Below are 57,671 nucleotides of genomic sequence, written 5' to 3' on the forward strand. Positions count from 1 at the left end.
CCACCCTTGTTTACGGTCATATGCAGACCGTCTCATGGATAATGATTATCCGTTTTGATAACGAGTAAACATTGCGTTCACTCGGCCGAGTCCTACTCTTCATATTTCAGACCGGCACTCTGAGGGGAGTTCACTTTGATTTGTTTTACCGGCTCTCAGCGTTACCGGCTCTCTGTGAAAAACTTCATCAAAGCTACTTATCCTCTTCTGCGCTTTTTATTATGGCAGCTCTTTTATTAAAAAAGAACCTTCTTTTGTTTGTTTTTTCAGTGTTTTATGATTTTTCTTTTTAGCGTGAATCATTTATTTATTTTTGTTTGAACTCATATTACGCCCGTTTGCAGACAGTGTCAACAGCATTTTTATAATTATTAGACAATTTAGATTAATCAATCTACTTTGTATACGCTTTCATTACTGGTACAAAGGGATCTGTAAATATTAAAAGTTTTTATCATTTTTTTATTAATCTCTCAAGATTACATGAAATTTTTCCGTTCATATACGAATATGTCACATTTTATTACACGATTTTTCTCTGTCCTTCCGGCATGCTTGTCAGATATTCCGTTCGATTGAACAGGCTCTTTATACAGATATACGCATACACTGTTCTTATCTCGTAAGAAATGAGTGATGTCATGAATAAGATGTTATCAGGCATGCAGGGCCTGCCTCCTGGATTTCCGCCTTTACCGGTCTTACCGCCGCAGTCTTACTATCCTCCGGCCCCGATGCATACAGCACCATATCAAGGCGGCCCTTCTTTTCAGCAGGGATTCCCGTCATCCGGATACGGACAGCAGACCCCGCAAAGCACGCTGTCATTCGCCGGGCAGCAATTCGTCCCATACCCTTATACATCCGGGTACTACGGCCAAACCTTCAGTGACGTCGGCGGAAGCCTCGGCGCCGGGGCACATCCCGGCGCGCTCGGAGGCGGTTTCAGCGGCCATGCCGGGGGCTTCAGCGCTCCAAGCGGATTCAGATGATACAAAAACCGGTCTCACACGGCCGGTTTCTTTTCTTATTCACAAAGTATAACGGTCATTCCATTGATTCATTTCCTGCTCCGTATAGTAATCAGCCCTTGAAACCTCAACAATGATTAAACCGCATTGAGTGATTAAAAATTGCTTCAGTTCCTCAAACAGCTCGTCTTTTCCGCAAAAGATCGTTTCTATATTGTGATTTTTATATGCAAATGTGTACTTCAAAAGCTAATTCCTCCTGCTGTCTTTCTATTGATTATTGACAAAATGTATGATAGAAATTAGATAATTTATCACTCGAGGGCGCCTTAAGTATCTTTATACATATATTTATTACGGTAAATATTACGTTAAGTTTCATTTATATTAAAATTACTTTACAATTTTCATCAAATACGGAACTTTTGTTTCGTAAAATAAAAAATAAAGTACAAAAAAACCTCAAACCCATTGTCAGGGCTTGAGGTTTTTTTATACGTCCCAGGAGAGATTCGAACTCCCGACCGACGGCTTAGAAGGCCGTTGCTCTATCCGGCTGAGCTACTGGGACATGAAAAACAAATATCTGCTGATCATTTTACCATGATATCAGCGAATTGACAATATAGTCATCCGATAAAAAAGGCCAGCGGCATCAGTTTTCACTCTGATGTCACCAGCTCTTTTTTTGTACGTCCCAGGAGAGATTCGAACTCCCGACCGACGGCTTAGAAGGCCGTTGCTCTATCCAGCTGAGCTACTGGGACAGCTTTTGCTTTATGTATCAGCGACAAGATTTATTATATACAGGTTCAAATCATAAGTCAATATTTTTTTAAAAACTTTTGATGGGGAAGAATGAAATCTCCCCCATCACTTGTTAAAAACTGATTGTATTCCCCAAGTCCTTCAATTCCCGACCCGTTTCGTCGTAAAATGTCACGGCGCCTTCTCTTTCTGTAAGAGTAAGAATGGCATAGCTTTTCACATTGCGGACTCTCGGAAGACGGATGCTGCCCGGATTAATCAAAAGCTTGCCCCGGAGCACTTCACTCCCGGCAATATGTGAATGGCCGAAGCAGACGATATCCGTCCCAAGCTCTTCCGCCCGGTAAAAAACAGTTAAAAGTGACTGTTTAATGCCGTGAAGATGCCCGTGAACGGCCAGAATTTTCTTTGAACCGGCGTCCAGAAGGAGTTCATCCTGAAACCCGCCGCCAAAGTCGCAATTGCCTTTTACCGTGTGATATGGCGTAAGCGCCGGATGTGCGGCGTCAAGCTCTGAATCACCGCAATGAATCATCAGATCCGCTTCGTCTTCGTGCCGCTTTGCAATCGTCTCCAGCTCGTCTTCAAGGCCGTGACTGTCACTTATTATCAGCACTTTCATTGCATACGCTCCCCCTTATGAATCAAGCAGCTTTGACAATTTCTTGAGCGCCTCAGCCCTGTGGCTGATTTTGTTTTTCTCAGCGCTTGTCAGCTGGGCCATGGTTTTATCTTTATCTTTCACAATAAAAATGGGATCATAGCCGAACCCGTTATCCCCCTCGGGTCCTTCCGCAATATACCCTTCAACATGACCTTCGACCGTTTTTGTTTCCTGCCCCGGCATGCTGACGGCAAGGGCGCAGCGGAAACGGGCCGTGCGCTGCTCTTTTTCGATGCCTTTTAATTCTGACAGCACCTTGTCCATATTCGCCTTATCATCTTTTGCTTCTCCGGCATAACGGGCTGAATAAACGCCCGGTCTGCCTCCAAGGTTGTCCACCGATAAACCGGAGTCGTCTGCAATGACCATTTTGTTGACGGCTTTTGCCACGGCTTCCGCTTTTAAGATGGCGTTTTCTTCAAAGGTATGTCCGGTTTCTTCAATTTCTTCCGTAAATCCGATTTCCGCCAAAGAAGAGACGCTGTAGCCTTTCGGTTCGAGTATTTCCTTGAATTCTTTCACTTTTCCCTGATTGTGTGTCGCAATAATGGCTTCTTTCACGGTGATCAGGCCTCTCTTTCTTATTTCAGTTCAGGCAATGTTTCTCCCAGCACTTCTTTTTGCTTTTGAATAAGCGTCTGGATTCCTTTTTCGGCAAGACTTAACAGTCCGTTTAAATCTTCACGGGAGAATGTGGCTTCTTCGCCCGTCCCTTGAAGCTCTACAAAACGTCCGCTTCCCGTCATGATGATATTCATGTCGACTTCAGCCGCCGAATCCTCTTCATAATTCAGATCCAAAAGAAGGCCTTCTTCTTTATCCATCCCGACAGAAATGGCCGCGAGATAATCTGTCACAGGAGAGGTTTTGATAACGCCGCTTTTTACGAGTTTGCCGATCGCAATGGCCATTGCCAAGAAGGCGCCGGTAATGGAAGCCGTTCTTGTTCCGCCGTCAGCTTGAATGACGTCACAGTCGATCCAGATCGTCCGTTCGCCGAGCTTCTCCAAATCAACGACGGCCCGGAGCGCGCGCCCGATCAGCCGCTGAATTTCCATCGTTCTGCCGGAGACCTTTCCTTTTGAAGATTCTCTTATCGTTCTTTGATTCGTCGCGCGGGGAAGCATGCTGTATTCCGCGGTGATCCAGCCTTTTCCTCCGCCGCGTAAAAATGGCGGCACCCGGTCTTCCACAGATGCATTACAGATGACCTTCGTATTTCCCGCTGTAATTAAAACAGAGCCTTCCGGGTGAGTGATAAAATCCAAATCAAATGTGATAGGGCGCAGCTCATCGTGCTGTCTTCCGTCGTGTCTCATATTTTACCTCCGATTATATGTACATAAACCTTTTGTTCCGGATTGTGAATAAAGAAAGAGGCAGCCGGAACGCTAACCTCTTTTTTACTAGTATATCAAAAATCGCAAATTAAAAACTACCCGTATTCACTTGTGACGGCCTCGAAACAGGTTTTGAAAGGGATTCTCCTTTTTCATTCACCAGTTCTGATTTTCCGTTTACTTTTATAGAAACACTTTTGATCGACGGCTGTTCGGTTAACGTGAGGACGATGCTGTCCAGTACGCCCGATGATACCATTTTTGTTTTTTCGTCGGCGCTTCCGTAAATGGAGCTGTTAAAGTCCAGTGTAACCTGGCCGTCTTTCACTTTCGGCTTGCTGAGAAGTTTAACATCGTTATTAAAGTCCGTCAAAAGCCCGCTTGCTTTGCCCGGTCCGCCGGCGAGCTGTTCAACGGCAGCGGTGATGTCATTTGTTTCCGAATTGTCAATCCGCTTTGTGACAGGCACGTAGTATTCGCTCGTCTCTGTTTCCGCCAGATAATATACAGTCAGCGGGTGGGTGTCTGTCAGATCATTCACTCCGGCCGTTTCAATATTAATCCCGTCTTTTCTGCTTAAGTCGCCCGTAATCGGCGTGCCGCCCACAGGCATTTCTTTCAGCTCGTGCCCGTTGATTCTGATTTTGACTTTATCTATTGAGCTGAATTGGGTAAGCGTCCATGTAATCGATTGCAGGATTTTTTGTTCGTCTTCTTTTTTATAGTTTTTAAATTCCTTCGAAAAATCAGCGACAGCAGTGCCGTCTTTTTTAATATCGACATTTACCGTCGTATCCGCAGGGAGCACCGCTCTGAAGCCGTTCGGCAGGATTTCTGACACAGGCCCTCCCTGAACCAAATACTCAAGGGCCTGCTTTGCGGTTCCCTCACTGTTCGGAAGTGGCAGTGTCTGTGCTGCGACATAGCCGTTTTTATCAATCAGATACAGCTCTCGCATGACTGTATTGGCCGGCTGGTCGGCTTTAGAAGTGCCGTTTTTCTCTGACTGCTTTGGTTTTGCCTGAATTCCCGCTTCATCCTTTACATATGAAATGTCTTGAGGCGGGTCAATTTCCCCGGCTGTTTTATCGGATTGAAACAAACCGCATCCAGATAACACAAAAGCCGAAGTAAGACATGTTGCAGCAATGACTGCAGGTCCTTTTTTCAGCATACTTTTCCCTCCTAAGGCTGTTTGTACTATGATGTATACGAGCCCTATCCGGGAAATAGACCGGGAAGCGCAAAAAAACCCGCCGTAAACAGCGGGTTTTTTGATTTATTTTCTGACCGGCTCTTGAAGGGAGATGCACTCGACATGGCCGATTTCGTGGCCGAACCAGTCTTCGGCAATTTTTGCGAAGCCGTTCCGCTCTCCCGTTGTAAGAAATTGATGCTCCGGTGCATGTTTCGATTGGTTTAACAAACCTTTATAAGACAAGATGGTGCTCACTTCTCTCGCCGTCTCGTCTCCGGAGGAAATGATTTTTACATGCTCTCCCATATAGTTCTGAATCGGATCTTTTAAAATCGGATAATGCGTACATCCTAAAATCAAGGTGTCAATTGATGTACCTTTTAAAGGTTCAAGCGATGCTTCAACCACTTCCTCCGCTGATTCCTGAAGAAACCGTCCGCTTTCCACAAACGGCACGAGCAGCGGACAAGCCGTGTTCTCAACTTGAAGTTCTGCGTTTAACCCGAGCAGCGCCTGCTCATACGCTCTGCTTTTAATGGTATTGACCGTGCCGATGACACCGATATGCTGGTTTTTCGTGACCTTTATCGCCGTTCTCGCACCCGGCTGAATGACGCCGACAACCGGAATATCCGTTTTGCGCTGAATATCCTCCAAGGCAATGGCCGTGGCCGTATTGCAGGCGATCACGAGCATTTTGATATGGTGGTTTTCCAGCAGGTAATCGGTCATTTCCCACGTGTATTGAAGAACTTCTTCTTCAGGACGCGGGCCGTACGGGCAGCGTTTTGTATCTCCCACATAGATGATATTTTCCTTCGGTAGCTGTCTCATGATTTCCTTAGCAACGGTTAACCCGCCAACCCCGGAATCAATGACTCCTATCGGCTGTTCCAACAAAATCGCCTCATTTTCTTTTCATTTCATGCTGCAGTTTCAATAATGATTTTTCGAAAGCGGCTGTTTCTTCTTCGGAAAATGTCGCAAACATATCCCGCAAATAAGCCTGTCTTTTCAAAATCACTTCTTGGATAATGCGCTCTCCTTCAGCGAGAAGATGAATTCTGACGACCCGTCTGTCAGCCGGGTCTTTGACCCGCTCGACAAGCTTATTTTTTTCCATGCGGTCTATCAGATCCGTCGTCGTGCTGCAAGCCAAATACATTTTGCCTGATAATTCGCCTATTGTCATATCCCCTAATTCATAAAGCCATTGAAGCCCCACGAATTGCGGCGGTGTAATTGCATATTGGTTAAGGATTTCTCTTCCTTTTTGTTTAATGATCGCAGCGATATGGCGGAGTGATTTTTCGATATCCGCAACATGCTCTACAGATTTTGATGTCATTTGTCCATCCCTCACTCAAGGATCTTTCTGGGCTATGCGCTCCGTGTCTATTTTCCTTCTTTTTTTAAGAAAATGCAAGACTGACGGAGAAAAAGGAAAAACGGGATTTTCACCGCATGCCCATCAGCCCGGGCGCCAACGCAAATAACCGGCTCCTTCTCGAAAAGAAGGAAAACCGGCAAGAATCAGAGCTCTAGCTCACCCATTCTAAGAAGCTCGACAACAGCTTGCGAACGCCCTTTCACACCTAACTTCTGCATGGCATTTGAAATGTGATTCCGTACAGTTTTTTCACTGATAAATAGCTCGCTTGCAATTTCCTTTGTTGTCTTGTCTTGAACGAGCAATTCGAATACTTCTCTTTCTCTTTTGGTCAGCAGCGGCTTTGATTGAAAATCTTTCTCCTTCAAGTATTGTAACCCTCCTTGCTAAGGTGAGAGCGAATCTGAAACGAATGGGTTTATATAGTCAAGATATCATATGTAAAGGGCGCTTCGGAGGTGACGTCTCTTAGAGAAATAGTTATCCGTTCAGGCGAGCAGAATGCCTTTCTCCCGCTCCGTCCAGCTGACCGCTTTGCCGCTTTCCTTCGACACTTGAACCATAACGACGGAACCTGTAAAGCACGGGAGGCCCGACTCATTTTCTCCAAGGTAATGAAGGGTGACGGACGCATTTCCGGCAGCGCTTGCTTTCACATAAATCCGCAGATTTTCATACGGCATCACCTGACGCATATAGTCACACTGCTGGCTTGCGACGACCGTCATCGTTTCCGAGTTTTGAGCCGTTATGCCTCGCTGTTTAAAATAAGCGATCCGTGCTTCTTCAAAATAGATGAAAGGGGTTACATTATTCATATGGCCGAACATATCCGTTTCTGAAAAACGAACCGATACTTCAGTAAAGAAAGAAAACGACTGTCTCCATTCTTCAAACGGGATATCAATATATTGCGGTTGTTTCATCACCTTCAGCTCCTTATAAAAAAACCTCTCCCGTGCGGAAGAGGCTCTTTTTCTCTTTCTTATACTCTGTCGCTTCCGAAGAAATTACGGAATGCTTGTAAATTGGTATCTCTGTTCAAAGCAGCGATTGAAGTCGTAAGCGGAATGCCTTTCGGGCAGGATTGAACACAGTTTTGTGAATTCCCGCAATCTCCGAGGCCGCCGTCTGTCATTAACGCTTCTAAACGTTCTGCTTTGTTCATCGCGCCCGTCGGATGGGCGTTAAACAGACGCACTTGCGACATCGGGGCAGGCCCCATGAATTTCGACTTGCTGTTGACGTTCGGGCAGGCTTCGAGGCAGACGCCGCATGTCATGCATTTAGACAATTCATATGCCCACTGGCGGCGTTTTTCCGGCATTCTCGGCCCCGGCCCCAAATCGTAAGTTCCGTCAATCGGCACCCATGCTTTCACTTTTTTCAGTGAATCAAACATTCTGCTGCGGTCAACCTGAAGGTCACGGACAACCGGGAATGTTTTCATCGGCTTCAGACGGATCGGCTGTTCCAGCTTATCAATCAGCGCCGTGCATGACTGGCGAGGTCTCCCATTGATGACCATGGAGCAGGCGCCGCATACTTCTTCAAGACAGTTCATGTCCCATGCGACCGGAGTGGTTTTCTCTCCTTTTGCATTCACGGGGTTTCTGCGGATTTCCATCAGGGCGGAAATCACGTTCAGATTCGGGCGGTAATTGATTTCGAATTCTTCATCGTATGGCGCGCTTTCGGGCGTATCCTGACGTGTAATGATAAACCGTATCTTTTTCTCACTCATGATTATTTCGCCACCTTCTTCTTCGAGTAGTCGCGTTTACGGGGCGCAATCAGTGATACATCGACATCCTGATATTCAAATTCCGGAGCTTCAAACGGACCGGCATGTTTAGCCATCGTCGTTTTGAGCCACTCATCGTCATTTCTTTCAGGGAAATCCGGTTTATAGTGCGCTCCCCGGCTTTCATTTCGGTTATATGCGCCGAGCGTGATGACTCTGGCAAGCTGAAGCATATTGGAGAACTGGCGGGTGAACATCGCCCCTTGGTTGCTCCATTTTGTCGTATCGTTGATATTGATTTTCTTAAAGCGTTCCATCAGCTCTTGGATTTTGTCATCCGTTTTCAAAAGCTTGTCGTTGTGGCGGACCACCGTGACGTTGGCCGTCATCCATTCTCCGAGCTCACGGTGAAGCACGTAAGCATTTTCGTCGCCGTCCATCTTCATGATATCGGCCCATTTTTCTTCTTCTTTTTTCACATAGGAATCAAATAATGAAGAAGACAGGTCTTCCGCTGATGTTTCAAGTCCGGAAACATATTTCACCGCATTCGGTCCGGCCACCATTCCACCGTAGATAGCGGAAAGCAGAGAGTTCGCCCCTAAACGGTTTCCTCCGTGCATTGAATAATCACATTCTCCCGCTGCGAACAGTCCGCGGATGCTTGTCATCTGATCATAATCAACCCACAGTCCGCCCATTGAATAGTGAACGGCAGGGAAAATTTTCATCGGAAGCTTGCGCGGGTCATCGCCCATGAATTTTTCATAGATTTCGATAATGCCGCCAAGCTTAACGTCAAGCTCTTTCGGATCTTTGTGCGACAGATCGAGATACACCATGTTTTCACCGTTGATGCCGAGTTTCTGATTCACGCACACGTCAAAGATTTCACGTGTCGCAATATCCCGCGGCACGAGGTTTCCATAAGCCGGATATTTTTCCTCAAGGAAGTACCAAGGTTTTCCGTCTTTATACGTCCAGACTCTTCCGCCCTCGCCGCGCGCCGATTCACTCATCAGACGCAGTTTATCGTCCCCCGGGATTGCTGTCGGGTGAATTTGGATAAATTCGCCGTTTGCATAATAAGCGCCCTGCTGATAGACGATTGATGCGGCAGATCCCGTGTTGATCATGCTGTTTGTTGATTTGCCGAATACGATTCCGGGACCTCCCGTCGCCATAATAACGGCGTCAGAACGGAATGACTCGATTTGCATATTGGTCAGATTTTGGGCTACGATACCGCGGCACGTGCGCTCATCGTCAAGAACCGCGCCGAGGAATTCCCAGCCTTCATATTTTGTGACAAGACCCGCCACTTCATATCTGCGCACCTGCTCGTCCAGTGCGTAAAGAAGCTGCTGACCCGTCGTCGCTCCCGCATATGCGGTTCTGTGATGCTGTGTACCCCCGAAACGGCGGAAGTCCAAGAGCCCTTCCGGCGTTCTGTTAAACATAACCCCCATGCGGTCCAATAAGTGGATAATGGACGGCGCCGCTTCACACATCGCTTTTACAGGAGGCTGGTTTGCCAAAAAGTCGCCTCCGTATACCGTGTCATCAAAATGCTCAAACGGAGAGTCTCCTTCCCCTTTTGTGTTGACAGCTCCGTTTATCCCGCCCTGCGCGCAGACCGAGTGAGAGCGTTTGACCGGAACGATGGAAAACAATTTAACGGCCGTGCCTGATTCCGCTGCTTTAATTGTCGCCATGAGGCCGGCAAGACCCCCGCCGACTACGATAATGCTTGATTGACTCATGATAGCCCCTCTCCCTCTAGTAATCTAGTTCTCTTACACAAACGCAAAAATCGCTTTTAAACCTACGTATGAAAGCGCTAAAAATATAATCAGCGTCACGTAAGTCGAAATTCTTTGAGAACGCGGCGTGACCGTGATCCCCCATGTGACCGCAAAAGACCATAAGCCGTTTGAAAAGTGGAAAATGACCGATAAAACGCCTACAATATAAAAACCGAGCATAAACGGCGAGCTCAGAATATTCGCCATCATATCGAAGTTGACTTCAGCGCCCATCTGCGCGGCAATCCGCGTCTGCCATACATGCCAGCTGACGAAAATAAGGGTGAGAATACCAGTGACACGCTGAAGCACAAACATCCAGTTTCTGAAATAACTGTAGTGGCCAGCGTTGTTTTTCGCAGTAAATGCTATGTACACACCGTAAACCGCATGATAAATTAAAGGTAAGAAAATAATAAAAATTTCTAACGCATACCTGAACGGCAGACTGTCCATAAAGCCGGCCGCCTTGTTAAACGCATCCGCTCCCCTTGCGGCAAATTGGTTGACGACTAAATGCTGGATCAAAAAGATGCCGACCGGAATAACACCGAGCAAGGAATGCAATCTTCGAAAATAAAACTCTCTGTTCCCAGACATTACTTTACCCCCTGTTTGATTTAAGTGCGAAATGTACTAAAATCTCTGCCCCCACTTCGTTTCAATTGTAAGCACTTTATTAAAATTTATTGACAATTTCATTTTACTCCTCCCTCAAAAGGGCGTCAAGAAAACGTGTACATAAATTATAATTTTCGGAATTGATTATCTGGAGGGAAAATTTTATTTTCCTGCGATATCTTTCTCACATTTTTTCGCGTGTTTTATAGGATCATCCTGTAATCCTCCCCCATGTTTAAGCTATAATAAACGAAGGAGAGAGGGGAATACATAATATGAAGAATAATTATGAAGCAGCTTTAGAACCTTTAACTGAACTCGACGTCAGCGCATACGGCTACGAATTAATCCGGGAAATCGTGCTTCCGGATATCCTCGGCCCGGAGCATTCATCGATGATGTATTGGGCGGGAAAACGCCTCGCCCGCAAATTTCCTCTTCAATCGTGGGAAGAAATCCCCGCCTTTTTTGAAAAAGCCGGCTGGGGAACTTTGACAAACGCAGGATCAAAAAAACAAGAACTGGAATTCGAACTGGAAGGACCGCTCGTATCCAGCAGGCTCAAACATCAGAAAGAGCCTTGTTTTCAGCTTGAAGCCGGTTTTATAGCCGAACAGATTCAATTGATGAACGATCAGATTGCAGAATCTTATGAACAGGTAAAAAAGAGAGCGGATAAAGTCGTCCTGACTGTAAAATGGGATATGAAGGACCCTGTATAATTGAAAAAAGGCGGTGACTCCAAGTCCCGCCTTTTTGCCTGCCCGTTTATACGGCAGACGGCTGTTTAGAAAGCTCAAACGCATCATGAAGCGCTTCGACCGCTTTCACCATATCATTTTCGCTGACAACCGCTGATACTTTTATTTCAGATGTGCTCACCATTTTGACTTGTACATTTTTTTCCGCCAGTACGGCAAACATGTCCGCGGCGACGCCGGGATTTGAAACCATGCCCGACCCGACAATGGAGACTTTCGCCAGTTTTCTTTCGGTTTCAATTTTTTCATAGTCAAGCGCGTTTTTATATTCTTCAAGCACGGCGACCGTTTGCGCGGCATCTTCCGTTTTCACTGAGAAAGAAATATCCGCTTCCCCATCGTCCGACTGTGTCTGAATAATAATGTCAACGTTGATGTTTCGTTTTGCCAGCGCGGTGAAGATTGTTGAAAGTGTTGTCAATCCGCTTGCAAGGCCCGTAACGGACACCCTCGTGATCTGGTCTTCAAATGCAATTCCTCTGACGATTAAATTCTGCTCCATTGATGATTCCTCCTCAATTAATGTTCCAGCTTCATGTTCCGTACTTGACCGCACTTCCAAAGGCACTTGGTAGTTTTTCGCGAACTCAACCGCCCGCGGGTGAAGAACACCCGCTCCTAGATTTGCAAGCTCCAGCATTTCATCATAAGAAATTCCCGCCAGTTTTCTCGCTGACCGGACATACCGCGGATCTGTCGTAAATACGCCCGGAACATCTGTATAAATGTCGCATTTATCCGCTTCCAGCGCTGCTGCAAGAGCGACCGCCGTCGTATCGGAACCGCCCCGTCCGAGCGTCGTGATGCCTCCGTCTTCCGTTACGCCCTGAAAACCGGCAACGACTGTAATTTTGCCTTCTGCAAGCTGCGAACGAATCGCCGTGATATCAATATCCGTAATTCTCGCATTACCGTGAACGGCTTCCGTGCGGACACCCGCCTGCCAGCCCGTATAAGAGACGGCGTCATATCCTTTTTCCTGAAGCGCCATGGCCAAAAGCGAAATCGTGACCTGCTCTCCCGTAGACAAAAGCATATCCATCTCGCGTCTGCTTGGTTCAGATGTGATTTCAGCCGCGAGGTTAACGAGCGCGTCGGTTGATTTTCCCATTGCCGAAACGACGACTACGACATCATGGCCTTTTTGCTTTTCAGCAATGGCGCGATTTGCGGCATTTTGAATTTTTTCGGCAGAGCCGACGGAAGTGCCTCCGAATTTTTGTACGATAAGACCCATACTAGACCACCCTTTACATTTTGGTTCGTGCGGGTGAGGAGAAAAGAGCGTTTTGTCCACAATAAAAAAAGCAATGAGAGGAATAGCTCTCATTGCTTTTTCATATCATTACGATTGATTATGAACAACGAGATAGCCCTCCAAGAAAATGAATTCTTGACAGCCTTACATTTATTTAATGCAAGGCCAGCAAATCACACCGATGGGATGTGATACACTTCGGCGACGCTCCCCTTTCAGCCTTTTTCGCAGAATCCATCATTCTCCAAAGGCTTACTATTGAAGTTCGCACCTCTATCTTCACCATATAACACGATCTTATGAAATTAGTTCACATTCTAGCAGATTTTTCAGAAAAGCACAATACTATTTTTTTAATTTTTCAAACAGCAGCTGGGCCGCCGCGGCCGGCACACCCGCTTTTTTGATATCGTCAAGGCTTGCTTCCTTCATCTTTTTGACAGATCCGAAATGTTTTAAGAGCATTTTTTTGCGTTTTTCGCCGATTCCGGGGATATCATCCAGAACGGATTGAAAGACGCTTTTTCCCCGGATCTGTCTGTGAAAGCTGATCGCAAAACGGTGAACTTCGTCCTGAATACGCTGAAGCAGGTAAAACTCTTGGCTGTTCCGCTCCAGAAACACCGGTTCAAGCGGGTCGCCGATCAAAAGGTTGGATGTTCGGTGTTTATCATCTTTCGCCAATCCCGCTACCGGTACATCAAGGCCGAGCTCATTCTCGAGCACGTCGCGCGCCGCGTTAATCTGCCCTTTTCCGCCGTCAATGATGATTAAATCCGGCAGCGGAAGGTTTTCGCGGAGCACCCTCGTGTACCTTCTTCTGACGACTTCCCTCATTGAACCGTAATCATCCGGCCCTGTTACGGTTTTAATTTTATATTTGCGGTATTCCTTTTTATTCGGTTTTCCGTCAATAAAGACAATCATGGCCGATACGGGGTTTGTGCCTTGAATATTGGAGTTGTCAAACGCTTCAATCCGATGCGGCGTGTAAATATTCAGCGCTTCGCCGAGCCGTTCGGCTGCACCGATTGACCGTTCCTCATCCCGCTCGATTAACGAGAATTTTTCCCGCAGAGCGATTTTCGCATTTTTGTGCGCAAGCAAAAGCAGCTCTTTTTTCGGGCCTTTTTTCGGCTGATGCACGGCGGTTTCCAGCAGCTCGGTGATCATGTCCCTGTCAACGCTGTCAGGCACCAGAATTTCCTTAGGCAGAAAGTGATTGTTTTTAGAGTAGAACTGGCCGATGAAGGTCAGAAATTCTTCATCCGCTTCCTGATACATCGGAAACATGCTGACGTCGCGTTCGATCAGTTTTCCTTGGCGAATGAAAAAGACTTGGACGCACATCCAGCCTTTATCGTAGGCATATGCAAACACATCGCGGTCCAGAAGGTCATTCATGGTCATTTTCTGCTTCTCCATCGTCGATTCGATGTGAGCAAGCTGGTCGCGGAATTCTTTAGCCCGTTCAAATTCAAGCTTTTCCGCCGCTTCTGCCATTTTCGCTTCGAGCTCTTTTTTGATTTCGTTATGCCCTCCCTTTAAAAAACGGGTGATGTCTTCAACAATCTCGCGGTTTGTCTCCTCAGATATATCCTTTACACATGGGGCGAGGCATTGTCCGAGATGATAATAAAGACAGACGCGGTCCGGAAGCTTTGAGCATTTCCTGAGCGGGTAAAGGCGGTCCAGCAGTTTTTTCGTTTCCCGCGCCGCCTGCACATTCGGATACGGGCCGAAATAGCGTCCCTTGTCTTTTTTGACATTCCGAGTGACAATCAGCCGAGGATGGCGTTCATGGGTGATTTTAATAAAGGGATAGGTTTTATCATCTTTCAGCATGACATTGTATTTCGGATCGTATTTTTTAATCAGATTCATTTCCAAAATAAGCGCTTCAAGATTGGAGGAAGTCACGATATATTCAAAGTCCTCAATCTCCGTCACAAGCCGTTGGGTTTTTGCGTCATGAGAACCGGTGAAATAAGACCGCACCCTGTTTTTCAAGACTTTCGCTTTCCCCACGTAGATGACTGTTTTTTGACGGTCTTTCATTAAATAACAGCCCGGCTGATCGGGAAGGAGGGCCAGCTTTTCTTTCAGTTGTTTATTCATACGTTACCCTTCCTTACATTCATTTCTCGTGTCCATTCAGTGTATCACGAACATTTGTTTTTCTCCATTCTCAGCTTTTGGAAGATCAAAAAAGGCGATTCCCTTTAAAAGGAATCGCCCTGCCGTAACGGAAGCTTTCGGCTTACAGATGTTTGTTTACAAGCTCTTCAAGAGCTTCTTTCGGTTTGAAACCGACAGATGTTTCAACGACTTCTCCGTCTTTCAATACGAGAAGTGTCGGGATGCTCATGACGCCGTATTTACCGGCAGTTTCTTGGTTTTCATCCACGTCGATTTTGACGATTTTCAGTTTGTCTCCCATTTCTTGATCGAGCTCTTCAAGAACGGGCGCGATCATTTTACAAGGTCCGCACCAAGGAGCCCAGAAATCAGCCAATACGACACCTTCACTTGTTTCAGCTGAGAACGATTGATCAGTTGCTTTTACGATAGCCATTTTGTTATTCCTCCAATTGTCAAATGATGATTTTTAGTATAGCATCTCCCATTCGTTCATGCTAATTTAATGCTTATATTATTTTCTCCCGAACCCGCCGGAAATAATCTTTTTTATACAGTATATTATAACCGGGCGGCGGGCGTTCAAAACTTAAGATGGGTCCGCAGGCAGCGTGATTAATACAACCGCCATCGGAGGAAGCTCCGCCTCAAGTTTTCCGCCCTTTTGAGCAAACCCGGAAAACGGCTTCGGTTTGACGTTTTCCGGACTGCTGAATGTATTATGGGCATTTATTTTTTCCGCGTGCAGAATCGTTCCTGAAGGCTTCCCTGTCTTTTTCATGCCCCGCAGTTCAATCTTCACATCAGCTTTGTGCAGATGATCGATATTGCAAATGCTGATATGTATGTCTCCGTTTTGCTGTTTGGACGCTGAAATGCTGACTTGCGGGAGCCGGCCGTCATTCCATTCGTACCCGGCTGCTTTTGTTTCTGTCGCCAAAAGAGAAGTGTCCTGATGCACCTTAAACATATCAAACACATGATACGTCGGCGTCAACAGCATGTCTTTCCCTTTTGTCAGGATCATTGCCTGAAGCACATTGACGGTTTGCGCGATATTGGCCATCTGTACGCGGTCTGCGTGCTGATGAAAAATGTGAAAATGCGTGGCTGCGACAAGGGCGTCGCGGATCGTATTCTGCTGATACAGAAAGCCCGGATTCGTGCCCGGCTCAGGATCAAGCCACGTGCCCCATTCATCAATGATCAGCCCGACTCTTTTTTCGGGATCGTACTGATCCATGATGGCACTGTGCCTTGTGATCAATTCATCCATATGCGCCGCTTTTTTCATCGTGATGAACCATTCATCTTCCGAAAACTCCGTCGCTGATCCTTTCCCCTTCCAGAAGTCGCCCGGTATTGTGTAATAATGAAGGCTCAGCCCGTCCATGAGATCAGCGGCTTTTTTCATTAAAGTTTCAGTCCAGCGGTAATCGTCGACATTCGCGCCGCCGGCAATTTTATAGATTTCATTACCGCTGTAATTGCGGACATAGGTTTGAAAGTTTCTGTAAAGGTCGGCATAATACTCAGGATGCATGTTTCCGCCGCAGCCCCAGTTCTCATTTCCTATTCCGAAATATTTCAGCTTCCACGGTTTTTCCCGCCCGTTTTCTTTTCTCCAGTCGGACATCGGCGTGCCCGCTTCAAACGTCATGTATTCAATCCAATCAGCCATTTCTTTAACCGTTCCGCTGCCGACGTTTCCGGCGATGTACGGTTCGCAGCCGAGCAGTTCACAAAGCATCATAAACTCGTGCGTGCCGAATTCATTGGAATCAATCGTCCCGCCCCAATGGGTATTCAGCATGGTTTTGCGTTTCCCTACGCCGTTTGCCCAATGGTATTCATCTGCAAAACAGCCGCCCGGCCATCTGAGGACGGGAATCTGAAGCTGTTTGAGGGCGTCGGCGACATCCGTCCTGATCCCGCCGGTATTCGGAATATCGGAATCTTTTCCGACCCAGATGCCCTCATATATGCCTCTTCCCAGATGTTCCGCGAAATGTCCGTATATGTTTTTATTAATGGTTCCCCGTGTGATATCAGTTTGAATGACTGCCGTATTGTGAGACAAACTTGATCATTCCTTCCCCTTAATAAGAATGAAAGCACTAGAGACAATCTATCTGGGATGAATGCTGTATGGATAAGTTTGTAAGCGCTTTACAAAAGCTTATTACATTGGTTCGTACATGTCAATCCGTTGTTTTATTAATCTATAATTTGTCCGAACTAATTAACACAAATCAAAACCCTCTGACAAATAAGCCAGAGGGTTTTAATTATGAATGAATATTGGCATTTTTAAATTCCTGGGTCAGAAGCGGAACCACTTCGAACAAATCGCCGACAATTCCGTAGTCCGCTATTTTAAATATTTCTGCTTCCGGGTCTTTGTTAATGGCAACGATGACCTTACTGTTTGACATGCCCGCCAAGTGCTGAATCGCTCCGGAAATTCCGCAGGCGATATACAAATCCGGCGTGACGACTTTTCCCGTCTGGCCGATTTGAAGGGAATAATCGCAATAGTCCGCGTCACACGCGCCGCGTGAAGCGCCCACCGCTGCTCCGAGCACCTCGGCAAGTTCTTTTAACGGTTCAAATCCATCTTTGCTTTTTACACCGCGGCCGCCTGCTACGATAATTTTCGCTTCTGATAAATCCACGCCGTCCGCCGTTTTTTTGACTACTTCTTCAATGACCGTCCGCAAATCTGCCGGAGGTGCCGCAAGCTCTTCAATATCACCCGTCCGGTTCGCGTCTTTTTCTAATGCCTGAATATTATTCGGCCGAATTGTCGCCAAAATGAACGGATCGGTTGAAATCACCTGTTCAAAGGCTTTGCCCGAATAAATCGGTCTTGTAAAAACGATGTTGTCTCCGGTAACGCTTACATCCGTGCTGTCTGAGATCAGCCCCGTTTCAAACCGGGCCGCAAGCTTAGGTGACAAATCTTTTCCCATAGAAGTGTGGCCGAAAATGACCGCATCAGGCTTTTCATTTTCGATCAGATCCCCGAGAACCGCGGCATATCCGTCCGCCGTATACTGAGAAAGCCCCGGCGCATCGGCCGTAAATACTTTGTCGGCGCCGTACTGAATGAGTTCCGGTGCTGCATCAGCCGCGCCTTTTCCCATCAGTACGCCGATGACATCTCCTCCGCCGGAAATGGTTTTGCCTGCGGCTATGGCTTCAAAGGTGACGTTCCGTAAGGCGCCGTCACGAATTTCTCCGAGTACGATCACTTTTTTTCCCATTCTGACATCCCCCAGTTTCTTTAATATCGGTTTATACGACTTTGGCTTCTTTTCTCAGCAGTGACACAAGCTCTTTCGCCTGCTCAGCGGCTTCTCCTTCGATCAGTCTGCCCGCTTCTTTTTGCGGCGGCAGAAAACGTTCGATCGTTTTGAGCTTCGGTGCGGCTTCATCTTCATCAATGTCGAGATCATCGAGCTCAAGTTCTTCCAGCGGTTTTTTCTTCGCCTTCATAATGCCCGGAAGCGACGGATAGCGCGGCTCGTTTAAGCCTTGCTGTGCCGTGATGACTAAAGGAAGTGAGGTTTTAATGATTTCGGTATCCCCTTCATTGTCTTTCTCTGCCACAGCTTCATCGCCGCTGATTGTCAGTTTTGTGATCGTTGTGACGCAAGGAATGTTCAGCAGTTCGGCAAGCCTTGGAGCCACTTGGCCTGAACCGCCGTCAATCGCGACATTTCCGCCGAGAATCAGATCATATTCCCGGTCCTTGAAGTAATGATATAAGATAGTTGAAATGGAGTATTGGTCAGGATCGCTCAGGTCATCTTCAATATTGATTAACACCGCCTGGTCACAGCCCATCGCAAGGGCGGTTCTCAGTTCTTTCTCCGCATCTTCTCCGCCGACGGTTACGGCGGTAACGGTTCCGCCGTGCTCTTCCTTCAGCTGAATGGCTTCTTCAATGGCGTATTCATCATACGGATTAATGATAAATTCGGCCCCGTCCTCCTGAATCTTTCCTGCTTCAATGACGATTTTCTCTTCTGTGTCAAACGTCCGTTTCATCAGTACAAATAGATTCATAATCTTATCCCCTTTATCTTCGCCCACCGAATTGAGGCTTTCTTTTTTCGAGAAATGCCTGAATGCCTTCTTTTGCGTCATCTGATGCAAATGCTTCCCCAAAGCGCTTTGCTTCAAGCTTTAAGCCGCCGTCATAAGAATAGATCTTGTTTGAATAAAGGAGCTCAAGCAGATAAGCCATCGACTGCGGGCTTTTTTCCGCAAATTTGCCCGCGAGCGTTTTCGCTTTTTGCAGCAGCTCTTCCTCATGTTCGGCGCCTATCGTGATAAGGCCGAGGCTGAGCGCTTCTTCTCCGGTCACAGGTTCTGAAGTGCCGATCATTTCAAGCGCTTTCGCCGTACCGACGTACCGGGGAAGCCGCTGCGTCCCGGCAAAGCCCGGAATAATGCCGAGATTCAGCTCGGGCAGGCCGAGCTTTGCATCCAATGTAGCGATTCTGATATGGCAGGCCATGGCTAGCTCAAGACCGCCGCCGAGCGCAGCGCCGTGAATCGCTGCGATAACGGGCTTCGGAAACCCTTCAATTCTTTCCATCAGCTGCTGGCCTTTATCCGCCATGGCAGAAGATTGCTCAAGATTTTCAAGCGACGTAAATTCCTTTATATCGGCGCCCGCCGAGAAAAATTTTCCCTCACCGCGAATGATGATGCTTCTGACGCTGTCATCCGTTTCACACCGGTCGAACAGACCGGACAACTCATCTAAAACCGCACCGGACAGCGCGTTGGCCGGCTGATGATTAATGGTGATCACCGCAACAGATTGTTCTACCGCCATCGAAAGGCTGTTCATCCGTCAACCCCCTTTAGTTTTGATGAATCCCTGACACCAACAGCTCCAATACCTTGTCTGACAAATCCGGAAGATCATATTTCTGATCGTTCATCACCCATGTTGTCACTGTTTCATCTATCGTCCCGAATATCATCTGCCGGGCGAGGCGGACGTCGAGATTGTCTTTCCATTCCCCCGACTTGATTCCTTCGGTCAAAATGGTGTCCAGCATGTTTAAATAACCTTTTAAAATATCATTGATTTTCAGGCGCAGCTTGATATTCGACTGTCTGAGCTCAAGCTGGGTCACAATCGCGAGGTGGCGGTCATTGCCGAGCAGTGTGAAATGCTGCTTAATAACGAGAGCGAGTTTTTCTTTTGCCGTCGTTTTTTCTTTCACTTCTTCTTCCATGCGTTCAATGAACTGGCCCATCTTTTCTTTAAAAAGAGAAATGAGTATATCCTCTTTGTTTTTGAAATATAAATAGATGGTGCCGTCCGCAACGCCGGCCTGCTTGGCGATTTTGGACACCTGTGATTGGTGATAGCCGTTTTCCGCTATGACTTCTACTGCTGCATCAATAATCTGCATATACTTTGGCCGTTTTTGGTTCAATGTCATCGTTCCTTCCTTCGATAAATGAATGACTATTCATTCATAACTTCATGATAAAAAGGAATCCGGATTTTGTCAAGTTTTTCTTTTAAGGCACCTTGTTTTCACGGGAAGCATCTTCCTCTTCGACTAAACGCCTTCTTAATATTTTTCCGACGGCCGTTTTCGGAAGCTCTTTTCTGAATTCGTAAAGCTTCGGGACTTTGTACGGCGCAAGCCGCTCTCTTGCAAACGCATCAAGCTCATCGGCATCTGCCTCGGCGCCTTTTTTCAAAACGATAAATGCTTTCACCGTTTCCCCCCTGTAGGAATCAGGAACGCCCGCTACGACGATTTCCTGAACGGCTTCATGCTCATACAGCGCCTCTTCCACCTCTCGGGGGTAAATGTTGTATCCGCCGGCAATGATGATGTCTTTTTTCCTGTCGGCGATGTAGAAAAATCCTTCCTCATCCATATATCCCATATCTCCGGTAAACAGCCAGCCGTCTCTGATGACACGCGCGGTCTCCTCCTGCTTATTCCAGTATCCTTTCATGACTTGAGGGCCTTTTACAATCAGCTCGCCGTGTTCATACGGCTCCGCAAGCCCGCCTTTTTCTTCTGAATAGATTCCGGCGTCGGTATTGGGCCAGGGACAGCCGATGCTGCCGGGTTTGTTTTTTCCCCAGATGAAGTTTGAATGGGTAACCGGTGATGCTTCGGATAATCCGTAGCCTTCCACAAGCTTTCCTCCGGTCACTTTTTCAAATTTCTGTTTGACCTCAACCGGCAGCGCCGCTGAACCGCTCGGACAGTTTTCAATGGAGGACAGATCATATTTATTCAGCTCCGGATGATGCAACAGCCCGATGTAAATCGTCGGCGCCCCGGGAAAAACCGTCGGCTTCAGCCTGTCGATTGTTTTCAAGGTATCCAAAGGATTGAATTTGGGAAGAAGGATCATTTCACATCCCTGCATAATGGAAAAATTGAGCACGGCGGTCAATCCGTACACATGAAAAAAAGGCACGATGCCGAGCACCTTTTCGGCTCCCTTTTTCATTTTGTACATCCAGGCGGCGCACATTTCTGTATTGGCCTGAATGTTCCGGTGTGTGAGCATGACACCTTTCGGATAGCCGGTTGTTCCGCCCGTGTATTGAAGCACGGCGATGTCATGCGCAGGGTCAATATCAAATGGCTCCGCTTCCTCCGCTTTTTCGTTTTTTAAAATATCCGCTAATTTGTGAATTTGTTCGCAGCCGTCATAATCAATATGCACCTGCTGTTTTTGTGTGAGCGTATACAGCATATTTTTCGGAAACGGCAAAAAGTCTTTTATACTCGTTGTAATAATGCGTTCGACGAGTGATAACGTTTTCATTTTTATCACTTTCGGAAACAGCATATCGAGGGTGATGATCACGCGCGGCGCACTGTCTTTCAGCTGATACTCAAGCTCGTGTTCCGTGTAGAGAGGGTTGGTCTGAACGACAATGCCGCCGGCAAACAATACGCCGTAAAAAGCGATGACCGACTGCGGACAATTGGGCAGCATAATGGCGGCTCTGTCCCCTTTTTTCAGGCCTGTTTTGCGTAAAAAAGCGGCTAGCTTTAACGAATCTGTGAGAACGTCTTGGAATGTGAGTTTTTTTCCGAGAAAATAAATGGCGGTGTGGTTCGGGAATTGAGCTGCGGAGTTTGTCAGATTGGATGGCAGGGTTTGATCGGTAAATTCAAGCTCATGCGGAATCTCTTCGGGATATTGAGAAAGCCATGGCTTTTCAGACTGCATAATACCTCTCCCTTCTGTTTTCCTATACGCTATTATTATAGCAGAAGGGTGATTGGAATTGGAAAGCGTTTCATGTGAAATTTCGAGTTTCAGGAGGTGTTGAGTTTGCTGGAAACGCTGCATTTTGAAGAGGGAGTTCCTATCCTGCGCCAGCTGCCGAAGCCGTTTACGTCGGCCGCCTTTTTGCTCCATCCCTTTGTCCGGATGCCTGATGGGTGGGAAGAGCAAAAGCGCAAGCGGCCTTATGAACATATGTATCCGAGTGATGAGGAGATCATCGCGATGGGCAGACCCGTTTCCTGGAAATCCGTCATGACCGTTTGCGGATTGCGCTCTGAAAAAGAGACGGCGCTTGCGCTTATGACTGCTGTCATGGCACTGCGGGATGAATATGCACATCCTGAATCCGCCGAGCTGTTAAATCGGCTTCATCATCCCGATCTGTACTTGCCGAGCGACGATATTACTTCACCATTTTTAATTCCGGGACTTTTGGATGTGTTCCGTTCAAAAGGCATAAAGCGCTGCACTTATTATGAGCCTGTCGAAGAGAAAGGCATATTTTCACTCAATCAAACGGCGGCTTCGGATGTATGCGAATTGCTGCTGGCTGACATGATCATTGCCGACGAAAAACGGCGCACCGCTTTTATGAGCATATATGATTCTTTTACGACACTCTTTCTCATGGAAGATCAAGACATGCCGTCTGTCATCCGCGCCATGAATTGGGAAGCCGTCATTTGCTCTGATACGGCCTGCATAAACTGGTATTCTCAATAAAAAAGGCCGCCGATTCTAGTTCGGCAGCCTTTTTTCAGTATTAAGATGTCATGACCAGATAAATAAGTCCGATGAACAGAAAAATTCCCGCTGCCGACAGCAGCACTTTCGCAAGCTTCTCCATTTTTCCCCGTCCCCTTAAATCCCGGCGGCCACCACAAATGACAGGCCGACTGAGATGACAAATGAAATAAAGCCGACAGCTCTGTTATCTTTTTCAATTTCTTTATCAATTTTAAACCGGGGCGTCAGAAATTCAAAGATAAAATAGCTGATTAAAAGCATAATAAATCCGTATACGCCCCAGCCGATCATTTGCAAAAGCGAATTATGCTGGGCGATGCTGTGCTGAAAGACATTTGCGATACCGAGAATTTTCCCTCCGGTCGCCATTGCCACCGCAAGATTGCCTTTTTGGATTTCCACCCAGTTTTTATAGGATGTCACCAATTCAAACACGGTCAGAAAAATGACGAGACACAAGACGGCTACACTGTAATAAGCCGCGATTTCAACAAGCTCATTTTCCCAAAAAGCATTCATGACGTTTACTCCCTTTTTATTTTAGTTCGACAATCGTTACGCCTGATCCTCCTTCTCCCGCTTCCCCGAACCGCGAGCTTTTCACGCTGCGGTGGTTTTTCAGAAGATCCTGCACCCCTTTTCGGAGGGCGCCCGTGCCTTTTCCGTGAATGATGGACACTCTCGGATAGCCGGCAAGCACCGCGTCATCTAAATATTTTTCGACGCGGCTGAGGGCGTTTTCGTAACGCTCTCCCCTGAGGTCAAGTTCAAGGGATACGTGATAATCCTTCCCTTTTACGGCGGTGATTGCTTTTTCTTTTTTCGGTTCAGGAGCCGATTTGAGAAACTCAAGATCTTTTTCCTTCACCTTCATTTTGAGGATGCCGATTTGGACGTTCCATTCTTTCTCGCCGGTTTTCTCAAGCAGCGCCCCTTTTTGTCCGAATGTGAGCACCTTTACTTCGTCGCCCGGCTTCAGCTCGCGTTTTTTCTCTGTTTTTCTTTCCGGCTGCTTTGATTTTTCAAAAGCCGGCATCGCGTCTCCGAGACGTTTTTTGGCGTCAATCAGCTCGTGTTCCTTAAAGGATCTGTGTTCTTGCTTGATGGACCGGAGTTCGCGGATGATCTGTTCGGCTTCTTTTGCGGCGGCTTCCAGTTTTTCCGCAGCTTTCTGTTCGGCTTCTTCCATCATTTTATCTTTTTGGGCGTTCAGCTCAATGATTTGCTGCTGAAGCTCTTTGTGCAGTTTTTCTGCTTCTTTTCTGATTGATTCGGTTTCAGAAAGTTCTTCATCCGCTCTTTTTTTGCTTTTTTCAAGCGATGCGATCATCAGATCGACTTCGTTATGTTCGGCGGTCATTTCTGACTTCGCCTGGCCGATGATATGCTCCGGAAGCCCAAGGCGTCTTGAGATTTCAAATGCGTTGCTTCGGCCCGGCACTCCGATCAGAAGCTTATAAGTAGGCGAAAGCGTTTCGATGTCAAATTCAACGCTGGCATTCATGACGCCTTGTCTGTTATATCCGTATGCTTTCAGTTCCGGATAATGGGTTGTCGCAAGCACTCTGGCGTTTGTCCGGTGAACTTCGTCAAGGATGCTCATGGCAAGCGCCGCTCCTTCCTGCGGATCTGTTCCGGCACCGAGTTCATCAAACAGCACAAGACTGTTTTCAGACACGTCTTTTAAAATATTGACGATATTGACCATGTGGGATGAGAACGTACTCAGACTTTGTTCGATCGACTGTTCATCGCCGATATCGGCAAACACATTGTCAAATACGGCTGCTTCCGATCCTTCATCAGCCGGTATGTGCAATCCCGCCTGCGCCATTATCGTCAGCAGCCCGAGTGTTTTTAACGTAACGGTTTTACCGCCCGTATTCGGTCCCGTGATAACGATCGTTGAGTAATCTCCGCCCAGTTCAATATCGTTGGCCACGACTTGATCTTGGGGCAGCAGCGGATGGCGCGCTTTTTTCAGCCGGATAAAACCGTCTCCGTTCATGAGTGGTTTTGTCGCCTTCATTGCTTTTGCGTATCTCGCTTTGGCGAAAATGAAATCCAGTGTCTGCAGCACTTCCACATTGTGAGCGATTTCTTGTGTGTGTTCAGCCGTATGCTCCGTCAGCATTCGGAGAATTCGTTCGATTTCCTGTTTTTCTTTTACTTTCGCCTGCTGAAGCGAGTTGTTCATATCTACGATCGCCTGCGGTTCAATAAACAGTGTCGCACCGGATGAAGATGTATCGTGGACAATTCCGCCGTAGCTTGATCTGTATTCCTGTTTGACCGGGATGACAAAGCGGTCATTCCGAATCGTAACGATGGTGTCAGACAGCATTTTAGAAGCGGAAGATGAACGCAGCATCGATTCAAGCCGGTCTCTGACTCTTGATTCAAGCGTCCTGAGCTGCGTGCGGATTCCCCTTAAAGCGGGAGACGCATGATCAAGCACTTCACCATGGTCATCAATGCAGGAGTTAATCTCCCTTTCCAAATCGCCTAATGTAATCAGCTCTTCTGCATGGGCTTGTATCAGCGGAATGCCGACGCCGTCTTCTGTCATTTGGCTGATAAAATGCTTCATTTGTTTAACGGCATACAGCAGCCCGGACAATTCGGTAAATTCCGCCGGCGTCAGCACACTGCCGATTTCCGCCCGCCGTAAAGCGGATCTTATGTCTGTCAGGCCGCCGAACGGAGCATGGCCTCTCAAGCGCATGACCGCGGATGCTTCTTCGACTTCATCCAGCTGTTTTTGGATGTCTGAGAGATCCGTCAAAGGTTTCAGCTGCAGAAGCTTCTCCCGGCCGAGCGATGAGGCGGCATGTGCGGTAATCTGTTCTTTTACTTTATGAAATTCAAGTGATGATAACACTTTTTGCTGCACGGTTTTGTGATCCTCCTTACTTAATCATTGCGCGTCAGAAATGCTTTGACCTCGTGTAGCGGCCGGGCGTTTAACACATGTTTTGTTTCCGTCCAGCCTTTGCGCGCAGCGGTCACGCCCGTTTCCATATCATCGAGCATCTCGATATTATGGGCATCGGTATTAATGACCAAAGTCACGCCTTTTTCATTTGCTTTGATCAGATGCTCAGTCCGCAAATCGAGGCGCGCGGGGTTTGCATTCAGTTCAAGCGCCGTATTTGTTTTGGCGGCGAGTTCAATCAGCATGTCGATGTCGACTTCATAGCCGGCCCGTCTGCCGATCAGGCGTCCCGTCGGGTGGGCGATAATGTCCACGTGCTTATTCGTCAGCGCCTGTTCAAGCCGTTTCATAATGACATGTTCCGGCTGGCTGAAGCTTGAATGAATAGATGCGATGACAAGATCCATTTCAGACAGAACACTGTCATCATAATCGAGCGAACCGTCGGGGAGAATGTCCATTTCTACGCCTTTAAAAATATGAAAATTTTCAAATTCAGCATTTAACGCGTCAATTTCTTCCGCCTGTTTTTTGAGCCGTTCGGCCGTTAACCCGTTGGCTACCTTTAAATATTGGGAATGGTCGGTGATCGCCATGTACTGATAGCCTTTTGCCATACACGCTTCTGCCATTTCTCTGATGGAAAAAGCGCCGTCACTCCAGGCTGAGTGCATGTGGAGATCGCCTTTTATCGCTTTATGCTCCACAAGATCCGTTTCTTCCCGGTACGTGTCGACCTCCTGCCCGGTCTCTCTGAGCTCCGGAGGAATAAACGGCAGGCCGAAGTGGGCGTAAAACGCTTCTTCGCTCGGGAATGTTTTGACGTCTCCCGTTTCTATAGTTTCTACCCCATATTCGCTGATCCGTTCACCGCGCTCTTTCGCCAGCTGGCGCATTTTAATGTTGTGATCTTTAGAACCGGTAAAATGATGCAGCGTGGTGACAAACTGTTCCTCTGTCACAAGCCGGAAATCCACACTCGTCTCATATTCAAAGGTCAGGATGACTGATACTTTTGTATCCCCGCTCGCTATCACGTCTTTTACGTTCGGGAGGGAAAGAAGCTGTTCTCTGACAGCCTCCGGATGATCTGTAGCGATAATGTAATCCAGATCTTTTACGGTTTCCCGCGCTCTTCTGAGACTGCCGGCCCGGGAATATTTCTGAATATCCGTCAGCCGGGCTAAATGTTCTTCAATTACTGAAGCAATGCCGAGCGCATAGCCGATCGGAAAACGTTCCGGCTGTTTTCCGGCTTCTCCGAGAGCCTGAAGGATTTTCTCCTCCGTTTTTTTGCCGAAACCGGCGAGCCCCTGTACTTTTTGCTGCTCGCACGCTTCTTTCAGCGATTCCGCGTCATGAACGCCCAATTCCTGATACAGCTTGGCGATTTTTTTGCCGCCGAGGCCCGGAAGCTTCAAAAGAGGAACCAAGCCTTCCGGAACTTCTTTCTGCAATTGGAGAAGCGTGCCGGACACACCTTCCTGCATATATTCACGAATGACGCCGTAAGTGCCTTTTCCGATGCCGGATATAGACATCATGTCGTCGATTTCCGACAGGCTGCGGTCATCCTGCTCAAGCGCCGCTGCCGCTTTTCGGAAGGCTGATATTTTAAACGGGTTGTCCCCTTTCAGTTCCATATAGACCGCAATCGTTTCAAGCAGCCTGATGATATCTTTTTTATGCATACTGTTAACCCCCCAGTCGTTTCCTGCTTTTCATCATACAAATTTTTCTCCTCCGGCACAACTGACGCAGAGCTTGAAAAAAACTTCTCCGGTCAAGAGAAGTTTTTTATGCCCCGTACTGGGCCCACAGTTCTTGCAGGAGCCCTGACAGATACGGCGTATGATGTGTGATGATATTTGCAAGCGTCGATTGTGCGAGCATATCCTGAAGCACGCTTACCGGCAGTACGGATGCGACGTATAACAGGATAAACGCAAATAAATAGACTTCCAGAAACCCAAGCACCCCGCCCAGCAGTTTGTTGATCTGTTTAATGACCGGAATGCTGGCGATAATATTAAGCGCCGCTCCGATAATCCGAAGCAGAATCTTTGCGATGATAAACAAAATGACAAACGCGATCGCGTTGTAATAAGCCGTCTCTACGTTTCCTTTAATAAAAGACAGAGCCGCCTGCCCGCCGGAAAAATCAGGCGCGGGTATAAAGCTCAGATGCGGGGCCAGGTTTTTGTAAAAAAGCGCTGCAAACGCAATCGAGAGGATGAAACTCGTTAAATATATAAATTGGAGGATAAATCCTCTTTTTAATCCAAGCAATGTGCCCATTAAGAGCAAAACTAAGATGATGATATCTATCATATGGTGTTCATTCCTTTTCTTTAAGCTGCCGCTCCAGTATTTCATATTTTTCTTGCAGTTTCATATAATCATGCACGACATTGACCGCAGTCAATACAGCGAGCTTATTTATATCAAGATATGGATTTTTCTCGTTGATTTCTCTCATTTTATCATCAACCACTCCGGCCACATGGCGCATGTGCGCTTTGCTTTCTTCCCCGATAATGGTGAAGTGCTGGCCGTAAATGTTTACTGTCGTTTTGGTTTTTTTGCCGTCAGACAACGTTTCTCCTCCATTCCGCGAGAATCCTAGTTCCTATCATACCACGATTATCGTTTGAATGGAAAGACGAGCCTCAGGCTGTTATGATACACTGGTATATACAGTGAAAAGTGCCAAAAAAGGAGATTATATCGTGTCCCATTCTGTTATAAAAGTATCCGCTTCCGCAATGGAACAAATGAAACAATCCTATGCCGGCTCCCTTACTCCCGCCGTTCCGCAGGGCGCCGTCTTCCAGGCTAAGCCTCCGGGCTGTACCATTACAGCCTACCGCTCGGGCAAGGTTCTCTTTCAAGGAAAAAACGCCGGCACAGAAGCGGCCCGCTGGGGAACGGCTGAGGCGCCGAAAGCAAAGAAAACCGTCAAAAAAGCGGCCGACCCGCTCTACGCTCCCCCGGCGGGCATTGCCTCCATGTCAGTGATCGGCTCTGATGAAGTCGGAACAGGCGATTACTTCGGGCCGATAACAGTTGCCTGCGCCTACGCCGACAAATCAAAGCTCTCTTTAATGAAAGAACTCGGTGTGAAGGATTCGAAGGATTTAAAAGATCCGCAGATTATTGAAATCGCCAAACTGTTAATTAAAACCATTCCTTACAGCCTGCTTGTGTTAAAAAACGAAAAATACAATCAGATGCAGGAAAAAGGCATGAGCCAAGGAAAAATGAAGGCGCTCCTTCATAATCAGGCGATTTCCAATCTGCTGAGAAAAATGAACGGCGTTAAACCGGAAGCGATTTTGATTGACCAATTCGCAGAGCCCGGCATTTATTTTAAGCATCTTTCCGGACGGGATATCGTAAAAGAAAAAACGTTTTTCAGCACGAAAGCGGAAAGCATACATCTTTCCGTCGCCGCAGCCTCTATCATTGCGCGATATTCTTTCTTAATTGAAATGGATAAGCTTTCCCGAGAGGCTGGGATGACGATTCCAAAAGGCGCGGGGCCGCACGTCGATGAAGCTGCCGCCAAGCTGATCATCAATAAGGGAGAAGGTGCGCTCAGAACGTTCACCAAACTTCATTTTGCCAATACGCAAAAAGCGAAACGCCTTGTTGAACGGAAGCGGTCATAATAAAAAAGCTTGCAGAGTGATCTGCAAGCTTTTTCTTTATCCTCTTAATACGGCCTGATATGTTTCTTCCAGCGCTTTCAGCACGTTTTCATGTACTTTTGTCACTTCTTCTTCTGTCAATGTTTGTTCAGGGTTAACATATTGGAGCGAGAAGGCGACGGATTTTTTGCCTTCTTCCATATGCTCACCTTCGTACACATCAAATACGGTGACTTCTTTCAGCAGCGCGCCGCCGGCTTCTTTGATCACGGCTTCGAGCTGTCCGCTTGTAACGGTTTTATCTGCCACAAGCGCAATGTCGCGCGTGACGGACGGGTACTTCGGAATCGGCGTATACACGACAGGTTCTGTTTCCTCGGTCAGAAGCGCGTGCAGATCAAGCTCGAACACATACGTTTCTTTGATATCCAGCTCTTTTTCCATTGCCGGATGCACCTGGCCGATAAATCCGGCAAGCGAACCGTTCAATAGAATGTTTGCCGTCCGGCCGGGATGCATGTTTTTGCGTTCCGACTGGACAAATTCAACCCGGTCTGACACATTCAATTGATGCAGCAGGCCTTCAACGATTCCTTTGGCGACGAAGAAATCAACCGGCTTTTTCTCACCCTGCCATAAATTTTTGCGCCACAATCCGGTTACAGCTCCGGCAACCCGTTCTTTTTCAACCGGTTTTGTGTTTTCTTCTTTCGTCAGAAATACAGAACCCGTTTCATATAAAGCAACGGAATCAGTCTGTCTGGCCAGATTGTATGAAACGGCTTCAAGAAGATTCGGCACGAGGCTGTGTCTGAGAATGCTTCTTTCTTCGCTCATCGGCAGAGCAAGCATCGTGTTAAATGATTTTTCGATCGCAAAAGCGGCCGCTTTTTTATCATTCGTTAATGAATAAGTGGTCGCTTGTGAAAGACCCGCTCCTTCAAGGAAACGTCTCACTTTCCGGCGTTTTGCCTGATACGGTGTCAAGCCGCCTGTCGTGCCGGCCGTTTCCGGAAGCGTGGACGGAATATTGTCATACCCGTACAATCTCGCCGCTTCTTCAATCAGGTCTTCTTCTATTCTAATATCTCCGCGGCGCGACGGCACCGTTACGACGAGAACGTCTTCAGCTTCACCGACTGCAAACCCGAGGCGCTTGTAAATGCTGATGATTTCTTCTTTAGCGATTGTCATGCCGAGCACGGCGTTCACTTTTTCAACAGACACGTGAATATTGTTTGCTTCGATTTTCAGATGGTTTTCTTCAACCGTGCCTGAGAGCACTTCTCCGCCGGCATATGCCTGAATGAGACTGCAGGCCCGTTCAGCCGCCAGCAAAACGCGTGCCGGATCAATGCCTTTTTCATATCTGGCGCTCGCTTCGCTTCTCAGTCCGAGGTCTCTCGACGCTTTGCGGACGGTCTGTCCGTCGAAATAAGCGGCTTCCAGTAAAATCGCAGTGGTGTCTTCACGGACTTCAGACTCAGCTCCGCCCATGACTCCCGCAACGGCTTGCGCTTTTTTTCCGTTTGTGATGACCAAATGGCTGCTTGACAGCTTGCGCTCTTGTTCATCCAGCGTCACGATGGTTTCGTTTTCCGCTGCTTTTCTGACGACGACCTCTTTTGAACCGAACCGGTCGTAATCGAAAGCGTGAAGCGGCTGTCCGTACTCAAGGAGGACGAAGTTTGTAATATCCACGACGTTATTATGCGGGCGGATGCCTGCATTCATCAGTTTCGTCTGCATCCAAAGCGGAGACGGGCCGATTTTGACGTTTTTAATGATTTTTGCGGCATAATGCGGATTGGCCTGCGTATCTTCAACCTTAATGGAAACAGCATCCGCCGTTTTTTCTGCCGCTTTTTCATATGAAGCCTCCGGAAGCTTTACCTCTGCGCCGAGGATAGCCGCAACTTCATAAGCCACGCCAAGCATGTTCATCGCGTCGGCGCGGTTCGGCGTTAAGCCCAATTCTAAAATCGCATCATCAAGCTGAAGGGCCGCCATTGCGTCAGCTCCCGTTTCAGCATCATTCGGAAAAACGAAAATGCCTTCCGCATATTCTTTCGCCACGAGCTTGCTTTCAATGCCGAGCTCCTGAAGGGAACAGATCATGCCGTGAGACGCTTCGCCGCGCAGCTTGGCTTTTTTAATTTTGAAATTGCCGGGAAGCACGGCTCCGACCGTTGCAACGGCAACCTTCTGTCCTTTATCAACATTCGGGGCGCCGCAGATAATCTGCACGGGTTCCTCCGCACCGATATCAACAAGGCATTTGTTGAGTTTGTCGGCATTCGGGTGCTGTTCGCGCTCAAGCACGTGCCCGATGACAACGCCTTTTACGCCCTCCCCTTTATACTCGATACCCTCAACTTCAATACCGGCTCTCGTAATTTTTTCTGCAAGCACGGCCGGGTCGATTCCCTGCAAATCAACGTAATCTTCTAACCATTTATAAGAAACAAACATGTGTATCCTCCTCTTACGCCTGTTTAAACTGCGAAATGAATCTGACATCATTGGTATAGAAATGGCGGATATCTTCAATGCCGTATTTCAGCATCGCGATACGTTCAACACCCATTCCAAAAGCAAAACCCTGGTATTCCTCAGGATTGAATCCGGCCATCTTCAGCACGTTCGGGTGAATCATGCCGGCGCCGAGAATTTCGATCCAGCCTGTTTTTTTGCAGACGGAGCAGCCTTGTCCGCCGCACTTAAAGCAGGTCACATCCACCTCGACAGAAGGCTCTGTGAATGGGAAAAAGCTCGGACGGAGCCTGATTTCACGATCTTGGCCGAACATTTTTTTGGCGACCAATTCAAGCGTGCCTTTCAGGTCGCTCATGCTGATTTTGCGGTCGACGACGAGACCCTCGATCTGCATGAATTGATGGGAATGTGTCGCGTCATCGTTGTCGCGGCGATACACTTTACCGGGACAAATGATTTTGACGGGGCCTTTTCCTTTATGCTTTTCCATCGTGCGCGTCTGCACCGGTGACGTCTGCGTTCTCATCAGCATTTCTTCTGTAATGTAAAAGCTGTCCTGCATGTCGCGGGCCGGATGTTCCTTCGGCAGGTTCAGCGCCTCAAAGTTGTAATAATCCGTTTCCACTTCAGGGCCTTCTTCGACGGTATATCCCATGCCGATAAATAAATCTTCAATTTCTTCAATAACGACCGTAAGCGGATGGCGTCCGCCGATGTTTACCTGACTGCCCGGCAATGTGACGTCAATCGTCTGGCTGCTGAGTTTTTTATTCATTTCTTCTTGTTCAAGCTGTTCATTTTTCGCCGTAATGGCTGCTGCAATGCGCTCTCTCACTTCATTGGCGAGCGCTCCCATTTTCGGGCGCTCTTCGGCAGACAGTTTGCCCATGCCGCGGAGAACTTCTGTAATCGGCCCTTTTTTTCCGAGATATTGCACCCGAATGTCGTTAACTTCTTTTAATGAACCCGCCGCTTCTACTTTTTCTGCAGCTTCCAGTTCGAGCTGTTTAAGCTTCTCTTCCATCATGCATCCTCCTTTTATGTAAACCAAACCGTTCTATGCCTTTTTCAGAAAACAAAAAAACCCGCCCCTTGAGAGAAGGGACGAGTTGTGGCCGCGGTACCACCCTTTTTAAGGCAGACTTATCTGCCGACAGCTTCATTGACATAACGGAAACGATCGTTCCGGTTCACCTTTACGCGCGTTTGGCGCGGTCCCGGTGACAACTCGAGAGGTGAAAATCAATTTTTGTGCTGCGATAAAAATGCTCTCAGTCAGCGGCATTTTCTCCCTGGAAGGCAGCGTGTGCAAAAATTGACGTCCTCTGTCACGGTTTTTACATTATTGCTATCTATTATAGTGAAATCCAAGGCTTTTCGCAACCTATCCTCTGAGATGATAAACGAGGATGGCGGCCGCTACCGCCACATTCAGCGATTCCGCCTGCCCGTACAGCGGAACGTACAGGTTGAGATCCGTTTTTTGCAGAAGGCCGGCGTCCACTCCCGCCCCCTCGTTCCCGACGATTAACGCGAACGATTCTTCAGGCTTCACGCTTTGATAAGCCGCACCGTTTTCAAGCGCCGTGCCGTAGATCGCGACGCCTTGTGATTTCAGCTCAGCGGTGAACTCATCAAGCGGACGTTTCAAAATGGGAATATGAAAATGAGATCCTTGTGCTGAACGCAGCGTTTTTCCATTGTACGGGTCTGCTGTTCCCTCACCAAGGACAACGGCGTCGATCCCCGCCGCATCTGCCGTTCTGATCATTGTTCCTAAATTCCCCGGGTCCTGCACGGCATCAATCAGAAGCAGCCGCTTCAGCTGATCAGGCTGCTTATCCGGCATATGGCAGACCGCGGCGATCCGTTGCGGCGTTTCTGTTTCCGTCACGGCTGAAAACGCGTCTTCGCTCAGCACGTAGCACGGAATGCTCATGTCCAGATCGGCCGGGATGGCGCTCTCATCGTTTACGAGAATTTCTTTTACCGTTCCCTTTGATTTGAGCGCTTCTTCTGCCAGATGCTCTCCTTCTATCAGAAATGTATTCGTTTTAAGTCTCTCTTTTTTTGTGTGAAGTTTTTTCCAGTCCTTCACTTTTTGGTTTTTTGCAGAGTCGATTCGTTTCACTTTATGTCTGTGCTCTCCTTTTTTCATGCATATTGTTATTATATCTCAAGAACAGCACATAATAAACCGCGTGCGCGGTAAGAATATGCGTATCACATTCAGGAAAAAGGAGCGGTTGTAATGGATCTTAATTTACGCAACGCCGTTATTGCCAATGTAACCGGCAATAACCAGGATCAGCTGGAGCATACTATCGTTGACGCCATCCAAAGCGGTGAAGAAAAAATGCTTCCGGGCCTCGGCGTCTTATTCGAAGTTCTTTGGCAGCATGCGTCGGACTCAGAAAAAAATGAAATGCTCAAAACACTTGAAGGCGGATTAAAACCTGCGCAATAAGCTTGAACCGGGTGATGGCACACCCGGTTTTTTTTGTATAATAATGGCGAGGGGGATCGCCATGCAGTTACAGCCGGAACTGGCAAAGAAATTGATTGCCGAAGTCAAACATATGTACAGCCGCGAAGTGATTATTGCCGATACAAAAGGAATGATCATCGCGGGCACCAACGAGGCGCGCGCCGGATGGTTTCATGAAGGCGCACTGATCTGCGCGCGCGAAAAACGGAATGTCATCATTACGAAAGAAGATGAAAAACGGCTCGAGGGCGTAAAAGCAGGACTGAACCTCCCCGTTTTTTCAGGCCATGAAGTGATCGGAGTATTCGGCCTGACAGGAGACCCGGACGATATCCTGCCTTTCGGAGAATTGCTCAGAAAAATGACGGAGCTGTTTATTAAAGAAACGCGCCATATGGAAGAAGCGCAGTGGCGTGCGAGAATGCTTGAATCCTTTATGGTTGATTGGCTGCAGCTGAAAGAATGGTCTCCGGGCTTTTTAGAAAAAGCAAAGCTCATCGGCGCAGACCTTCACGCATACCGCCGGATCATACTCATTCAAGGCCGTTATGAGCAATATAAAGCGGAGGAGCTCGGGCGGCTCTGGCAGTACGAATGCCCTGAAGACCTGTTTGTCCGCTGGGGAAATGAACGCATTCTCATTAATCATGAAGCAAATTCGGCTTCCAAAACACAGCTCATTAAAAAGATCGGCGCCGTTTTCGGGCAGCCTGTCACCGCCGGCATCGGACGGATCGTTCCGGGAGAGCGCCTCACGGAATCATACGAACAGGCGGATAAAGCACTTTCAGCCGGAATCGATGACAAGCAGGCCGTCTTTGAAGAAGATTTAAAACTGGATATGTGTCTTGCCGATATCGCACCTGGCACGAGGTCGGAATTTTCACGGCGGGTTTTCGAGCATGTACTCGGCCGGGAAGAACTTCTGGATACGCTGCGCGCCTTTTTCGACCGGCAATTATCGTTAAAGCGCACCGCCGACGACATGCATATTCATATCAATACATTGCGCTACCGTCTTTCCAAACTGGAATCACTGACAAATATGAAGCTTGACCGCCCCGAAGACATAACGGCTTTTTATTTGGCGCTGCGCTTTTTAGATCAACATACAAAAAGCACGTAATCATATCATCATTTTTCATATGTTTCTTCATAGTGTGCGGAATCGTTTTTCTTTACAATTAAATGAAAACGCTTTTCTTATCAGGGAGGTTGGGAGAACATGATTTCACGAGAGGCAAAAGAAGCGTTCATCCGGACGGTCGGGAAGGAGAATTATGATGATTCGGCGGCGGGCCGTCTTGTGTATTCTTATGATGCGGCTCCTCAGCTGCAAGCCATGCCGGATGCGGTTATCGCCCCCCGCAGCGCGGATGACGTGTCCCGTATATTAACGATTTGCAGCAGGCATGACATTCCGATCGTGCCGAGAGGTTCAGGCACAAACTTATGCGGCGGCACATGTCCGTCTGAAGGCGGGCTTGTGCTTTTATTCAAACATATGAACCGCATTCTGGAAATCGATGAAGAAAATTTGACGGCAACCGTCCAGCCGGGCGTGATTACGCAAGATATGATCCGTGCGGTTGAACAAAAAGGTTTATTTTATCCTCCTGATCCGAGCAGCATGAAAATATCGACGATCGGCGGGAATATTAATGAAAATTCCGGCGGGCTGCGCGGGCTGAAGTACGGCGTCACCCGGGATTATGTCCTCGGCCTTGAAGCCGTCTTGGCTTCAGGCGATATCATCCGCACAGGAGGAAAGCTGACAAAGGATGTCGCCGGTTATGATCTGACCCGGCTTTTCGTCGGATCAGAAGGGACACTCGGCGTTGTGACGGAAGCGACTTTAAAGCTGGTTCCGAAACCGGAAACGAAAAAAACGCTGCTTGCACTCTATGAACATATTGAAGCGGCTGCGGAATCGGTTTCTGCCATCATCGCTGAAAAAATCATTCCGGCGACACTCGAATTTCTGGATCAGCCGACACTGCAGGTCATTGAAGATTACGCCAAGATCGGGCTTCCGACCGACGCAAAAGCGGTGCTGCTGATCGAACAGGACGGTGACATCGAAACGGTCAGACGCGATATGGAAAAAATCGAAGCCATCTGTAAAAACGGAGCAGCCGTATCCGTCCAAACGGCTGAAACCGAGGAAGAGGCATTCGCGCTTACAGAGGCCAGACGGTCCGCATTATCAGCCCTTGCCCGGCTGAAACCGACAACGATTCTGGAAGATGCGACCGTGCCGAGATCACAAATTGCCAGCATGGTCAAAGCCATTAACGAGATTGCAGAAACATACGGCCTGTCCATCTGCACATTCGGCCATGCCGGAGACGGCAACCTCCATCCGACGTGCACCACCGATATCCGAAATACAGAGGAGATGGAACGTGTCGAAAAAGCTTTTGCCGCCATTTTTGAAAAAGCGATTGAGCTGGGCGGGACGATAACGGGTGAACACGGGGTCGGCATCGTAAAAGCGCCGTATTTAGAAATGAAACTGAAAACAGAGGGCATCACCGCCATGAAAGCGATCAAACAAGCGCTTGATCCCCAAAATCTGCTGAATCCGGGAAAAATATTCGCCAATTCATCAAGGAAACGCGTGGTGGTGATGAAATGACAACGGCTAAAGAGCAGAAACACATTCAAACAGAATTCAAAAACCGCATGGATGAAGGTGAATTGCTGAACTGTATGCGCTGCGGCTTCTGCCTTCCTTCCTGTCCGACCTATATCGAATCGGGATTTCAAGAATCCCATTCGCCGCGCGGCCGGATCGCCCTGATGAAAGCCGTCACTGACGGACTGATCGAGCCTGATGAAGATGTCGAGCGCTCACTTTCGCTGTGTCTCGGATGCCGGGCATGCGAGCCCGTTTGTCCGGCAGGGGTCAATTACGGACAGCTGCTTGAAGAAGCGAGGGATATCATTCATCAAAATAAAAAACATAAGCCGGGCGTGCGCCTCTTGCGGAAAGCCGCCTTCACCGGGCTTTTCCCACACCAAAACCGCATGCAGACAGCCGTGAATCTTCTCGGAATATACCAAAGATCGGGACTGCAGACCGCCGTCAGAAAAACCGGTATGCTGCGCGTTTTGCCTGAGCATCTGCGCACAATGGAACAAGTGCTCCCGCCCGCCCCGAAACGGAAAGACATGAAGGAAAGGCCGCGTTTTCTTCCTGCCGCGGGTCCCGTCCAAAAACGGGCCGCTTTTTTCTCGGGCTGCTTAATGGATACGATGTTTTTAGCGACAAATCATGCGACAACGGCGCTTTTACAGGCGGCCGGGTGTGAAATCGCGGTTCCGGACGGCCAGGCGTGCTGCGGCGCGCTTCACGGGCACAGCGGAGAAAAAGAGATGGGAAAAGAACTGGCCAAGCGGAATATCGCGGCTTTTGAGGCACTTGACGCTGATTATATCATTACAAACGCCGGCGGATGCGGCGCCTTTCTTCAGGAATATCCGCATTTACTGAGAGATGAACCTGGATGGGCGGAACGTGCCGAACAATTCGTCCGGAAGCTCAAAGACTTTTCATCCGTACTGGTTGATCTGAAGTTCCATCAAAAAAACCTGCGGGCACAGTCTCCTCATATCGTCACATATCAGGACTCCTGCCATCTCCGCAATGTGATGCATACGTCAGAGGAACCGCGCACGCTTTTGAAAAGCATTAAAGGGGCTGAGTACAGAGAAATGGAAAAGGCCGACAGCTGCTGCGGGTCGGCGGGAATTTATAATATAACAGAGTCAGAGATGTCTATGAAAATATTAGACAGCAAGATGAAAGCCGCCGGAAAAACGGAGGCGGCCGTCATCGTGACAGCCAATCCCGGATGCCTTCTGCAAATGCAGCTCGGCATTTTGCGCGAAGGATTAACAGGCCGTGTCCGCGCGGTTCATTTGGCGGATTACCTTTTGGAAGCGGCGGATTTGTCATAAGATGAAAGCAGAGAGACCGATCGGCTCTCTGCTTTTTTTATGATGCTGCAATGTTCGGACGGCCGCGGATTTATCCGGGTATTGAAGCTTCCAGTCTGGCACTCGGATCACGCCATACATTCGCCCATTTTTTCACAGCCGCAATGATAATCACAAGCCCGAGAATGAGCATGATAATGGATAAAACGCCATTCAGCACGTTGTATCCCGCCGCTTCGGGGTTCAAATACACATACCGCACCATCCAATAACCCGCATAGTTGACGGTCACGTACAAATAAGCGAGAGGAATCAGGCATGTCAGCATATAGCGCCGCTTATCCGCTATTTTTAATACGACGGTCGCACCGATAATTAAGCCGACAGACGCCATAAGCTGATTGGATACGCCGAACAGCGCCCAAATGGAGCTGATGTCGCCCGAATACAGAAGATAGCCCCACAGCAGGCAGGCGAGCGCGCTTGAGAAAATTGAGCCCGGCAGCCAGTCTGTTTTTTTCAGCGGCTTATAGACCTCTCCGAAAAACTCTTGAATCAAGTACCGGGCGACACGGGTTCCCGCATCAATCGCCGTTAAAATAAACACCGCTTCAAACATAATGACGAATTGAAAAAAGTATGAAGCCAAATGACTGAAAAACGGAATCTCCGTAAAGATATACGTCATTCCGACGGCAAGCGTAACAGCGCCGCCCGTTCTTCCTTCCAGACTGAGCCCGATTTCTTTACTCAATTCAGGCAGATGGACGACATTCATCCCGAGGGTGCGGAATATTTCAGGCGTGCTGTTAATAGCGAAATAGTCGGCGGGCTCAAGAGCGGCAGCTGCAATGAGCGCCATAATTCCGACGAGACATTCCACAAGCATCGCTCCGAAAGCAACCGGCTTTATATCACTCCATTTATCCAGCATTTTCGGCGTTGTGCCGGAACCGACAAATGCATGAAAGCCCGAAATGGCGCCGCAGGCAATCGTTATTGAAATAAACGGCCAGACAGGACCCGCGATCACCGGCCCTCCGCCGTGAATAAACTCCGTTACGGCCGGAAATTTAATGGCGGGATTGACGAAAAAGACGCCCGCGATCAAAGCGGCAAAAACCCCGATTTTCATAAAACTGCTTAAATAGTCACGAGGAGCCAGCAAAAGCCAAACCGGAAGCGCCGCGGCGAAAAACGCATAGACAGGAAGCGCCACTGCAAGCGTTTTCGCATCCAGTGTCAGCATGTCCCCGAGAGCCGTTGTCTGCAGCTGCGGCCCGATGACAACACCGGCCATTAACAAAAGAAACCCGACAGTTGATGCGAGTTTGAGATTGCCCGTTTTTTTATAGTAGAGGCCGACCCCCATCGCGATCGGAATCGTAATCCCCACCGCAAACGTTCCCCACGGGTTTTTCTCAAGCGCGTGCAGCACAACCATGGACAGCCCCGCCATCGTGATCGTAATGATAAACAGCATCGAGAGACCCGTGCAAAAGCCCGCCACCGGGCCGAGCTCTTCTTTGGCGACTTCAGAAAGCGTTTTCCCGTTTTTCCGCATTGATGCAAACAATACGACAATATCGTGCACGGCTCCTCCGATCACCGCCCCGATTAACAGCCATAAAAGCCCGGGCAGATAGCCGAACTGAGCTGCCAGAATCGGTCCGACAAGCGGGCCGGCAGCGGCGATTGCCGCGAAGTGGTGGCCGAATGACACCCACTTATTCGTCGGCACATAATCTTTCCCATCCTCAAGCACATGGGCCGGAGTCGGTGTCTGATCATTGATTTTTAATACTTTGACCATCATAAAGGTACCGTAAAGCCGATAGGCGATCGCCAGAATACATATAGACGCTATGACGATTGTAATCGCATTCATTTAATCCCAGCCCCTTTTCTCTTTTTCTAAATATTATCACAATTATCAGATAACAAGAGATGATTTTTGCGTAAAAAAAAGCCGGCGGCGCAGCCCGGCTTTTCGGAACATTATTTTCCTGATAAACGGATGACATTCCAGGACAGCGGAGTAAAATGAGCCGTTATCCCTTGAGCATTTGCCGAAGACGTTCCGTTTGAGTGAGGCGTGACTTCTTTTCTGTTTTTTTGATTGGTCGCTTTCATATCCTGATGCTCCAGCACGATATGCTCAATGATGCGGTAATCTTCAAACCCTCTCAGTTTGATCTCCGTTTCCATCAGTTCCTTGCTTTTGTTAACGGCAAAAATGGTCAGGGCTTCATCCTCTTCGCGGTAAACGGCCGCGGCATCAACATACGGCACATCCGTAAAGTCCGTCGAGTCGTATTTCGGGGAGGTAATCAGCAGCTTCATCGAAGTCCCTCTCCCGTAGACAGAGGCGTGCATGTAAGGGTAAAAGATCGGCTGCCTCCATGCTTCTCCGCCCTTTTCGGTCATGATAGGCGCAATTACGTTGACAAGCTGGGCGAGACAGGCGATCTTTAGTCTGTCCGCATGCTGCAGCATGGTAATCAGCAGTGAACCGATCAACAGCGCATCTTCAAAATTGTAGATGTCTTCGAGAATCGGCCGGGCCGTAATCCATGGCTCCACTTTTTTATCCGCTTCATTTGAGTGATACCACACATTCCATTCATCTAAAGAAAGGTGAATCGTTTTTTTGCTGCGTTTTTTCGCTTTCATATAATCACATACGGCTGTGACGGATTTAATAAAATGTTCTAAATCCATCGACTTCGCCAAATAGTTCTCAAGATCATTTTCATGGTTGCCGTAATACGTATGCAGTGAGATGTAATCCACATGCTCGTACGTATGCTCAAGCACCTCGGCCTCCCACTCGATGAAGGACGGCATGCCGCTGTTTGAGCTTCCGCAAGCCACCAATTCGATCGTCGGGTCCGTCCATTTCATCACCTTTGCCGTTTCAGCGGCAAGCCGTCCGTATTCATGCGCCGTTTTATGACCGATCTGCCAAGGGCCGTCCATCTCATTTCCTAAGCACCATGTTTTGATGCCGTAAGGTTTTTCATATCCGTGCGATTTTCGTAAGTCGCTCCAGTATGACCCTTCAGGATGGTTGCAGTATTCGACGAGGTTCCGGGCGGCATCGATCCCTCTCGTCCCGAGATTGACCGCCATATTCACTTCGGCGTTCACTTTTTTCGCCCACGTTAAAAATTCATTCGTCCCCACTTCGTTCGTTTCTGTCGTCTGCCATGCCAAATCTAGCCTCCGCGGGCGGTCCTTCACCGGCCCGACGCCGTCTTCCCAATTGTAGCCCGAGAGAAAATTCCCTCCCGGATAGCGGATGAACGGCACTTGCAATTCCTTTATTAACTCCTGCACGTCTGTTCTGAAACCGTCCTTGTCGGCTGTCGGGTGTCCGGGCTCATAAATGCCTTCATACACCGCCCGGCCCATATGTTCTATAAATGATCCGTACATCCGTTTGTCCACTTCACCGATGATATATTCTTTATCTGCTGTAATCCCCGCTTTTTTCATTACATTTCCTCCCTCTCTCTATCCCTTCACTCCGCCTACTGTGAGGCCGGAAATGAAGTATTTTTGGAAAAACAAGAATATGATGATCACCGGCAGTATCGCAAAAACGGACCCGGAAATCAGCATGTCATAGTTGTTGCCGTACGGACTCAGCAGCCCTGAAAGTCCGATTGGAAGCGTAAACATTTCTTTCGACCGAAGCACGATCAGCGGCCATAAAAAGTTATTCCAGCTGTTTAAAGATTGAAGAATGATCATTGCCCCGAATGCCGGTTTCATGAGCGGCGCCATAATTCTGAAAAAAATGCCGAATTCCGTGCAGCCGTCCATTCTCGCTGAATCAAGCAGATCCTTCGGAAGTCCGAGCGCATATTGCCGGAAAAAGAACACGGCGACAGGCGACACAATAAACGGCAGAATCACCCCCGTATAAGAATCGATCAAATGAAGACCCACCGTCAATTTGAACAACGGAAGCATCATCACTTCAAGAGGCACCATCATAATGATCAGCACAAGAACAAAAATAATATTTCTGCCTTTAAATTCGTAGACACCGAGTCCGTAGCCGATCAAAGAGGAAAAAAACAGCGTGAGAACCGTGGTGAGAACACCGAGCAGCAGGCTGTTAAAAAACCATTTGAAATAAATGCTCCCCCCGTTGAACAAATAGGTGTAGTTATCAAGGCTCATCACATCCGGATCAAGACGCAGATTCAGCCCGATGCGCATCAGCTCAGATGACGGCTTTAAAGAACCGAGCAATAGACAGATCATCGGAAAGATATACAACAGGCTCAGCATGATAAAAAACAAGGTAAACGCGACTCTGTACACGGAAAACATGTGATTGTTACGCAACGCTTATCCCTCCCCTTTAAACGAACCGGACAGTTTCAGTGAAACAAGGCTGACTAGTAAGATGACAAGCAAAAGGACAATTCCGATTGCGGCCCCGTACCCCATTTCGTTGTATGCAAGCCCCTGCTGATATAAATAACCGACAAGTGTGAGGCCGATATTGCCCGGGGAATTATTCTGCCAAAGCACATAGCTTTCCTCAAACATTCTGAAACCGCCGATAATACTGATCGTTAACACATAAACGGACACCGGCTTTAAAAATGGAAGGGTAATATGCCGGAACTTTTTCCACGTACTCGCCCCGTCAATTTCAGCCGCTTCATACAATTCTTTCGGCACGTTTTGCAATCCGGCCAGAAAGTATAGAATGTTAATGCCCATCCACCTCCATGACGCAAGCAGCACCATTAAAAACATGCCGGTACCTTTGTTGTTGAGCCAGTTTTGGGGTGATGCGCCAAGCTTCATCATCAGCTCGTTTGCAAGCGACGTATTCATTTCTCCGAACATCAGACGGAAAATAATTCCCGCTACGATCGTCGATGTTAAAGCCGGTACAAACAGAGCCGATTTAAACACATTTCTGAACCTGACGAGCTTCGAATTCAGAATCACCGCCAAAAGAAGCGGCACTGGAATCAGCACGATCAGCGTCCAGAAGGTATATTCCAATGTGTTAAACAGTGCGGTGTAAAAGGTTGGATTAAGAAGAGCGGTATAATTGGAAAACCCGACAAATGTAATTTCTCCCGGCAGTATCCGCTGAAAGCTCATGATAAACACGCTGATGATCGGATACAAAAAGAAAACGAGAAACGAAATGATAAATGGCGCCGTAAAAAGATAAGGCGCCGCTTTTTTTGAATACAGCACATTGCGCCGGCGCGGCTTCTTCCGGACTGCAGAAACGGTTTGCGCTGTCTCTGTCTTTACAGGTCTCATAAAAGCTCCCCCGCTTTCACTGTTAAATAGGGCGGCTTCTCCTATTTCTCTAATTGCTCTGCCGCCTCGTCCAAGGCTTCCTTAGGTGTTTTTTCCTGCGTCTTCAGCGCATCGAACAGCACTTGTCTGACAACGAGATCAGCCGCTTTAGAGAAGTCTTCATGCAGATAAATCGGATTGATCTCATCTTTTATTTCAAGGAGCGAGGAAAAAATTGACGTACCGTTCCGGAAGAAATCCGTGTACTTGTTTTTCTCCTTCAATTCTTTTGAATCCCACACGTCCCAGCGGAGCGGGTCAAAGCCGAGCACCGTCCAAAGCTTTATATTCCCTTCCTTCGAACCTTTCGCAAAACCGAGAAATTCTTTCGCGAGCTTCAGATGTTCAGCCTGCTTCGGCACGACGGTGGCTGTTCCGCCTAAACCCGCTGATCTGTCACCGCCTTCTTTCCAGGCCGGCATAGGGTAAATCGCCATTTTGCCTTTTAAATCAGGCATATAATCGATAAACCGTCCCATGTACCAAATGGGCATCAGCACTGAGGCTGCCCCGCCCTGATTCATAAAACCGTAGTATTCTTCGCTGTGATGGCCGCCGCCGGGAGCCGGCAGAAGGGTTTTATCATTTACCATGTCCTTTACATAATTCAGTGTGTCTGTATTCGTCTTGCTGTTCAGAATCAATTTTCCGTTTTTGCTGTAGTAGCCTGACCCTTGCTGCGAAATCATGGATAGGAATGTGGCGGAGTCGTTTGTTTCAACCGTTCCCATCGGTTTCCCAGCGGCCTCACGCACTTTTTTCCCTGCCCGCCGGTAATCTTCCCATGTCTTAATGGAGGCGGGATCAACGCCCGCTTTTTTCATGATATCCATGTTGTAAAACATGACGGTCGTCCCCACATGTGTATCAAGGCCGTACAATTTTCCGTTTTTGCTGTATAAGGCCAGACGCGCTTCCACAAACTTATCGCGGTCTTTTTCAATCAGCGGCGTCAGATTGGCAAGCGGGATATCCTTCCCCTTCAGAAAGTTCGAGAACCGGCTTAATTCCACGTCGGCTATATCGGGAAGCCCCTCACCCGCGATCAGCGAAACCGATAAATTATCATGCATTTGTCCATAAGGATAAACAACGGTATTCAGCTTGATTTTGCGATCCGGATATTTCTGATTCCATTCTTTGACCATTTCCTGATAAAACTGTTCGTGCAGACCGTTAAACGTCCAAAACGTCAGCTCTGTTTCTCCCGGCCGGCCGGCAGTCCGTTCTTGTGAACAGCCGGCGGTAAACAAGAAGAGCATCATCAGCACCAAACATACAGCGGTCGTTTTTTTCATGTCATTACCCCTTCCACTTTAGGCCGTGCGGCTATTGATGCAAATGATGTGCAAAGAGCGCTGCATTTTCATTTATGATGGTTAAACCGGTATAACGGTCTCTCAGTGTGTGCGCATGCTTAAGCGCATCGCTGACAAGGTCCTGTTTTACACCGATCTCATCGAAACAGGCGGGACCTCCCGCAGATGCGAGCCACCCGGCAATTGTCTTGCCGTCGGGAAGCCCTTCATATGCAGATTGAATCGCCTCGCGAAAGTGCGGCGGCAGTTCAGCAAGCTTTTCGTGACAAGCCAGTGCTTTGTAAGTATCACTCAGCACCGCGCACGCACAACCGACCTTCGCACCGTGGAGAATCGGAGGCTGTTTTGCCTTCAGCATTTCCATCTCAATCCAATGCGAGATGTGATGTTCTCCTCCTGAGGCGGGGCGGGAGTGGTCAAGCGCAAGCATGACAAGACCCGAAACGATCAGCGCTTCCATCAGTATCTGAATGCCGGCCTCCGTTCCCATGGCAATGGCAGCGCGGTGATCAATGCACTGCCAAAGCGCGTCTTTCACAAGCTTCGCCCCGGCTTCTGAGTACGGCTCACCCGCAAGCCTGCGGGAAATCTCCCAATCTGCCAGCGATGTTATTTTTCCGAGCATGTCTCCGAAGCCCGCGGCTGTCATTGAACGGGGCGCTTCTTTTAATACATTCGTATCCGCAAATAAGGCGATCGGCGCTTTCGTTTGAATCGTCGTTTTGATTCCGTTTAATATGAGCGGCGCTCCCGCCGACGTAAAACCGTCGACTGACGGAGCGGTGGGGAATGAGATAAACGGCAATCCGCGCTGGTAGGCGGCAAACCGCGTAATGTCGTGAATCGTTCCTGCACCGGCCGCAATGATGACATCCGTCTCTTCCGCGAGATTGATCAGCGTATAGACCAATGTCCTCTCATCAGCCGCGGCGGCCCCGGCTTCATGCTCCGGAATGATGACTTTTGACGCTTTGATCCCGCCTGCCCTCAATTCTTCCGCAAACAGACGTCCCGCCGCCTCGTACGTGTTACGGTCACAGACGATGACCGGATGATTCCAGCATTTTTTTTGCAGAAATCTGAGAAGCTCTTCTTTTGCATTCGCCCCGATCACGATATCTTCTATTTGAATCGGTGAGCGGCTGGCCCCTTCCTTGTCAAACTCGGATTGAATGTCCTCAGGAGAACGTTTCATGAAAGGATTCCCTCCTTCGCTAATTCTGTCAGGTCTTTAATAGAATCAAGGACGATGTCAGGTTCATATAGACGGGGCTCCCCAAGTTTGGCCGACCCCGTCAGAACCAATACGCTTTTCATCCCGTACAGGCTGCCCATTGCGATATCTGATTCGAGGCTGTCTCCGATAATGGCGCATTCCTCAGGGGGAAGTCCGAGCGCTTCACATGCCGCCTCAGCCATCAGCCAAGACGGTTTGCCGATGACAAGCTCAGTTTTTGCTCCGGCGGATGCTTCAATGGCCCCGATCATTCCCGCGACGTCCATGGCATGGCCGCCTTCATTCGGAAAGGAGCGGTCCCGGTTCGTGGCGATGATGCGCGCGCCGGAGGAAGCCGCCTTAAAAGCGAGATTCAGATCCTCATAGGTGACGGTTTCATGCAGGGAGATGACAAGCCAGTCTGCCGCCTGCGGGTTTTGCGCCAGGGCGACACCCGCTAAAGCGAGTTCATCAGTCAGCCCTTTCTCTCCTAACACCCACACCTTTGACAAAGGATAATGCTTCTTTAAAAATGATGCCGTCACACTGGAGGACAGCACGATGCTCCGTTCATCCGTGCGGATACCGGCACCCAGCAGTTTCTTTCGGCACATTGCTCTTGATAGATTGCCGCGGTTGCTTAAAAAGACAACGGCTTTGCCCAGTGACTGAAGGGTATGAACGGCTTCTTTTGCGCCGTCAATCAGCTCCCGCCCCCTGAATACGGTTCCGTCTAAATCAATCAGAAACCCGGCTGCGTCAAGTTTGGCCATAATAAGCATTCGCCCCGTGTTTTCTGTAAAAATGCTTATCATGCAGCACTCTGTCGATCGGACTGAGCTGTTTGTTCAGCATAAGCGAATGGTAGGCCATTTCCGCTACCGTTTCGAGCACAACGGCGTTATGCAGGGCATTCAGCGCGTCCGTTCCCCAGCAGAACGGGCCGTGGCTGTGGACGAGGACACCCGGGTTTTGTTCATACGGTTCGTTTTGAAAAGTTTCGGCTATGACTTTGCCTGTATGATATTCGTAATCTTTCACAATTTCTTCTTCATACATTTCCCTCGTGCAGGGTATAGCGCTTTCAAAGTAATCCGCGTGAGTCGTTCCGAGAGCGGGTATGTCTCTTCCGGACTGTGCCCAGCTCGTCGCCCAGCGGGAATGAGTATGAACGATTCCGCCGATAGCCGGAAACGCTTTATACAGATAAAGATGGGTCGGCGTGTCAGAAGACGGTTTCAGCGAGCCTTCGAGAATGTCTCCGTCCTCATTCAGGACGACCAGTTTGTCAGCGGTCAGCTCACTGTAATCGACACCGCTCGGTTTAATGACGATTCTCCCGCTCTCCCTGTCAATGCCGCTGACATTCCCCCATGTAAACGTGACAAGGTTATGTTCCTCAAGCTTCAGATTGGCGGCGAGCACTTCTTCTTTTAACGCTTCAAGCATGGCGGCTCCCCCCTTTCGCAAAATCACGGTTTTTAATGGCTTTCAGGCGTTTCATGACATTGTTTTCTTTGCCGAAGTAGTGTACGAGCTCTTTATATTCCGTATATAAGCTGTCATAAATCTCAGCTCTTTCCCGATTCGGGGCATAAGAGCCGTCTTTTAATTTCCCCATATGCGCACATGCTTCAGCAATATTGGAGAATCCCCCGTTTTCCCGTCCCGCGGCGAGCGCTCCGAAAATCGCGGAGCCCAGTGCAGGCGCCTGCGGAGACCCGGATAATTTAATATCCATATTTGTGACGTCTGCATAAATCTGCATGACAAACGGATTTTTTTCGGCGATTCCTCCGGCTGCGTAAAGCTCTTGGACCGGAACGCCGTTTTCCCGAAACGTTTCGATAATCATCCTCGTTCCGAACGCCGTCGCTTCAATCAATGCCCTGTAGATTTCTTCCGGCTTCGTGTGCAGCGTCATGCCGAGCATCATGCCCGTCAAATCGGCGTCCACCAAGGTTGACCGGTTTCCGTTCCACCAGTCAAGCGCGAGAAGGCCGCTTTCCCCCGGAACAAGTTCAGCTGCTTTTTTGCTGAGCAGCTCGTGAATGTCTATTTGTTTATCCTCAGCTTCCTTCTCATAGTCTCTCGGAACACACGTTTTGACGAACCATTCAAAGTGGTCGCCGACACAGGACTGCCCCGCTTCATATCCCGCATATCCGGGCAAGATGCCGTTATTGACGACCCCGCACATACCGGGGACGATATGTTCTTCGTCGCCGAGCAGCACATGGCAGGTAGACGTTCCCATGATCATCAGCATTTTCCCCGGCTCTGTAATACCGACCGCGGGCACTGACACGTGAGCGTCGACATTGGCGACGGCAACGGCCGTCCCCGGCAGAAGCCCGGTCAGCTCCGCCATTTTTTCGGTCAAACCTCCTGCTTTTTCCCCGACTGAATAAATGGAGCCGCTTAATTTATCCTTTGTAATCGTTTTCATTAACGGGTTGAGCCTTTCGAAAAAATGATCCGGCGGATACCCCGTATCCTCATTCCAGATTGCTTTGTAGCCGGCCGTGCAGTTGCTTCGCTTCAATGAACCGCACAATTGATAGACGATCCAGTCTGCCGCTTCCACAATCTGATCTGCCGCCTTGTATATATGCGGCGCTTCTTCCGCGATTTGCATGATTTTCGGGATCATCCATTCGGAAGAAATTTTACCGCCGTATCTTTTAAGGAATGTTTCATTTGTATCTTCGGCAATCGTGTTCAAACGGTCTGCATGTTTTTGAGCTGCATGATGCTTCCACAGCTTCACATAACTGTGGGGCTCCCTTTCAAATTCCGGCAGCATACAAAGCGGCTGCCCCGCGCCGTCTATCGGCAAAATCGTGCAGGCGGTAAAATCAATTCCTATGCCGATCACGTCTTTTGGATCAGCGCCCGCCTGCTCAAGCAGGTTCGGAATCGCCGTTTCCAGAACTTCGATATAATCGGCAGGATGCTGAAGGGCCCAGTCCCGAGGAAGTTTTTCACCCGTCTTCGGCAGCGTGCGGTCGATGACAGCATGAGTATATTCTTTTACCGCAGACGCGATTTCTTCGCCCGTGCGGACATTGACAAGCACCGCCCGGCCGGACAATGTGCCGAAATCAACACCAATCGTATACGCCATATCAATTCCCTCCCAACCGGTATAATACGTCATTCCATTTCAGCTCTTTTTTCAGCTCATGTATTTCGGTATTGCGGGAAATAAAGATACTTTCAATGCCTGCCATCTCAGCCCAGTCAAGCATCTGTTCAGCCGTAAGCCGGAAGGACATACAGGTATGATGGGCGCCTCCCGCCAAAATCCATGCTTCCGCAGCTGTTTTCAGCGATGGCTCCGGCTTCCACAGCACCCGCGCCACAGGGAGATTCGGCATATCATGATCAATTTCCCTGCCTTCCGCTTCATTCAGAATGAGACGGAATCGCCCGCCGATATCAATGATGCTGGCGATGATGGCTGAACCGCCGATTCCGTTAAAGACCAACCGGGCCGGATCTTCCTTCCCTCCGATTGAGAGAGGATGGACTTCGATTTTCGGCTGATCAAGGGCGATTGTCGGACATACTTCAAGCATATGTGATCCGAGAATCATCGCACGCCCCGGTTCAAAATGGTACGTATAATCTTCCATGAAGGAGGTTTGTTCTCCGTCCGCCATTATTTTCATCATTCGCACAAGGGCAGCCGTTTTCCAATCGCCTTCGCCGGCAAATCCGTACCCTTTTTCCATGAGACGCTGAACGGCAAGACCCGGAAGCTGCTTCATTCCGTGCAAAACTTCAAACGAGGTCGAAAACGCTGTATATCCGCCCCGTTCGAGAAAGGCCGTTAATCCGAGTTCAATTTTCGCCTGTTCTTTAATGGAAGCAACTTTTGCTTCATCCCGTTTTGTTTCGTCGCTGATGACATACAAGTTGTCGTATTCCTCATAAAGCGCCTCAATTTCTGCGTCGGTGACGTTGTTCATCACCTCGGTAAGATCGCCGATTCCGTACCCGTCAACCTGCCAGCCGAATTGAATGTGGGCGCCGACTTTGTCTCCGTCAGTAACCGCCACATTCCGCATATTATCGCCGAACCGGGCTACTTTAATATTCCTGCTTTCATTCCAAGCGGCAGCCGTGTTCATCCATTGCGAAATGTCATGTTTGACTTCCTCATCATCCCAATAGCCTGCGATGACTTTTCTCGTCTGCCCCATTCTTGACTGGATATATCCGTATTCCCGGTCTCCGTGAGCGGATTGGTTGCTGTTCATAAAGTCCATATCAATCGTTTCCCACGGGATGTCGCGATGATACTGGGTATGCAGATGAAGCATCGGCTTTTGAAAAGCGGAAAGACCTTCAATCCACATTTTCGCAGGGGAAAATGTATGCATCCACGTCACGACCCCGGCACAGTTTTCTTGATACTGCGCTTCCCGCAAAACCTCTCTGATTGTTTCAGATGACGTGACAACCGGTTTATGCCTGATCTTGTATCTTGATGACACCCCGCTGAGGCCGTCACATATTCCCTTTGCGTGTTTATCGACAAGCTGCAGCGTTTCCTCTCCGTATAAGTGCTGGCTTCCCGTTACAAACCAAAATTCATATTCTTTGTTCTGAAGCACATTCATTTCCCCTTCCCATCAAAATAAAGCGCTTGCATTTTTTAAAAAATATACGTACGAATATAAACTACAAAACTTTAATCCTTTTATTTGTACGAACAATTTTATTATAGTTAAGGAGGAATCAAACTGTCAATCTTTTATTGCAAGTAAAAAAGCCGGACACACATGCCCGGCTGCTCGATTAATAGGAAGGCCAGCCTGAACTCCAATCGATATCATTGATGAGCATCTTCGGAATTCCGCTGTTTTCGGCATCATACGCATGACGCACTAAAATATTCCCGTTCACAATGTCTTGACCGCCCGGGCCTTTCCAGCGGTCATTACCGGAGTCAAGAATCGTCCCTCCGCCTTCTGACATGCTTTTCCCGCTTTTATCGAGATATGGGCCGGTGATGCTTTTGCTTCTTCCATAAGCGATTTTGTACGTACTATTCACGCCTGAACAGCATTTATCAAACGACACCATTAAGTAATAGTAGCCGTTCTGGTAGGTGATGGCCGGCGCTTCCAAAGCTCCGCCGTTATTCGGTCTGGCAGCGATGGAATGAAGTGATCCCGTCGGTTTCATTGTATTTTTATCAAGCTTTGTCAGCTTAATGCCGCTCCAAAAAGAACCGAAGGCAAGCCAAGGGTTTCCGTCTTTATCAATTGTCAGCTCCGGATCAATTGCATTGTAGTTATTGGCGCTTGTTGAACGGATGACGAGCCCTTCGTCCTTCCAGTTTCCCGAACTGAGACTTGCAGATGATGAAAGACCGATCGCGGAGGTATTTTTGCCGAATGAAGAAACGGCATAATACAGCCAATACTTTCCGTTAAAATATTGAACATCGGGGGCCCATTGATTCAGCCCGTAATTCGGCACATAATTGCCCCACCATGACAGCGGAGAAGTAAAGATTGATTTCTGAACGGTCCATACGCCGCCGCTGCCCGCCTTTAAGACGCGAAGCCCCCTCTCCCCTTCCAAACCGGTTCCGAAAGCGTACCACGTGTTTCCTTCCTTCGCCATTGTCGGATCGTGAAGCAATTCATTTGATGCCCCCCAAAACGCGGCAGATGCCGGAGATGAAGACATCATCAGCAGCCCGGCTGTAACGGCTGCGCACGAAAAGCGGATCATGCGTCTGAATCTGTTTTTCATTTGTAAACCCTCCCTTTTTTAAAGCGCTTTCAAAAACGTGTTGTCAGATTTTTCTATGTCTTCTCTTATTGTAGACGCAGGGTTCATATTTGTACAGACAAAAAAAGAATCTGCTTAAAAAAGCAGATTCTTCCGTATCTTTATTGATAAGTAATACGGTCAACCGTTTCCCGATCTAATTTTTTAATCACTTCTGTGATCAATTTTACCGTATTCTCATAATCATCCCGATGCAAAATAGCGGCATGAGTGTGAATGTAGCGCGTCGCGATCGTAATGGACAGCGCCGGCACTCCGTTTGCGGTTAAGTGAATGGAACCTGAATCCGTGCCCCCTCCGGCAATGGAATCGAACTGATACGGAATTCCCGCTTCTTCCGCCGTGTTCACGACAAGGTCGCGCAGCCCTTTGTGAGATACCATTGACGCGTCATACAGAATAATTTGCGGCCCTTCACCGATTTTGCTTTGCGCCTCTTTTTCAGAAATTCCCGGTGTATCTCCGGCAATTCCGACATCCACACCGAACGCGATATCAGGCTGGATCGTATGTGCTGCTGTTTTCGCCCCGCGCAGCCCGACTTCTTCTTGAACGGTTCCGACCCCGTATACTTCATTGGGGTGATCACTGTTTTTCAGATTTTTTAATACATCGATGGCAATCGCACAGCCGATACGGTTGTCCCATGCTTTCGCCAATAAATGCTTTTCATTGTTCATCACTGTAAATTCAAAATACGGCACAATCTGGTCACCCGGAAGAACGCCCCATTCCATTGCCTCTTCACGGCTGGACGCCCCGATATCGATGAACATCTCTTTAATATCGGCGGCTTTTTTTCTGGCGTCAGGAGGCAGAATGTGAGGCGGTTTCGAACCGATGATCCCCGTGATGTCCCCTTTTTTTGTCACGACGGTGACGCGCTGGGCCAGCATGACCTGAGACCACCAGCCGCCGACGGTTTGAAAGCGGAGAAAGCCTTTATCAGTGATTTGCGTCACCATAAAACCGACTTCGTCTAAATGCCCTGAGATCATGATTTTCGGACCGTTTTCTTTGCCGGTTTTTTTGGCGATTAAGCTTCCCAGCCGGTCTGTTGTGACATCATCGGCAAATGGTTCTATGTATGATTTCATCACTTGTCTGACTTCTCTCTCATTTCCCGGTATCCCTTTTGCATCCGTTAACGCTTTCAGCATGGTGAGCGTTTCATCTAATTTTGTCATCAATAAACCTCCTTTTTTTCACTACCCTTCTTATTATACAAAACCAATGCTGAAGCATACGATTAATTCGCCTGAAAAACGGGTAAATGTTTTTATCTATTTCTTTTAAAAAAATGAAACCTTTTGTTTTGTTTTTCGTATTACATCAGATCATGACAAAGGTGAGGAGGTGCCTTCACACATATGGCCATTACAGTATTGAGGATTGTCTTGCTTGCACTTCTTATTTATTTTATTTACATGTGCGTCAAATTCTACGCAAACCCGAAAAGAAGGCTCAGACTGGCGCAATCAAAAGAGAATTTTTATTTTATTGACGAACAGAAAAACACGCGAAAAAATCTCCAGCTTACTTATAAAGGAGTGCTCTTTGAAGGAGAAAAGCATATCCCTTCCAAAGATCATCCGCTGTTTATCCATACAATATTTGTATGGACCGAAAATCCGGAAAAGCTGAACCGCTTTTCTGCAGGTGATTTTGAAGAAGTCGAAAAAAAGGTATTGGAGCGGTATCCGAATTGCAAGATTGATTGGGACCAGCCCATCAAAAAAGCGAAAAAAGCAGGCGAGCGATAAGCTCTCCTGCTTTTTATGTTTTATACATCAAATACATCATCACAAGGGCGGTTTCAGTGAGAAAAAGCAGCGGCACCCCGCATAAAAAGGATTTGTGTTTCGTCTTATGCCTGAAGGTGCGCATGCCGATCCATACGCCGAGTGAGCCGAACATGGCGGCTGTGAGCCATATTCGTTTCTCTGATATTCTCCACCGGTGCGCCTTTGCTCTTCTTTTATCAGCGCCCATGATCCAAAAGCCGTATCCGTTTATCAATACGGCGTAAATGAAGAGAGCCATTGATTGTCACCCTTTACGTAAAAAAACCGCTCCCGGAAAGAGAGCGGCTTTTTCAACTTACTTGTCTAACTGAGCTTTAGCAGCATCAGCAAGCTGATTGAAAGCAGTAAGATCGTTTACAGCAAGATCAGCAAGCATTTTGCGGTTTACTTCGATGCCTGAAAGCTTAAGACCGTGCATTAAACGGCTGTAAGAAAGACCGTTCATACGAGCAGCTGCGTTGATACGAGTGATCCAAAGCTTACGGAAGTCACGTTTTTTCTGACGACGGTCACGGAAAGCGTAGTTTCCAGATTTCATGACCTGCTGGTTTGCTACTTTGTATAATCTATGTTTTGAACCGAAATAACCTTTTGCTAATTTAAGAACCTTTTTACGACGCTGACGCGACACAGTTCCGCCTTTTACTCTTGGCATTATATTTCCCTCCTAATTGTTCCTTGTCCGATTACTTGATGTTGGCAAGCTGTTGTTTGATGCGTTTGAAGTCTCCTGCGCTCACAATAGCACCCTTGCGAAGCTTACGCTTTTGCTTTTGGGATTTGTTGGCGAATAAGTGACTTGTGTATGCATGAGAACGTTTTAACTTCCCAGAACCTGTCTTTTTAAAACGTTTAGCAGATCCGCGGTGAGTTTTCATTTTTGGCATGGGATTTCCTCCTTATTGCTTTTCGTTTTTCGGCGCGAGCATTAAGAACATGCTGCGGCCGTCCATTTTTGGTTTTGTTTCGACTGTCGCAACTTCCGCACATGCTTCAGAGAAACGGTCCAATACGCGCTGGCCGATTTCTTTATGAGTGATTGCGCGCCCTTTAAAGCGGATAGAAGCTTTCACTTTATCGCCTTTTTCAAGGAATTTAATCGCATTGCGCAATTTCGTGTTAAAGTCATGCTCATCGATCGTCGGACTTAATCTAACTTCTTTTAAGTTAATGATTTTTTGATTTTTGCGTGCTTCTTTGTCCTTTTTCTGCTGCTCGAATCTGAACTTACCGTAGTCCATGATGCGGCAGACAGGCGGTTTTGCATTTGCTGCAACTAACACAAGGTCAAGATTTGCGCGGCCGGCGATTTCAAGTGCTTCCTGACGGGACTTGATGCCGAGCTGATCGCCATTTTGTCCGATCAGACGAACTTCACGTGCACGGATACCCTCATTAACCAATTGATCTTTGCTAATAATGAGCCACCTCCATAGTTTCTTCGAATTGATTCACAACGCTTTTTGACTGCATTCTGCAGGCAAACAAAAAGTGCGGGCATGACAACACACCCACACTACGAACATCTGCATAAATAAAAATGTACGGTCAACCTGCCAACTACATGAATGTGTCAATCAGGTGAGAAGCGGGTGCCTCTGCTTGTGATTTATATTCAATTCAATAACTATTCTACACAATACCGGATCATTAGTCAAGAATGACTTCTCCGGATCAACTTTTTCATTTTAACACGATGCCAGTGTGAGCGCAAGGAAAAATGTGAAATTTCGTTCTTTGCCGCCCGCAGATGCTGCCGGACAATAAAAAACCCGGGTCTATGACCCGGGTTTATCCTCCGATGAGCTGAACGAATACCGGAATGACCAGCACCGTCACCACTCCCACGACGACAACCGCGATACTTGCCATTGCCGCTTCTACTTCCCCCATCTCAATACCGACCGCAACACCGAGTGCGTGTCCTGATGTGCCGAGAGCCAGTCCCTTAGAGATTGGGTGCTTTACTTTAAACAGTTTTAAGAATAAAGCGCCCAGAGCATAGACGATAACGGCGTTGAAAATAACGGCGAAAGCGGTGATATCGGTGATGCCGCCGATTCCTTTTGACAGCGGAAGGGCAATTGCCGTTGTCGCCGCCTGCGGAAGCATGCTTTTCATAACGGCCGCGTCAAGATGAATGCCTTTTGCGATCAAATAGACAATCGTCACTGAGCAGATAGAGCCGACAATGATAGAAGACATGATCTGCCACCAGTATTTTTTCAGTTTGTCACGCTGTTTGTATAAAGGGATGGCAAAAGCGATCGTCGCGGGCTCCAGGAAGAATTTAATAATGTCTCCTCCGCTTTTATAATCTTCATATGAAAAACCGCCGAGCTTCAGAAAAAGGATTCCAAGCACCATCGCGACAAACAGCGGGGTGAAGAGGAAAAAGCCTCTCGTTTTTTTAAATAAATACGTGCCGATGCCAAAGGCCGCAAGTGAAACGACAATACCGAAATATGGACTCATCCGATTTCCCTCCTAATGCTGCACAAGTTCTTTTTCCTGATTGGAACGGCGCACCGTTTGTTTTTCAGGAGCAGTCTTCTGACGTTTTTGGCTGACAGACAAGATCAGCTGAGAAAAAAGGCCCGTCGCCCCTAACAGAATGATGGTGGCGAGTAAGATGACGAGTGCGATCTGCACGCCGTACTGCTGCATGACGCCAAGTGAATTCATCACGGAGATGCCCGACGGGACAAATAAAAATCCGATCAGTGACGTTAATGATGTTCCCAGCGTTTCTACTTGTTCAAGCTTAATCACTTTCAGGCATAAGAGGACAAATAATAACACCAAACCTACTACGGAAGCGGGTATAGGAATGGGGACAATCGCTGCAGTCCCATTAGATATGAGCATAATTACGGCAAAAATAAATGCTTGTGTCAGAAATCCGTACACTTTTTTCGCACTCATTTTCTTCACCTCTTTCTCTTTGTTAGGTCCATTATAAAAGAGAAATCGATTTTTAAAGCGCTTTCATAATAAACGGCTGAATATTCATTCTGAAATGCAAAAAACGGCTGCTGAAATGCAAAAGCCGCCTCATATAATATGAAGCAGCTTTTTTAAGTCCTTGGCGTATGTACGGCTGACGGGAATTTTAGAGCCGTCTTTTAAGATAAGATTGTACGTCGAATTAAACCAAGGATGAATTTCCGTAATATGCTCCGTATTCACGATGAACGCGCGGTGCACTCTCAAGAAACCCGTCTCAGGCAGTTTTTTCTCAATGACAGCCAAAGTTTCATGAACGGAATAAGACGCGGCAAACGTTTTGACGGAAACGTGCCCGTCTTCCATGCCGGCGAAAATAATGTCCTTCGTATCTAAAATGACAATAGATTCACCGGCTGATACAGCCAGTTTATGCGCTCCGGCTGCGGACGGCTGCTCTGAGACGGCACCTGCCCTGTCCTGCTTCACTCTTTTAAACTTTCTGATCGTCTGGCGCACTCTTTCTTCATCAAAAGGCTTTGTTAAATAATCGAGCGCGTCGACTTCAAAGGCTTTTAAAGCAAATTGGTCATACGCCGTCGCAAAAACGACGGCCGGCGGATTTTTCATGTTTTTCAGCCGTTTGGCAATGTCAAATCCGTTTTCTCCTGACAAATCAACGTCCAAAAACAGCAGATCCGGTTTTTGATCCATCATACTGTCAAAAGCGGATTCAATATTTTCTGCTTCGTTTATGTCACTTACTTCATTCGTCCGTTTCAGCAAATAAGCTAATTCATCTCTTGCCAGCATTTCATCATCAACGATTAACACCTTCAGCATGTTCTTCTCCTTTAGTCATCAGTTTCAAAGGCAGCTCAAATGATACGTCCGTACCTTTGCCGGCCTCACTTTCCAATCGCAGGGCTGCTTTGGGGCCGAATAGCCCGATCAGCCGCTGATTTAAATTGTAAAGCGCGGTTCCCGTCCCTTCTTTAGACGGGAGCGGACGGTT

At 48.0% G+C, this 57,671-nt stretch carries 58 protein-coding genes, 2 tRNA genes, 1 riboswitch and 2 other annotated features (2 of these 63 cut by a window edge); of the genes, 9 read left to right on the forward strand and 51 right to left on the reverse strand.

The genetic code is table 11. The features are described 5' to 3' along the window. Positions 1–219, reverse strand: a binding site (T-box leader) (it extends 33 nt beyond the left edge of the window). Between the two features lie 422 nt (positions 220–641). After that, positions 642–992: a hypothetical protein gene (locus SB724_RS08575; RefSeq protein WP_020954258.1), complete on the forward strand. Its 351-nt coding sequence runs from the start codon at positions 642–644 to the stop codon at positions 990–992. Positions 993–1,031: 39 nt separating this feature from the next. On the opposite strand, the gene SB724_RS08580 is transcribed toward SB724_RS08575, so the two are convergent. The 14 genes from SB724_RS08580 to sdhC form a co-directional block, all read right to left on the reverse strand. Further along, positions 1,032–1,217: a hypothetical protein gene (locus SB724_RS08580; RefSeq protein ID WP_265971156.1), complete on the reverse strand. Its 186-nt coding sequence runs from the start codon at positions 1,215–1,217 to the stop codon at positions 1,032–1,034. 251 nt (positions 1,218–1,468) lie between these two features. After that, positions 1,469–1,542: transfer RNA gene (locus SB724_RS08585), tRNA-Arg, on the reverse strand. A gap of 122 nt (positions 1,543–1,664) precedes the next feature. After that, positions 1,665–1,738, reverse strand: a tRNA-Arg gene (locus SB724_RS08590). A gap of 113 nt (positions 1,739–1,851) precedes the next feature. After that, on the reverse strand, positions 1,852–2,361 hold the full coding sequence (locus SB724_RS08595; protein WP_410570782.1) for a YfcE family phosphodiesterase: 510 nt from the start codon (positions 2,359–2,361) through the stop codon (positions 1,852–1,854). A gap of 15 nt (positions 2,362–2,376) precedes the next feature. After that, complete coding sequence (locus tag SB724_RS08600; RefSeq protein ID WP_087920775.1) at positions 2,377–2,973, reverse strand: XTP/dITP diphosphatase; 597 nt, start codon at positions 2,971–2,973, stop codon at positions 2,377–2,379. Between the two features lie 11 nt (positions 2,974–2,984). Further along, on the reverse strand, positions 2,985–3,722 hold the full coding sequence (gene rph / locus SB724_RS08605; protein WP_007612934.1) for a ribonuclease PH: 738 nt from the start codon (positions 3,720–3,722) through the stop codon (positions 2,985–2,987). Positions 3,723–3,831: 109 nt separating this feature from the next. After that, entirely contained in the window at positions 3,832–4,917 is a 1,086-nt protein-coding gene (locus tag SB724_RS08610) for a GerMN domain-containing protein (RefSeq protein ID WP_265971155.1), read from the reverse strand. 105 nt (positions 4,918–5,022) lie between these two features. Beyond that, positions 5,023–5,841, reverse strand: a complete 819-nt coding sequence (racE, locus tag SB724_RS08615; protein ID WP_410570785.1) for a glutamate racemase — start codon at positions 5,839–5,841, stop codon at positions 5,023–5,025. A 7-nt stretch (positions 5,842–5,848) separates the two neighbouring features. Beyond that, on the reverse strand, positions 5,849–6,289 hold the full coding sequence (locus SB724_RS08620) for a MarR family winged helix-turn-helix transcriptional regulator (RefSeq protein ID WP_003152580.1): 441 nt from the start codon (positions 6,287–6,289) through the stop codon (positions 5,849–5,851). 185 nt (positions 6,290–6,474) lie between these two features. Continuing rightward, positions 6,475–6,699 (reverse strand): spore germination transcription factor GerE, encoded by a 225-nt coding sequence (gene gerE / locus SB724_RS08625; RefSeq protein WP_003152579.1) that lies wholly within the window; start codon positions 6,697–6,699, stop codon positions 6,475–6,477. Positions 6,700–6,819: 120 nt separating this feature from the next. After that, entirely contained in the window at positions 6,820–7,257 is a 438-nt protein-coding gene (locus SB724_RS08630; protein ID WP_310527695.1) for an acyl-CoA thioesterase, read from the reverse strand. Positions 7,258–7,316: 59 nt separating this feature from the next. Further along, positions 7,317–8,075 carry a succinate dehydrogenase iron-sulfur subunit gene (gene sdhB / locus SB724_RS08635; protein ID WP_003152575.1) on the reverse strand — a complete coding sequence of 253 codons (759 nt, stop codon included), beginning with the start codon at positions 8,073–8,075 and terminating at the stop codon, positions 7,317–7,319. Between the two features lie 2 nt (positions 8,076–8,077). Continuing rightward, on the reverse strand, positions 8,078–9,838 hold the full coding sequence (gene sdhA / locus SB724_RS08640) for a succinate dehydrogenase flavoprotein subunit (protein ID WP_003152573.1): 1,761 nt from the start codon (positions 9,836–9,838) through the stop codon (positions 8,078–8,080). Between the two features lie 33 nt (positions 9,839–9,871). Continuing rightward, positions 9,872–10,480, reverse strand: coding sequence for a succinate dehydrogenase cytochrome B558 (sdhC, locus tag SB724_RS08645; protein ID WP_003152571.1), 609 nt, complete (start codon positions 10,478–10,480; stop codon positions 9,872–9,874). A 296-nt stretch (positions 10,481–10,776) separates the two neighbouring features. Between sdhC and SB724_RS08650 the strand changes: the two genes are divergently transcribed. Continuing rightward, positions 10,777–11,223 (forward strand): YslB family protein, encoded by a 447-nt coding sequence (locus SB724_RS08650; RefSeq protein WP_007612940.1) that lies wholly within the window; start codon positions 10,777–10,779, stop codon positions 11,221–11,223. A 46-nt stretch (positions 11,224–11,269) separates the two neighbouring features. On the opposite strand, the gene SB724_RS08655 is transcribed toward SB724_RS08650, so the two are convergent. The 9 genes from SB724_RS08655 to SB724_RS08695 all read right to left on the reverse strand — a co-directional run bounded on the left by SB724_RS08655 (position 11,270) and on the right by SB724_RS08695 (position 21,898). Beyond that, positions 11,270–12,499: an aspartate kinase gene (locus SB724_RS08655; RefSeq protein WP_032873773.1), complete on the reverse strand. Its 1,230-nt coding sequence runs from the start codon at positions 12,497–12,499 to the stop codon at positions 11,270–11,272. A 125-nt stretch (positions 12,500–12,624) separates the two neighbouring features. After that, positions 12,625–12,804, reverse strand: a riboswitch (Lysine riboswitch). A gap of 61 nt (positions 12,805–12,865) precedes the next feature. Beyond that, a complete protein-coding gene (uvrC, locus tag SB724_RS08660; RefSeq protein ID WP_025285072.1) occupies positions 12,866–14,638 on the reverse strand; it encodes an excinuclease ABC subunit UvrC in 1,773 nt (590 codons plus the stop codon). Positions 14,639–14,780: 142 nt separating this feature from the next. Beyond that, on the reverse strand, positions 14,781–15,095 hold the full coding sequence (gene trxA, locus SB724_RS08665; protein WP_003152560.1) for a thioredoxin: 315 nt from the start codon (positions 15,093–15,095) through the stop codon (positions 14,781–14,783). A 153-nt stretch (positions 15,096–15,248) separates the two neighbouring features. After that, positions 15,249–16,739 carry an alpha-N-arabinofuranosidase gene (locus SB724_RS08670; RefSeq protein ID WP_410570788.1) on the reverse strand — a complete coding sequence of 497 codons (1,491 nt, stop codon included), beginning with the start codon at positions 16,737–16,739 and terminating at the stop codon, positions 15,249–15,251. A 208-nt stretch (positions 16,740–16,947) separates the two neighbouring features. After that, entirely contained in the window at positions 16,948–17,925 is a 978-nt protein-coding gene (locus tag SB724_RS08675) for an electron transfer flavoprotein subunit alpha/FixB family protein (protein WP_032873765.1), read from the reverse strand. A gap of 31 nt (positions 17,926–17,956) precedes the next feature. Next, positions 17,957–18,730 carry an electron transfer flavoprotein subunit beta/FixA family protein gene (locus tag SB724_RS08680; RefSeq protein ID WP_007612949.1) on the reverse strand — a complete coding sequence of 258 codons (774 nt, stop codon included), beginning with the start codon at positions 18,728–18,730 and terminating at the stop codon, positions 17,957–17,959. Between the two features lie 13 nt (positions 18,731–18,743). After that, on the reverse strand, positions 18,744–19,523 hold the full coding sequence (locus tag SB724_RS08685) for an enoyl-CoA hydratase (protein ID WP_105937467.1): 780 nt from the start codon (positions 19,521–19,523) through the stop codon (positions 18,744–18,746). Positions 19,524–19,536: 13 nt separating this feature from the next. Then, entirely contained in the window at positions 19,537–20,121 is a 585-nt protein-coding gene (fadR, locus tag SB724_RS08690) for a fatty acid metabolism transcriptional regulator FadR (protein WP_007408119.1), read from the reverse strand. Between the two features lie 88 nt (positions 20,122–20,209). Continuing rightward, a complete protein-coding gene (locus SB724_RS08695; RefSeq protein ID WP_038459415.1) occupies positions 20,210–21,898 on the reverse strand; it encodes an AMP-binding protein in 1,689 nt (562 codons plus the stop codon). 105 nt (positions 21,899–22,003) lie between these two features. On the opposite strand from SB724_RS08695, the gene SB724_RS08700 reads away from it, so the two are divergent. Continuing rightward, on the forward strand, positions 22,004–22,681 hold the full coding sequence (locus SB724_RS08700) for a DUF2711 family protein (RefSeq protein WP_410570790.1): 678 nt from the start codon (positions 22,004–22,006) through the stop codon (positions 22,679–22,681). Positions 22,682–22,819: 138 nt separating this feature from the next. Here SB724_RS08700 and SB724_RS08705 read toward each other — a convergent pair whose 3' ends face one another. From SB724_RS08705 to zapA, 5 genes are all read right to left on the reverse strand, one after another. Continuing rightward, complete coding sequence (locus tag SB724_RS08705; RefSeq protein WP_003152541.1) at positions 22,820–23,224, reverse strand: DUF350 domain-containing protein; 405 nt, start codon at positions 23,222–23,224, stop codon at positions 22,820–22,822. Between the two features lie 16 nt (positions 23,225–23,240). Then, positions 23,241–25,598: an endonuclease MutS2 gene (locus tag SB724_RS08710; protein ID WP_285979185.1), complete on the reverse strand. Its 2,358-nt coding sequence runs from the start codon at positions 25,596–25,598 to the stop codon at positions 23,241–23,243. A 20-nt stretch (positions 25,599–25,618) separates the two neighbouring features. Further along, positions 25,619–27,331 carry a DNA polymerase/3'-5' exonuclease PolX gene (polX, locus tag SB724_RS08715; protein ID WP_410570795.1) on the reverse strand — a complete coding sequence of 571 codons (1,713 nt, stop codon included), beginning with the start codon at positions 27,329–27,331 and terminating at the stop codon, positions 25,619–25,621. A 106-nt stretch (positions 27,332–27,437) separates the two neighbouring features. Next, entirely contained in the window at positions 27,438–27,971 is a 534-nt protein-coding gene (locus SB724_RS08720) for a CvpA family protein (protein WP_038459421.1), read from the reverse strand. Positions 27,972–27,978: 7 nt separating this feature from the next. After that, positions 27,979–28,236 carry a cell division protein ZapA gene (zapA, locus tag SB724_RS08725; protein ID WP_007408114.1) on the reverse strand — a complete coding sequence of 86 codons (258 nt, stop codon included), beginning with the start codon at positions 28,234–28,236 and terminating at the stop codon, positions 27,979–27,981. A gap of 133 nt (positions 28,237–28,369) precedes the next feature. Here zapA and rnhC point away from each other — a divergent pair, with 133 nt between their 5' ends. Next, positions 28,370–29,311 (forward strand): ribonuclease HIII, encoded by a 942-nt coding sequence (gene rnhC, locus SB724_RS08730; protein ID WP_007408113.1) that lies wholly within the window; start codon positions 28,370–28,372, stop codon positions 29,309–29,311. A 36-nt stretch (positions 29,312–29,347) separates the two neighbouring features. On the opposite strand, the gene pheT is transcribed toward rnhC, so the two are convergent. The 3 genes from pheT to SB724_RS08745 form a co-directional block, all read right to left on the reverse strand. Continuing rightward, positions 29,348–31,762, reverse strand: a complete 2,415-nt coding sequence (gene pheT, locus SB724_RS08735; protein ID WP_410570798.1) for a phenylalanine--tRNA ligase subunit beta — start codon at positions 31,760–31,762, stop codon at positions 29,348–29,350. Between the two features lie 13 nt (positions 31,763–31,775). Further along, positions 31,776–32,810, reverse strand: a complete 1,035-nt coding sequence (gene pheS, locus SB724_RS08740) for a phenylalanine--tRNA ligase subunit alpha (RefSeq protein WP_410570800.1) — start codon at positions 32,808–32,810, stop codon at positions 31,776–31,778. Positions 32,811–33,170: 360 nt separating this feature from the next. Next, positions 33,171–33,917, reverse strand: a complete 747-nt coding sequence (locus SB724_RS08745; protein ID WP_007408111.1) for a TrmH family RNA methyltransferase — start codon at positions 33,915–33,917, stop codon at positions 33,171–33,173. Between the two features lie 120 nt (positions 33,918–34,037). On the opposite strand from SB724_RS08745, the gene sspI reads away from it, so the two are divergent. From sspI to SB724_RS08765, 4 genes are all read left to right on the forward strand, one after another. Then, positions 34,038–34,253 (forward strand): small acid-soluble spore protein SspI, encoded by a 216-nt coding sequence (sspI, locus tag SB724_RS08750; RefSeq protein ID WP_003152527.1) that lies wholly within the window; start codon positions 34,038–34,040, stop codon positions 34,251–34,253. Between the two features lie 61 nt (positions 34,254–34,314). Next, positions 34,315–35,400: a CdaR family transcriptional regulator gene (locus SB724_RS08755; protein ID WP_410570802.1), complete on the forward strand. Its 1,086-nt coding sequence runs from the start codon at positions 34,315–34,317 to the stop codon at positions 35,398–35,400. A 99-nt stretch (positions 35,401–35,499) separates the two neighbouring features. Next, positions 35,500–36,912: a glycolate oxidase subunit GlcD gene (gene glcD, locus SB724_RS08760; protein ID WP_021494418.1), complete on the forward strand. Its 1,413-nt coding sequence runs from the start codon at positions 35,500–35,502 to the stop codon at positions 36,910–36,912. Continuing rightward, positions 36,909–38,237, forward strand: a complete 1,329-nt coding sequence (locus SB724_RS08765; protein WP_410570805.1) for a (Fe-S)-binding protein — start codon at positions 36,909–36,911, stop codon at positions 38,235–38,237. The genes glcD and SB724_RS08765 overlap by 4 nt, the downstream gene beginning before the upstream one ends. A 70-nt stretch (positions 38,238–38,307) precedes the next feature. Here SB724_RS08765 and cstA read toward each other — a convergent pair whose 3' ends face one another. The 12 genes from cstA to SB724_RS08825 form a co-directional block, all read right to left on the reverse strand. Further along, positions 38,308–40,104, reverse strand: a complete 1,797-nt coding sequence (gene cstA / locus SB724_RS08770) for a carbon starvation protein CstA (RefSeq protein ID WP_265971141.1) — start codon at positions 40,102–40,104, stop codon at positions 38,308–38,310. A gap of 110 nt (positions 40,105–40,214) precedes the next feature. After that, complete coding sequence (arfA, locus tag SB724_RS08775) at positions 40,215–41,714, reverse strand: arabinosylfuranosidase ArfA (protein ID WP_410570807.1); 1,500 nt, start codon at positions 41,712–41,714, stop codon at positions 40,215–40,217. Between the two features lie 18 nt (positions 41,715–41,732). Further along, on the reverse strand, positions 41,733–42,560 hold the full coding sequence (araQ, locus tag SB724_RS08780; protein ID WP_007612991.1) for an arabinooligosaccharides ABC transporter permease AraQ: 828 nt from the start codon (positions 42,558–42,560) through the stop codon (positions 41,733–41,735). 18 nt (positions 42,561–42,578) lie between these two features. Continuing rightward, on the reverse strand, positions 42,579–43,520 hold the full coding sequence (araP, locus tag SB724_RS08785; protein ID WP_007408105.1) for an arabinooligosaccharides ABC transporter permease AraP: 942 nt from the start codon (positions 43,518–43,520) through the stop codon (positions 42,579–42,581). A gap of 41 nt (positions 43,521–43,561) precedes the next feature. Then, positions 43,562–44,857, reverse strand: a complete 1,296-nt coding sequence (gene araN, locus SB724_RS08790; RefSeq protein ID WP_410570809.1) for an arabinooligosaccharides ABC transporter substrate-binding protein AraN — start codon at positions 44,855–44,857, stop codon at positions 43,562–43,564. A gap of 31 nt (positions 44,858–44,888) precedes the next feature. Beyond that, positions 44,889–46,073: a sn-glycerol-1-phosphate dehydrogenase gene (locus SB724_RS08795; RefSeq protein ID WP_410570811.1), complete on the reverse strand. Its 1,185-nt coding sequence runs from the start codon at positions 46,071–46,073 to the stop codon at positions 44,889–44,891. After that, the gene (gene araL / locus SB724_RS08800; protein WP_407966282.1) at positions 46,070–46,876 is read right to left on the reverse strand and encodes a sugar-phosphatase AraL; all 807 of its coding nucleotides are present in this window, start codon (positions 46,874–46,876) and stop codon (positions 46,070–46,072) included. Before araL ends, SB724_RS08795 begins: the two co-directional genes overlap by 4 nt. Beyond that, positions 46,854–47,543, reverse strand: a complete 690-nt coding sequence (gene araD / locus SB724_RS08805) for an L-ribulose-5-phosphate 4-epimerase (RefSeq protein ID WP_003152509.1) — start codon at positions 47,541–47,543, stop codon at positions 46,854–46,856. The genes araL and araD overlap by 23 nt, the downstream gene beginning before the upstream one ends. Further along, positions 47,536–49,221: a ribulokinase gene (gene araB, locus SB724_RS08810; RefSeq protein WP_410570813.1), complete on the reverse strand. Its 1,686-nt coding sequence runs from the start codon at positions 49,219–49,221 to the stop codon at positions 47,536–47,538. The genes araD and araB overlap by 8 nt, the downstream gene beginning before the upstream one ends. A gap of 1 nt (position 49,222) precedes the next feature. Next, positions 49,223–50,716, reverse strand: coding sequence for an L-arabinose isomerase (araA, locus tag SB724_RS08815; protein WP_224182107.1), 1,494 nt, complete (start codon positions 50,714–50,716; stop codon positions 49,223–49,225). Positions 50,717–50,900: 184 nt separating this feature from the next. Next, positions 50,901–51,866: an arabinan endo-1,5-alpha-L-arabinosidase AbnA gene (abnA, locus tag SB724_RS08820; RefSeq protein ID WP_410570816.1), complete on the reverse strand. Its 966-nt coding sequence runs from the start codon at positions 51,864–51,866 to the stop codon at positions 50,901–50,903. Positions 51,867–52,006: 140 nt separating this feature from the next. Next, positions 52,007–53,092, reverse strand: coding sequence for a M42 family metallopeptidase (locus SB724_RS08825; protein ID WP_007408096.1), 1,086 nt, complete (start codon positions 53,090–53,092; stop codon positions 52,007–52,009). Between the two features lie 183 nt (positions 53,093–53,275). On the opposite strand from SB724_RS08825, the gene SB724_RS08830 reads away from it, so the two are divergent. Further along, complete coding sequence (locus SB724_RS08830) at positions 53,276–53,668, forward strand: hypothetical protein (protein WP_003152498.1); 393 nt, start codon at positions 53,276–53,278, stop codon at positions 53,666–53,668. Positions 53,669–53,681: 13 nt separating this feature from the next. Here SB724_RS08830 and SB724_RS08835 read toward each other — a convergent pair whose 3' ends face one another. The 8 genes from SB724_RS08835 to SB724_RS08870 form a co-directional block, all read right to left on the reverse strand. Beyond that, positions 53,682–53,948 carry a DUF1294 domain-containing protein gene (locus SB724_RS08835; protein WP_410570818.1) on the reverse strand — a complete coding sequence of 89 codons (267 nt, stop codon included), beginning with the start codon at positions 53,946–53,948 and terminating at the stop codon, positions 53,682–53,684. Between the two features lie 57 nt (positions 53,949–54,005). Next, positions 54,006–54,365, reverse strand: coding sequence for a 50S ribosomal protein L20 (gene rplT, locus SB724_RS08840; protein ID WP_007613019.1), 360 nt, complete (start codon positions 54,363–54,365; stop codon positions 54,006–54,008). Positions 54,366–54,396: 31 nt separating this feature from the next. Next, positions 54,397–54,597, reverse strand: coding sequence for a 50S ribosomal protein L35 (rpmI, locus tag SB724_RS08845; protein ID WP_003152493.1), 201 nt, complete (start codon positions 54,595–54,597; stop codon positions 54,397–54,399). A 12-nt stretch (positions 54,598–54,609) separates the two neighbouring features. Then, positions 54,610–55,131: a translation initiation factor IF-3 gene (gene infC, locus SB724_RS08850; protein ID WP_071543361.1), complete on the reverse strand. Its 522-nt coding sequence runs from the start codon at positions 55,129–55,131 to the stop codon at positions 54,610–54,612. 58 nt (positions 55,132–55,189) lie between these two features. Continuing rightward, positions 55,190–55,320, reverse strand: a sequence feature (ribosomal protein L20 leader region). 181 nt (positions 55,321–55,501) lie between these two features. Beyond that, positions 55,502–56,185, reverse strand: a complete 684-nt coding sequence (gene lrgB / locus SB724_RS08855) for an antiholin-like protein LrgB (RefSeq protein WP_007408093.1) — start codon at positions 56,183–56,185, stop codon at positions 55,502–55,504. A 12-nt stretch (positions 56,186–56,197) separates the two neighbouring features. After that, entirely contained in the window at positions 56,198–56,635 is a 438-nt protein-coding gene (gene lrgA / locus SB724_RS08860; protein WP_410570821.1) for an antiholin-like murein hydrolase modulator LrgA, read from the reverse strand. A 129-nt stretch (positions 56,636–56,764) separates the two neighbouring features. After that, a complete protein-coding gene (locus SB724_RS08865) occupies positions 56,765–57,499 on the reverse strand; it encodes a LytR/AlgR family response regulator transcription factor (protein WP_007613024.1) in 735 nt (244 codons plus the stop codon). After that, a protein-coding gene (locus tag SB724_RS08870; protein ID WP_410570823.1) for a LytS/YhcK type 5TM receptor domain-containing protein crosses the window boundary here: on the reverse strand, positions 57,477–57,671 show its final stretch. 1,587 nt of this gene lie beyond the right edge of the window; the window shows 195 of its 1,782 coding nt (coding positions 1,588–1,782); its start codon lies off the right edge, out of view; its stop codon occupies positions 57,477–57,479. The genes SB724_RS08865 and SB724_RS08870 overlap by 23 nt, the downstream gene beginning before the upstream one ends.

It is taken from the genome of Bacillus sp. SIMBA_031 (assembly GCF_046535225.1).
Taxonomy (GTDB): Bacteria; Bacillota; Bacilli; order Bacillales; family Bacillaceae; genus Bacillus; species Bacillus velezensis.

What these genes read in the sequence shown, in the direction of transcription:
- lrgA (WP_410570821.1), bottom strand. Translation starts at nt 56,635, where the DNA reads ATGAGTGCGAAAAAAGTGTACGGATTTCTGACACAAGCATTTATTTTT.
- SB724_RS08610 (WP_265971155.1), bottom strand. Translation starts at nt 4,917, where the DNA reads ATGCTGAAAAAAGGACCTGCAGTCATTGCTGCAACATGTCTTACTTCG.
- SB724_RS08830 (WP_003152498.1), top strand. Translation starts at nt 53,276, where the DNA reads ATGGCCATTACAGTATTGAGGATTGTCTTGCTTGCACTTCTTATTTAT.
- araQ (WP_007612991.1), bottom strand. Translation starts at nt 42,560, where the DNA reads ATGTTTTCCGTGTACAGAGTCGCGTTTACCTTGTTTTTTATCATGCTG.
- SB724_RS08575 (WP_020954258.1), top strand. Translation starts at nt 642, where the DNA reads ATGAATAAGATGTTATCAGGCATGCAGGGCCTGCCTCCTGGATTTCCG.
- SB724_RS08655 (WP_032873773.1), bottom strand. Translation starts at nt 12,499, where the DNA reads ATGGGTCTTATCGTACAAAAATTCGGAGGCACTTCCGTCGGCTCTGCC.
- trxA (WP_003152560.1), bottom strand. Translation starts at nt 15,095, where the DNA reads ATGGCTATCGTAAAAGCAACTGATCAATCGTTCTCAGCTGAAACAAGT.
- SB724_RS08705 (WP_003152541.1), bottom strand. Translation starts at nt 23,224, where the DNA reads ATGAATGCTTTTTGGGAAAATGAGCTTGTTGAAATCGCGGCTTATTAC.
- araN (WP_410570809.1), bottom strand. Translation starts at nt 44,857, where the DNA reads ATGAAAAAAACGACCGCTGTATGTTTGGTGCTGATGATGCTCTTCTTG.
- arfA (WP_410570807.1), bottom strand. Translation starts at nt 41,714, where the DNA reads ATGAAAAAAGCGGGGATTACAGCAGATAAAGAATATATCATCGGTGAA.
- araP (WP_007408105.1), bottom strand. Translation starts at nt 43,520, where the DNA reads ATGAGACCTGTAAAGACAGAGACAGCGCAAACCGTTTCTGCAGTCCGG.
- SB724_RS08675 (WP_032873765.1), bottom strand. Translation starts at nt 17,925, where the DNA reads ATGGGAAAAAAAGTGATCGTACTCGGAGAAATTCGTGACGGCGCCTTA.
- SB724_RS08835 (WP_410570818.1), bottom strand. Translation starts at nt 53,948, where the DNA reads ATGGCTCTCTTCATTTACGCCGTATTGATAAACGGATACGGCTTTTGG.
- araL (WP_407966282.1), bottom strand. Translation starts at nt 46,876, where the DNA reads ATGCTTATTATGGCCAAACTTGACGCAGCCGGGTTTCTGATTGATTTA.
- SB724_RS08695 (WP_038459415.1), bottom strand. Translation starts at nt 21,898, where the DNA reads ATGCAGTCTGAAAAGCCATGGCTTTCTCAATATCCCGAAGAGATTCCG.
- rplT (WP_007613019.1), bottom strand. Translation starts at nt 54,365, where the DNA reads ATGCCAAGAGTAAAAGGCGGAACTGTGTCGCGTCAGCGTCGTAAAAAG.
- SB724_RS08795 (WP_410570811.1), bottom strand. Translation starts at nt 46,073, where the DNA reads ATGAAACGTTCTCCTGAGGACATTCAATCCGAGTTTGACAAGGAAGGG.
- SB724_RS08765 (WP_410570805.1), top strand. Translation starts at nt 36,909, where the DNA reads ATGACAACGGCTAAAGAGCAGAAACACATTCAAACAGAATTCAAAAAC.
- SB724_RS08755 (WP_410570802.1), top strand. Translation starts at nt 34,315, where the DNA reads ATGCAGTTACAGCCGGAACTGGCAAAGAAATTGATTGCCGAAGTCAAA.
- uvrC (WP_025285072.1), bottom strand. Translation starts at nt 14,638, where the DNA reads ATGAATAAACAACTGAAAGAAAAGCTGGCCCTCCTTCCCGATCAGCCG.
- polX (WP_410570795.1), bottom strand. Translation starts at nt 27,331, where the DNA reads ATGCATAAAAAAGATATCATCAGGCTGCTTGAAACGATTGCGGTCTAT.
- SB724_RS08595 (WP_410570782.1), bottom strand. Translation starts at nt 2,361, where the DNA reads ATGAAAGTGCTGATAATAAGTGACAGTCACGGCCTTGAAGACGAGCTG.
- sdhC (WP_003152571.1), bottom strand. Translation starts at nt 10,480, where the DNA reads ATGTCTGGGAACAGAGAGTTTTATTTTCGAAGATTGCATTCCTTGCTC.
- sdhB (WP_003152575.1), bottom strand. Translation starts at nt 8,075, where the DNA reads ATGAGTGAGAAAAAGATACGGTTTATCATTACACGTCAGGATACGCCC.
- SB724_RS08630 (WP_310527695.1), bottom strand. Translation starts at nt 7,257, where the DNA reads ATGAAACAACCGCAATATATTGATATCCCGTTTGAAGAATGGAGACAG.
- SB724_RS08685 (WP_105937467.1), bottom strand. Translation starts at nt 19,523, where the DNA reads ATGAACAGCCTTTCGATGGCGGTAGAACAATCTGTTGCGGTGATCACC.
- lrgB (WP_007408093.1), bottom strand. Translation starts at nt 56,185, where the DNA reads ATGAGTCCATATTTCGGTATTGTCGTTTCACTTGCGGCCTTTGGCATC.
- rph (WP_007612934.1), bottom strand. Translation starts at nt 3,722, where the DNA reads ATGAGACACGACGGAAGACAGCACGATGAGCTGCGCCCTATCACATTT.
- SB724_RS08620 (WP_003152580.1), bottom strand. Translation starts at nt 6,289, where the DNA reads ATGACATCAAAATCTGTAGAGCATGTTGCGGATATCGAAAAATCACTC.
- sspI (WP_003152527.1), top strand. Translation starts at nt 34,038, where the DNA reads ATGGATCTTAATTTACGCAACGCCGTTATTGCCAATGTAACCGGCAAT.
- pheS (WP_410570800.1), bottom strand. Translation starts at nt 32,810, where the DNA reads ATGGAAGAGAAGCTTAAACAGCTCGAACTGGAAGCTGCAGAAAAAGTA.
- SB724_RS08720 (WP_038459421.1), bottom strand. Translation starts at nt 27,971, where the DNA reads ATGATAGATATCATCATCTTAGTTTTGCTCTTAATGGGCACATTGCTT.
- SB724_RS08680 (WP_007612949.1), bottom strand. Translation starts at nt 18,730, where the DNA reads ATGAATCTATTTGTACTGATGAAACGGACGTTTGACACAGAAGAGAAA.
- pheT (WP_410570798.1), bottom strand. Translation starts at nt 31,762, where the DNA reads ATGTTTGTTTCTTATAAATGGTTAGAAGATTACGTTGATTTGCAGGGA.
- rpmI (WP_003152493.1), bottom strand. Translation starts at nt 54,597, where the DNA reads ATGCCAAAAATGAAAACTCACCGCGGATCTGCTAAACGTTTTAAAAAG.
- cstA (WP_265971141.1), bottom strand. Translation starts at nt 40,104, where the DNA reads ATGAATGCGATTACAATCGTCATAGCGTCTATATGTATTCTGGCGATC.
- SB724_RS08650 (WP_007612940.1), top strand. Translation starts at nt 10,777, where the DNA reads ATGAAGAATAATTATGAAGCAGCTTTAGAACCTTTAACTGAACTCGAC.
- sdhA (WP_003152573.1), bottom strand. Translation starts at nt 9,838, where the DNA reads ATGAGTCAATCAAGCATTATCGTAGTCGGCGGGGGTCTTGCCGGCCTC.
- araB (WP_410570813.1), bottom strand. Translation starts at nt 49,221, where the DNA reads ATGGCGTATACGATTGGTGTTGATTTCGGCACATTGTCCGGCCGGGCG.
- araD (WP_003152509.1), bottom strand. Translation starts at nt 47,543, where the DNA reads ATGCTTGAAGCGTTAAAAGAAGAAGTGCTCGCCGCCAATCTGAAGCTT.
- SB724_RS08865 (WP_007613024.1), bottom strand. Translation starts at nt 57,499, where the DNA reads ATGCTGAAGGTGTTAATCGTTGATGATGAAATGCTGGCAAGAGATGAA.
- SB724_RS08825 (WP_007408096.1), bottom strand. Translation starts at nt 53,092, where the DNA reads ATGACAAAATTAGATGAAACGCTCACCATGCTGAAAGCGTTAACGGAT.
- glcD (WP_021494418.1), top strand. Translation starts at nt 35,500, where the DNA reads ATGATTTCACGAGAGGCAAAAGAAGCGTTCATCCGGACGGTCGGGAAG.
- abnA (WP_410570816.1), bottom strand. Translation starts at nt 51,866, where the DNA reads ATGAAAAACAGATTCAGACGCATGATCCGCTTTTCGTGCGCAGCCGTT.